Here is a 56,619-nt window from a genome sequence, read left to right on the forward strand (position 1 = left end):
GCTCCCCGCTGAGCGCGGCGCACGTGCTGCCGGTTCCGCTCCCCACCGAGCGTCGCAACATCCCCGGCGCCCTCGAGCACCTCGCGGGCTCGATGAGTGTCACGGTCCGCCGTCGCGGTGAGCTCGTCTGGGCCGACGAGTCACCACTCGCCGCGTTGGAGCACGGCGGCATCGAGCGGGCGCGCGCGGAGCTGCGCAGGCGGGGTGCGCCACCGGACGCGACCTCGGCGCCGCCGCTCAGCTGATCACCTCGAGCTCGGGTGGCTGCAACGCCTCGACGATCTCGTCGGTCTCCGCGTGGAGAACCCCTATTCGCCCGGCCTCCTCCAGGTGACGCGCGTCGACGCCCGAGATCGCATCGGCGGCGACGAGCACCTTGTAGTCGCGTTCGCTGGCGTCGAAGATCGTGGCGCGCGGGCAGTTGGGATAGTTGCATCCCGCGATCACCACGGTGTCGACCCTCCACTGGCGCAGGCGGCCGTCGAGTTCGGTGCGGTAGAACGAACTCCACCGGGGTTTGAACAGGATGTGCTCGGTGGGCGAGACGGACTGGAGGCCGCCGCCGAGGAGCGACTCGGGGTCGAGCGGTGGCACCCCCAGCTCCGGCGCCACCTGGGAGCCGGCGGTGCCCGGTCTGACGATGTCGAGTCCGGCCGCGATCACGCGGCGCCGGCACAGGTCGACGTCTTCGCCCTCGTACAACCGGACGACGTGCACGATCGGCGCCGAGGCCTCCCGGTAGGTGTCCACGAGACGCGCGATCGCGGGCAGCACCGCGGAGGTGCCGGGAATCGGGGCGGTCCCGCCGTCGACGAAGTCCACCTGTGTGTCGACGACGAGCAGCGCGGACCGGCCGAGATCGGGAGCGAGGAACGGATCCGAGTTCTGCCGCCAGTGGGTCACGCAGCAAATCTAACGCTCGCGCGCACCCTGTAGCCGGAATCACAGGGACCGGTGCATTCACCCGAAACGGGGGTTTGGGAGCATGGAGTGGGTGGGGTAGTGCGAGAAGGGTCCCAACCGATGACTGTGAGCGACGAGAACTGGCCGTCGATCGGCGCGACAGGGGCGCGCTTCGGATCAGCCGGCCGGCGCCGCAGCGCCAGAAAAGAGCAGGACCCGAGCCCGCCGCAGCCGGCCGAGTGGGTGGCGCCCGGCCGCGCCGAGGCCGCTCCCGAGCAGGTGGAACCCGTTTCCGAACCCGCCGATCAGACTCCCCAGGCGGTCGACAGTCCTGCCGCCGAGGCCACCGAGTGGGTGGCGCCCGAGGACACCGTCTCCATCGTCCGGCCGTTCATCCTCACGGGCGGGCGGACCGAGTCCGGGGTCGATCTGCCACTGGAGGCGCTCATCGTCGCCCGCCCGGACGGCGACACCGTGGTGGACGGGATGCTTGCACCGGACGAACTGCGCCGCGTCTTCGCGCTGTGCTCCGAACCGCGGTCGGTGGCCGAGATCGCGTCGCTCGCGTCGATCCCGCTCGGCGTCGCGCGCGTACTCGTCGGCGACCTCGCGGCAGCCGGGGCGGTCACCGTGAACGAGACCGCCGGGTCCACCGGGCCGGACCGGAAACTGATGGAGCGCGTCCTCGACGGGCTGCGCAAACTCTGAGACGCACCGGGGAGCAAGCACCCGGGGAAGAAGCATACGAATTCGTCAGCCGCACAGGCAATTGCCTATGCGGCTGACGAATCGCTGTGACGCTAGATCGACGTCCGGCGCATCGCTCCGACCGGATCGGAGTAGATAGTGCTCAGCGACACCACCGTCGAGGCGTACTCCTGCACCCGGTTGCCGAATCCGGAGATTCGAATGTCCCTGCGCTCCAGCGACGATGCCTGCGCGAAGGCCTCCGCGACGTGCGGGATCCCGGCCGGGTACTCGGTGAACGCCTGGCCTCCGAGGATCACCCGGTCCGGGTTGAACAGGTCCCGCAGCATGGCGACCGTCTTCCCGAGCACCTGAGCACGTTCCACCAGAAGCTCGTGCGCGGAAACGGAACCCGAGGACGCCGCCTTGTAGAGGGCACTCATCGTCGGCCGCTGGTTCGACGCCGGGAGGATGCCCACATCGAGGGCGGCGGAAATGACCGCGCGATCGCTGATCGTCGCCTCGAGGCACCCGCGTGAACCGCACGAGCACTGCGCCGACGAGCCGGTCGGCAAGTGCGCGATCGAACCGGGACCGCTCGACGGCGTGTGAACGCGCCCGTCGATGGTGATCGCGATGCCGGCCGTCTCACGGGCGTAGAAGTACAGGCCCGTTTCGCCTTGCGCGACACCGTCTTCGCTGTCCGGGCTCAGCAGCAGTTCGGACGCGGCCATCGCCTCGACGTGCGCCGCGACGGAGACGGGCAACCCGAGTCCGGTCGCGATGATGGCGCCGACCTGGGCGGACTTCCATCCCAGCCGGGGATGGTCGACGACACCGGTCTGCGGATCGACCCGACCGCCGAGTGCGACACCCGCCCACAGCGGGCGACGCCGGTGCCAGCGGGAGGCGAAGGCCCGCGCGCTGCGTGCAATGCCGGCGAGTGCGTCGGCGGACGCGCCCTGCGGGGTGGGCACCTCGACCGCGCCGAGGACCTTCCCGCGCAGATCACTGGCGATGATGCTGGTCACGACCGCGCCGATGTGAATGCCCACCGTCAGGTAGGGCTCGTGGTTGACCTCGAACGGAACCCGCGGACGACCGATCGCGCCGGACGGCGTGAGGTCGCCGCGCTCGCGCAGCAGCCCGAGGTCGAGGAGCGCCGACACCTGACGGTTGACGGTGGCGATGCTCAGGCCGGTTGCCTTCGCGGCGACGTCCCGCGACAACGGGCCGCGAGACCGGGCCACCCGCAGAACACCGGCGGCCGGGCCGTCGCTGATCCGCAGCTCGGGGGGAACGATGTGGAGACGGGGACGGGACACGGGCCGCTGGAATCGAGATGCGGAGCCGGTCCGGGTGGGGCTGGAAAGAGTGGGGGTAGACACGTGGCAGTCCTTGCATGCGGAGGCGGTGCGCACCTTCGTCCGACCGCTGCATCCGTCCCGGGCCGAGAGTGGGACGACCGAGGACGATCGATCAGGAGAAGACTGCGCGAATTAGCTGCAGATGCTGAGACAGCGACAACACAGTTCCCGCGCCAAGGGCAGCCGCGAGCCCAGCGCGGAAGTCACATAGGTGACCCGCGGAGCGGTCGACTGGCCTGGAGACATGACACGAAAGTAGCAGCTTCGGTCGGTTTCACCAATCGGAGGGCGCGTCGGCAGTTGCCTCCGCGCCGCGCCACTTCCCCAGTTCCCGCCATTGCGCGTGGCGCCTGTCGGCGCACATCGGAGGGCATCACCACTCTTGGCGGTAAGAGTGTTTCACGACGCACTACGCCGAAATACCAACCGAACGTACAGTTATAGGAGCGAGATGTATCGATGTGAGCACCTCCGAGATGTCGCTGATCAGACGGCCGAGATCGCCATCGTGACCGAACCTCCATTCGCACCCTCGAAGGAAATCGACGTGACCTCCACCCAGAACTCCGTGACACCCCGGGCGACCGTCCGGCCGCTGAAGGTGGCCGGGCGCCAGTCTCATCGGGACCGCCGTCGAGTGGTACGACTACTTCATCTACGGCATGGCCGCGGCAATCGTGTTCGGCCCGTTGTTCTTCCCGTCCTTCTCCTCGGTCGCGGGGACGCTGGCCGCGTTCGCGACGTTCTCCGTCAGCGAAGAAGTGTTCCTGTCCTGGGGCTGGCGGGTCCCGTTCCTGGCCAGTGCGGTGATGGTGCTGATGGGTCTCGTCATCCGGTTCACCATCACCGAGAGCCCCGACTTCGAGAAGGTCGAGGGCACGCACCGCGATCAACGACTGCCGATCGTCACCGTCCCTGCTGGCCGCGGGTGCGTGCATCGGCATCAACACGGTCGGTTACATCTTCATGGCGTACCTGCTGTCCTATTCGACGAAGGTCCTGGGCATGAGCAAGACGCTCGTGCTCCTCGTCACGGGCTCGGTGGGGCTGACCGTCTGGGCGGCCACGCCGTTCCCGCTGATCGACCTCCGGAACCCCGCGGTGATCGCGGCGCTGTTCACCGAACTGGTCAGTGCCGAGGTCCGGTACAGCGGTGCGTCGCTCGGCTATCAGATCGGATCGGTTCTCGGCGGCGGGCTCGCCCCGACAGTGGCCGCCGCGCTGTACGCGAACTGGGGTTCGTCGGCACCGATCTCCCTGTACCTCACCGCGGTCACGCTGCTCAGCCTGCTCTGCGTCGTCGCGATCACGCGGAAGGTCCGCGCCGCCGCGTAGCGCCCGCCCTTGCGATCAGGGTGACGCAAATCCTTCCTGCGACACACCCACCGGTGGTTCGGTTACGGGACTCCACACCGTCTCCGGTATCCGAAAGGCTCACCATGTCCATCGATTTCGCGCCCGAGCACGTGACAGACGCCGAGGGTTCCCAGAACGCGGCGAGCGTCGTCAAGCTCGGTGCCCACATCGGCGCCCGGATCGACGGCGTCCGGCTCGGCGGCAACCTCGACCCCGCCACCGTGTCGCTCATCCGCCAGGCCCTGCTCGAGCACAAGGTGATCTTCTTCCGTGGCCAGGAACATCTGACCGACGACTCGCAGTACGAATTCGCGGAGCTTCTCGGCTCCCCCACCACGGCGCATCCGACCGTCACGTCGCGCGGCACCAAGGTGCTGCCCATCGACTCCGACTACGGCAAGGCCAACAGCTGGCACACCGACGTCACGTTCGTCGATCGCATCCCGAAGGCGTCGATCCTGCGCGCCGTGCAACTCCCCACGTACGGCGGATCCACCACCTGGGCGTCGGGTGTCGCCGCGTACAACGCGCTGCCCGAGCCGCTGAAGGTCCTCGCCGACAACCTTTGGGCGACGCACACCAACGTCTACGACTACGCGGCGACCAGCGCGGAACGCGCGCAGGACGACAAGGCGAAGGAGTACCGCGCCGAGTTCCAGTCCACCTACTTCGAGACGGAGCACCCGGTGGTGCGGGTGCACCCCGAGACCGGCGAGCGCACACTGCTGCTCGGTCATTTCGTCAAGAGCCTGGTCGGCCTGAGCAGCACCCAGTCGCAGGCACTCTTCCGGGTTCTGCAGGATCATGCGATCTCGCTCGAGTTCACGACCCGGTGGAACTGGCAGTCGGGCGATGTCGCGATCTGGGACAACCGTGCCACTCAGCACTACGCCGTCGCCGACTACGACGATCAGTACCGGCGCCTCAACCGCATCACCCTGGCCGGTGACGTCCCCGTCGACATCCGGGGCGAGCGCAGCCGCAGCGTCGCCGGCGACGCGAGTGGCTACTCCGTCATCGACGAGCCCTAACATGTCGGCATGACCTTTTCACCTGACACCCGCATCGCCGTCGTCACCGGGGCGAGCTCCGGAATCGGAGAAGCCACCGCCCGCACCCTGGCCGAGCAGGGATTTCATGTGGTCATCGGGGCCCGGCGACTGGATCGTCTGGAGAAGATCGCCGAAGACATCGGCGGTACCGCGCTCGAACTCGACGTCACGGACCAGGATTCCGTGGACGCGTTCAGCGCGGTACTGCCGAGGGTCGACGTGCTCGTGAACAATGCGGGCGGCGCCAAGGGACTGGCCACCGTCGCCGACGCCGATCTCGACGACTGGCGGTGGATGTGGGAGACCAATGTCCTGGGCACCCTTCGGATCACCAAGGCGCTGTTGCCGAAGTTGGTCGAGTCGGGTGACGGTCTGATCGTCACCATCACATCGCTGGCCGCGCTCGAGGCGTACGACAACGGTTCCGGATACACGACCGCCAAGCACGCGGAGGGCGTCCTGCACCGCACGCTGCGCGGAGAACTGCTCGGCAAGCCGGTCCGTCTCACCGAGATCGCACCGGGCGCAGTGGAAACCGAGTTCTCCCTGGTGCGTTTCGAAGGCGACCAGGAGCGCGCCGACAAGGTCTACGCGGGCATCACCCCGCTCGTCGCCGCGGACGTCGCGGACGTCGTCGGATTCGTCGCCTCGAGGCCTTCCCATGTCAACATCGACCAGATCGTCGTCAAGCCACGAGATCAGGCTTCGTCCGGGCGTTTTCACCGGACGACGTAGGCGCGTTCGCGGCGGTCCGCCGGTCCTGGTGTTCGAGCACCAGGACCACGGTCCACAGTCCCGCCACGATCGTCACGACCCCCAGCAACATCCATCCCATCCCACAGCCCCCTGCCGATCAACGACTTTCGCCCGAAACGGACTGTCGGGGTCGTCCGTCGACCCCTCGACAGCGGACGACTCCCCACAGTTGTGCGACCCGAGAACACGGCGCCGTTGACGCGTCCTCATTCAGGTAGACGCAGGCGGCCCGGTTTCGGTTCCACCGGGTGTGAAGAAAGTTCGCTCGCCTATGCGAGCGCCGACATGGACTGCCATTCGGGCCAGCTGACGGCCCAGTCGTAGATGTCGCCGTCGGCGGCCGAGAGGTCGATGGACGTCCCGGTCACCTCGACGGGATCGCCGTACATCGCGGTGCCGAAGTACTGCTGCGCGTCCCCGAGGGACAGGTTGATGCAGCCGTTGGTGACGTTCGACGAACCCTGGACGCCGATGGTCTCGGGGTTCGCGTGGATGAACTCACCGTTGTTGGAGATACGGACCGCCCAGCGCTCGCGCACGTTCTCGTAGAACGGCGGGTTGGACATGAGGAAGTCCTCGTGCTTCTCGGTCACCATGTGGATACCGCTACGGGTGACGTTGCGGGCCTCGTTGCCTTCGCCGTAGCTGACGGGGATGTCCATGATGGTCTCGCCGCCGCGCACCACCTGCATGCGGTGGCTCGGCGCGTTCGCGATCACGATCTGGCTACGCCCGACGGTGAAGTTCAGCGACAAATCCTCCGCGCCGTACGCGCCGTCGCCGAAGTCGAGTCCGTACAGCCGGGCGTCGAGGCTCACGGTGGTGCCGGGCGCCCAGTAGTTCTGCGGACGCCAATGTGCGCGCGACCCGTTGTCGTCGGGCAGCCACGCCCACGAGCCCGGTGTCGGCGGGTTGGTCGTGACGGTCATCGCCTTCTCGACCGCCGCCTTGTCCTCGACGGACTCGTGGAACTGGACGATGATCGGGGCGGCGATCCCGACTTCCTGACCGTCGCCGATGTTGAGTGTGGCGCCGATCGTCTCGTCGGGCTCGACCGTGGTGAAGCTGCCGTCGACGGCGACGGACTTGCCGTCCGTGCCGAGCGCCGTGCCCTTCCACGTGTACGTGGCGCCGTAACCCAGCGCCTCCCCGACGGTGAACGTGGTCCGGTCGGGTGACAGCACACCCTGCACGGCACGCCCCTCGGCGTTGACGAGGGAGATGTCGGTGAACGTGCCCTGCGACGCGGTCGCGGAGATCGGCGCCACCGGATTGACGTCCTCGGTGCCCGACGCCGGATTCTGGGTGACCTCGACCGCCGGTTCGGGGGGCGCGGTGGCGGTTCCCGACTCGGAGCCGACCGTGCACCCGGTCAGCAAAACGAGAAACGCGATCAGCGCCGTCGCGATCAACGCGACGCGCGACCGACTTGTCCGAGAACCCAGTTCATGCACAGCTAACAGGTTACCTGCGCTACGGACCTGTCTCAGATCGCGCAGCCCACCGTCACGGGTTCGGGTTCGAGCCGGACACCGAACGCCGCCTGGACACCGTCCCGGACGTCGCGAGCCAATGCCAGCAGGTCCTCGCTCTTCGCGGCACCTCGATTGGTCAACGCGAGAGTGTGCTTGGTCGACAGCCGCGCGACGTCGTTCTCGCCGGGATACCCCTTCGAGAAGCCGGCCCGCTCGATCAGCCACCCCGCAGACAACTTGGTTCCGCCGTCGGCCGGGTACTGGGGAACAAGGACGTCGCCGAGGCGGGTCTCGATCGCGGCGAGGACGCCCGCCAACTCGCCGTCCGCAACGACGGGGTTGGTGAAGAAGGAGCCCGCGCTCCAGGTGTCGTAATCCTCGGGATCGAGCACCATACCCTTGCCCCGCCGCAGGTCCAGCACGGCGTCGCGGACCTGCGCCGACGGCAACCGGTCGCCCTCGGCAGCGTTCAGCGCGGAGACCAGTTCGCGGTAGCGCAGCGGCTCGCCGAGCCCGTCGGGATGCACGGTCAGTTCCACGGCCAGCACCAGGGCGGCATCGGAGTGTTTGAGGACGCTCGTGCGGTAACCGAGGCCGAGGGCGTCGGGTTCGACCCAGCGCGCCTCACCGGTGCGTCGATCGAGGAGGTGAACCCGCCGCAGCATCGACCCCACCTCGACGCCGTACGCGCCCACGTTCTGCACCGGGGTGGCCCCGGTCGATCCGGGAATCCCCGACAGGCATTCGAGCCCGCCCAGCTCGGCGGCGACGGTCTGCGCGACCACCTGATCCCACTCGGCGCCCGCCTCGGCAGTGACGAATCCCTCCTCCAGACCGACGGTGGTGTTGCACACACGCACGACCACACCGTCGAATCCGTCGTCGCCGACCACCAGATTGGAGCCGCCGGCGAGGATCAGAGTCGGGATGTGCGCGGCGTCGAGGAGACGCACCACGTCGACGAGGACCTGCGTGGTCGGACATTCCGCCACGATCCGCGCCGGCCCGCCCACGCGCAGCGTGGTCATCCCCGACAGTTCGAGGTTCTCGGACACGAATGCGCCCGAATCGACGAGTTGACTGACAATGCTCACGTCCCACACAACCGCAAACGGTAGCCTGCGGATCGTGAGTCGCCGCATCGAGCATTCGTCGTCCTATACGTTTCCCGTCGCCCAGGTCCATGCGGGCCTGATCACCGAGCAGTACTGGCGCGACCGTCTCGACCGGGTCGGAGGACCGGGGGCAACCCTGGACGAGGTCACGACCGGCCCGGGCACCATCTCGGTGGCCATGTCGCAGTCGATCCCCGCCGAGCACCTGCCCAGCATCGTCTCGAAGGTCCGGTCGGGCGATCTCGTGATCAAGCGCACGGAGACGTGGGGCACGCTCGACGGCGATCACGCCGCGGGCACGTTCACGGCCGAAGTCCAGGGTGCGCCGGCGACGATCTCGGGGACCCAGACCCTGACGGCTGCCGGTTCCGGGTCGAAGGTGCAGGTCGAAGGCAAGGCCGACGTGAGGATCCCGCTGATCGGCGGCAAGATCGAGAGCGCGATCGCGGACGAGGTCCTGCGCCTGATCGAGAAGGAGCAGGGCTTCACGGAGCAGTGGCTCGGGGCCTGACCTGGGGCGGGTGTCCCTTGTGTTCCGTCACAGCCGGTAACCTTGGCGATCATGGCTCGCCGCATCGACTACTCAGCCCGTTACAAGCACACCCCGAAAGAGGTGTACAACGCGTTCACCAACCGTGACTACTGGGATGCGCGCATCGAGGAGATGCGGAAGTACTCCGAGAACCACATCGAGCACTTCGACGTGAACGACGACGGGATCGACATCGTCCTGCACCACATCCTGCCGCGGTCGGAACTCCCCGAGATCGCGCAGACCGTGATGAAGAAGGACATGGTCATCACGCGCAAGGAGTCGTACACGCCCTTCGGTGAGCCGACCACGGGCACGTACGAAGCCTCGATCCCCGCGGGCCCGGGCAGCCTCACGGGCACCATGAAGCTGTTCGCCACCGAGACCGGCTGCACGTTCCGCACCTCGTCCGAGGCCAAGGTGTACCTGCCGTTCATCGGCGGGAAGCTCGAGCAGCTGATGCTCGTCAACCTGATCGACCTCTTCCGCGCCGAGGCCGAGATCACCGAAACGTGGTTGTCGCAGCACTAGCAACCACCGCACGGATTTCCCATGACTTCAGCGACGCTGAAGCGGCCTCACGGTGTCATCACCCGGGGTACGACAGGCATCAATCGGCTGCGACGCAGCGACCGCTGGCTCGTCCACGACGCGCTGGTGCGACGGACGCTGCACGCGTCCGTCGACCCGCTCGTCGTCGACCTCGGGTACGGCGCCCGGCCGCACACCACGTTCGAGCTCGCCGACCGGCTGACCGCCGTGCGCGGCGACCGCCGGGTGATCGGGCTCGAGATCGATCCCGAGCGTGTGGTCGAGAGCAGGAACGGAGTGAGTTTCGCCCGCGGCGGGTTCGAGCTCTCCGGCCTGCGACCCGTCCTGGTCCGCGCGTTCAACGTGCTGCGGCAGTATCCCGAGGATGCCGTCGGGCCGGCCTGGTCGCGGATGCAGTCCGGGCTCGCCCCGGGCGGGCTGATCGTCGACGGCACCTGTGACGAGCTGGGCCGCCGCTGCGCGTGGGTGCTGCTCGACGCCACCCGCCCGCTGTCGCTGACGCTGGCATGGGATCCGTTCGCCGTGGAGAAGCCGTCGGACATCGCCGAACGGCTACCCAAGGCGCTGATCCATCGCAACGTCCCCGGTGAGCCGGTCCACGCCCTCCTCGCGGCAGCGGACCGAGCGTGGGCCACTGCGGCGCCCCACGGCTCGTTCGGACCGCGGGTACGGTGGCGGGCCGCCCTCGAACTGCTGCGCGCGCAGGGACTTCCCGTGCAACCCCAGCGCCGCCGGCTCCGCGACAACATCCTCACCGTTCCGTGGGAAGTGGTCGCGCCCGGTTCCGGCACGAATTAATTCACGCGACATCCCCCGAAGCGCCCCGTAGAGTCACTTCACGAAACATGTTGTGCCGGTGCGCAGGCGAGGGCTACTTCGACTGTGGATCGCGTGGTCGCCGGTTCGAATCCGGTCAGGGACGCAGGTCCCTGTAGCTCAGCGGTAGAGCGCGTCCGTGCCTCCGCCGACTCCGAACTCGGCACGACATGCGTGCGCGCCACCCGGTGCGCAGACGACGGATACTTCTCAGGTGAAGTGCGCAAGCACGCGGTTCGACTCCGCACCCCGTCGTCGCTTCGACCTCTGGTGGCGCGCACCCCACGAGCACCGACACCTCCCGGAAGGAGGAACAACCCCATGAGCAAGTTCAACCTGAAGACGCTGCGCCGCACCAAGGTACAGAGCCCCATCACGTCGGAAACGCAACCGGCCGGCCGCACGTTCGAGGGCGGCAGCGGCTACGCCCGCGACGCGAAGAGCGAGCTGTTCCTCCTCGCGGTCACCAACATGGTGGGTGAGCACACGTTCTACGAGTCGGCTCCGGACCGCGACAACCGGTTCGTCGAACTCATCCACGAGGTCACGCTGTCGGACCCGGAGTGGACCGCCCGCCTGATCGGGTGGCTGCGCCGCGACGCGCATCTGCGTTCGGCGTCCGTGGTGGCCGCGGCCGAGTTCGTCCGGGCCCGGCTGGGCGCCGGTCTGCACGGCGGCAACCGCGCCGTCATCTCGTCGGCGCTGGAGCGGGCCGACGAGCCGGGTGAGGTCCTCGCCTACTGGATTGCGCGCCACGGTCGTTCGCTCCCGAAGCCGGTCAAGCGCGGGGTCGCCGATGCCGCCGTCCGCCTGTACTCGGAACGCTCACTACTGAAGTGGGATTCCGATGCCAGGGACGTCCGCTTCGGCGACGTCCTCGAGCTCACCCACGCGTCGCCGTCGGCGACGTGGCAGGGCGAGCTGTTCCGGCACGCGATCGATCGGCGACAGGGACGCGAGAACACGATCCCCACCGGCCTGCGGATGCTCACGGAACGAGCGGCGCTGGCGGCGCTCCCGCCGGAGGATCGGCGTGCCGTCCTCCGGACCCCGGAGCGGTTGTCGGCGGCCGGCATGACCTGGGAGTCGCTCGCCGGCTGGCTGCAGGGGCCGATGGACGCCGCAGCATGGCAGGCGGTGATCCCGTCCATGGGGTACATGGCGCTTCTGCGCAACCTGAGGAACTTCGACGAGGCCGGGCTTCCCGACCACGTCGCCGAACAGGTGGCGGCCCGGATCGCCGATCCGGGCGAGGTCGCAAAGTCGCGGCAGCTGCCGATGCGGTTCCTCGCGGCCTACCGGAACGCGCCGAGCCTGCAGTGGGGACATGCGCTCGAACGTGCGCTCGGGGCATCGCTGTCCGCGGTCCCGTCGCTGCCCGGCCGCACCCTGGTGCTCGTCGACCGGTCCGGATCGATGTTCTACAGCCGCGTCTCGGCGCGGTCGGAACTGACGCGGGCGGACGCGGCCGCGGTGTTCGGCACCGTTCTGGCGGCGCGCGCCGAACGGGCCAACCTGGTCGAGTTCGGCACGGACAGCCGGTACGTGCCGTTCAAGCACCAGCCTGTGCTGCGGGTCGTCGACAGTTTCGGCGACCTGGGCGGCACGGACACCGCGTCGGCGGTGCGGAAGCACTACCGCGACCACGATCGCGTCGTCATCGTCACCGACGAGCAGGCGGCGTGGGGCGATCCGACCCGGCACGTCCCGGCCGACGTCCCCGTGTACACGTGGAACGTGGCGGGCTACCGACACGGACACGGACCGACGGGGTCCGCGAACCGCCACACGTTCGGCGGACTGTCGGACGCGGGATTCTCGATGATCCCGCTCCTGGAGGGCATTCGGAACGGCGAGTGGCCGTTCTGATCCCGGGGCGGTGACCGGTCAGGTGCAGGTGGCCAGTGCGTGTTCGACGCGCTGCGCCACCTGCGCCGGCAGGGATCCGCACTCCCCGTGCAGTGCGCGCGCGTTCAGTCGCCCGATCGCGACGCCGTCGGCGACCACCTCGTCGAGCAGTTCCTGCGAGATGCCGCTGGCGGCGAGGTCTAGTGCCGTGCACAGCGGCGTGGTGATGCGCAGGGGGCCGACCTGCTCGCAGTCCTCCGGGCGGAGCGAACGCCGGTGCAGCGCCAACTGCTGCGTCGGCGAAGGCGGCGACAGCACCGTCGAGAGGTGGATGAACCGCGGGTACAGATGCCCGAGGCCGTGAAGTTCGGCGGCACTCTGGTGGGACACCGCGGCGGCGGCACCGAACCAGGTGCACCACTTCGCGAATTCCTCGAGATCGGAGTGCGGGCAATCCTTCAAGCGGAACAGATCTCGCTCGATCTTGACCCACGAGCCGTCGGCAACGCGCTCGCCGATCTCGTCGGAGGCGAAACCGAGGCGCAGCACTTGCGCAGTGGTGAAGAAACCCGCCTGAGCCGTCGCGACGCGTGTCAGTTCTTCACCGACACCTTCGCGCTCCGGGTCACCGGGACGTGGAGCCAACCATCCGGACATTCCCCTAGATTACTGGGCGATTGTGGCACGTATCACAATTTCTGCGGATCTCGGCGACCCGCCGCGGACGCATTCACAGAAATTGTTCAGAGTTGTCGGGAAGAATCCGTGTAATGGCAGCCCGAACGAACTCCGCACCCCGAAGTAACCGTGTGCTCGTCATCTCTCTTGTCGTCATCGCCGCGCTCGTGGTGGTCCTCGTCGGCGGCGAACTCTTCGTGCGCAACAGAGTGAAGACCTGCATGGCAGACCAGTTCGAGAGCCAACTCGGCTCGCAGGTGGACGTGGGCCTGAGCTGGAAGCCGGTCCTGCTCCAGTCGGTCGACAAGAACGTCCCGTACATCACCATCGACAGCGACGACACCAAGTTCGGCCCCGCCCAGGGAATGCACGTGCACGCCCAGGTCAACGACATCCGGATCGAGAACACCGCGGACAGCAGCGGCACCATCGGCAGTTCCGACGCGGACATCACCTGGTCCACCGCGGGCATCCTCGCGACGCTGCAGCAGCAGGCGTTCGGTTCGCTCATCAGCGGCGTCACCGCCGATTCGAACGCCGGGACGTTGAGGTTCTCCGTCGGCCCGGCCGGGCTCGCGGATCTGACCGTCAAACCGGAGGTCGTGAACGGGACCGTCAAGGTGGAGACGGTGGGTGCGGAGGTCCTCGGTTTCGGTCTTCCCACCGATCTCGTCGACGGGGTCGTCCAGATCCTCACGTCGAGTCTGCAGACCTACCCGCTGGGCATGCAGCCGACGTCGTTGAAGGTCACCGACGACGCCATCGAGATCACCCTCGAAGGCGGCGCCTACACGATGCCTGCCGCCGGCACCCAGCAACAGCAGCAAGAACAGCAGAGCAGCTGCGGCCTCCTGGTCTGACCGACCACCGGGTCAGTCGGGCAGCCCGTCCAGGACGGCACGGGTTCCCGACAGTCCCAGCCGCGTCGCACCGGCCGCGATCATGTCGAGGGCGGCCTGTGCGGTGCGGATCCCGCCGCTCGCCTTCACGCCGATCCGACCGCCGACGGTCTGCGCCATCAGCCGCACCGCCTCCACGGTCGCTCCCCCGGCCGGATGGAATCCGGTGGACGTCTTCACGAAGTTCGCCCCGGCCCGCTCGGCGGCCCGGCATGCTTCCACGATCGCCTCGTCGGTGAGCGCGGCGGTCTCGAGGATCACCTTGAGGACGGTGCGGTCGCCGACGGCCTCGCGGACGGTGAGGACGTCGGCCAGCACCGCGTTGAAGTCGCCGGCCACGGCGGCACCGATGTCGATCACCATGTCGATCTCCTGCGCACCCTGGTCCACGGCGAGCCGGGCCTCGGCCCCCTTGACCAGCGAGTGGTGCTTGCCCGAGGGAAACCCGACCACCGCGGCGGTCACCAGACCCGGCGCCTTGACCGGCAGCATCGACGGTGACACGCAGACGGCGAGCACGCCGAGCGAGCGCGCCTCGTCGATCAGCGCCTTCACGTCGTCGGTGGTGGCCTCGGGCTTGAGGAGCGTGTGGTCGACGAGGTCGGCCACCTGGGAGCGGGTCAGTGCAACGTCGGACATACCTGTGAGCTTCGCACAATGCCTTCCGGGGCTCGCGGCACGGCCTAGCATCGCCGTATGAGTGATCCGGGATCGATCTTCGACGAGGCGCGGCTGGAGTTCGACCGGCTGACGACGGCCGTGTGGACGCCTGCCGGGCAGTCACTCGTCTTCCAGCTCGGACTGCGTCCCAGCGACGCCGTCCTCGACGTGTGTTGCGGCGCAGGCTCTTCGGCGCTCCCCGCGGCCACCGCGGTCGGTCCGGCGGGCCTCGTCCACGGCGTCGATCTGGCCGACGAACTCCTCGAGCAGGGGCGCCTGAAGGCGTCGGAGCGAGGACTGCAGAACGTCGAATTCGTCTGCGCGGACGCCACCACCTGGGAACCGCCGAGCACCGTCCCGGAAGCGGGCTACGACGCGCTCGCCTGCTCGTACGGCGTGTTCTTCCTGCCCCACATGGACGCCGCGTTCACCCGGCTCGCGGGCCTCGTCCGGCCGGGCGGCAAGGTCGGGATCACGGTGTGGCGGCGGGGCGCGTTGCGCGACTTCGCGGCCGCGTTCCAGGACGCCGTCGCCCTGCACCGGGAACCCGAGCCCGATTCGGCCGGGTCGCCGTTCGATCCCCTCGAACGCATCGACACCCCGGACGCGCTCCACCAGTGGCTGGGCGAGCTGGGCGCGCACTCGACCGAGGTCCGGGAGCTGTCCAACATCATTCCCGCGACCCCCGAGTTCTCCTGGGACCTCGTCCTGGGTGGGAACTTCCGCCGCGCGCTCGCCCCGTTCGACGCCGGGACCGTCGAGCAGATTCGTCTCGATCTCCTGCAGCTGCTCACCGAACGCGCGATACACGACATCGACGCCGGCACCCTCGTCGGCACCGCCGTCGTGAACGGCCGGAGCGCGACCTGAAAGACTGTTGCCCATGAGCGCTGCTTCGACCGAGGACCACCGGTACGTTCTTTCTCTCGGCTGCCCCGACCGCACCGGCATCGTCGCCCGGATCTCGACGTTCCTCGCCGAGGTCGGCGGCTGGATCGTCGAGGCGGCGTACCACGCCGACGCCGACACCGGCTGGTTCTTCACCCGTCAGGCAGTGCGTGCGTCGTCCGTCGACATGTCCATCGAGGAACTCCGGGAACGCTTCGCGGCCGTCGCCGCCGAACTGGGCCCCGAGACCGAGTGGACCGTGTCCGACACCGGCGAGCGCAAACGGGTGGTGCTGCTCGTGAGCAAGGAGGCGCACTGCCTCCACGACCTGCTGGGCCGCGCGGCCGGAGGCGAGTTGCCCGCCGACATCTGCGCGGTGATCGGCAACCACCGCGACCTCGAGAACGTCACGCGGCAGCACGGCATCGACTTCCATCACGTGCCGTTCCCGAAGGATCCCGCCGAACGCGGGCCCGCGTTCGAGCAGGTGCGTGAACTGGTCGACGCCCACGACCCCGATGCCGTGGTGCTGGCACGTTTCATGCAGGTGCTGCCCTCGGCACTGTGCGAGCACTGGGCCGGCCGGGCGATCAACATCCATCACAGCTTCCTGCCGTCCTTCGTCGGCGCCCGCCCGTACCACCAGGCATTCGCCCGCGGTGTGAAGCTGATCGGCGCCACCTGCCACTACGTGACGGCCGAACTCGACGCGGGCCCCATCATCGAGCAGGACGTGATCCGCGTCGACCACGCCGACGAGGTCACGGACATGGTCCGGCAGGGTCGCGACATCGAGAAGCTCGTGCTGTCCCGCGGCCTGCGCTGGCATCTCGAGGACCGCGTCCTCGTGCACGGCCGTAAGACTGTGGTGTTCAGCTAGCCCCGGCGAACACAGATTCCGCGGGCAACTGTCGGATCAGAGATTGCGCAGCCGGACGATCTCCTTGTCGAACTCGTCGATGCTCTCGACGGAGCTCATGTGGCCGACGCCGGGCAGGACGATCAGCCGCTCGAGGTGACCCGCCTCGTCCAGGACGCGAGCGAGCTTGCGAGCGTGGACCGGTGGGGTCAGTCGGTCCATGGAGCCGACGAGCACCGTGGTCGGGACGTCGAGGTTGTCGAGAGCCTCGTGGATGTCGAGGCCGCTGAGCGCGGCACCCCAGCCGCCGCGGATGCGCGGCTTGCAGTCCCGGACAATGTTCTCGCAGAACTGGACTTCGGCGCGGGAGGCGTTCGGCGACATCGACACGTACTGGAGCGCGCGGGTCATCACCGGCGACGAGACCAACGGCACCGGTGTGCTCAGGACGGCGCGGCCGACCGGGACCGGCACTCGCGGAAAACGATTCGGCAGCGGGATGACGGTGGTCTCGGCGATGAGCCTGTCGCAGGCGGTGCTGGCGAGCAGAACCGCCGACGCGTACTTCTTCACCTCGTCGGGGTGCCGGCCTGCCCACGCCATGATGCTCATGCCACCCATGCTGTGACCCACGAGCACTGCCTTCTTGTCTTCGCGCACCGTCGCCTTCAGCACCTCCGACAGGTCGTCGGCGAGGACGTCGGGACCGAGCGGGAGCGAGCCGACCGAGCTGCGGCCGTGCCCTCGCTGGTCGTAGGTGATGACCCGGTACTCGCCCGCGAGCGCATTCACCTGCGGGTACCAGTACTCGGTCGAACAGGTCCAGCCATGGCTCAGCACAATGGGATCGCCGTCCACCGGACCGTAGGCGCGGACGTACAGCGACGCTCCGTCGTCGGTGAGGATCTCCGTCACGTCCGGGCGCATATCCGGGGTGCGCAGCAACTCGTTCGGGGCCACCTCGGTCGACAACGTCAACCCGCGGGTGGCCCGCTTGTGACGGATCGCCGCTGCCCCGGCGACGACGGCGCCGACCCCGGCTGCGCCTGCGAGCGCCCGGAAGGCGATGGTGCGCGAACTGCTGGTCATTACTACCCCTGTCCTGTCCAACTTGCTCTGTTGGTGTTCGTGTCCGACGCCGAACCCGGTGTCTCACCGAGTTGCCGGGCCGCCCGCTCGAGGGCCCGGGAGATCTCCTCCTCCATCGCCTCTTCGAACAGCGACTGGACGGCTTCGTGTGCGAGGGGACGCATCTGGTCGACGAGCCGCGCGATGTCCGAAACCTTCGCCTCGTCGAGTTCGAGCGGCTCACCCTCGGCGAGATAGCGGTCCGCGACGACGGCAACGAACCGTGCGGCGACATCCGAGAGGTCACGTCGCACCGCCGCGGTCTGCTCGAGGACGTCCTCGAGCGGGATGCCGGCGTCGACGAGGACCTGCGCCGCCTCGACGAGTCGCGGATTGTTCACCGAATAGTCCTCGCCCGCGGGCACGAGCACACCGAGTTCAGTACCGCGGGCGATGTTGGCCTCGGTGGTCTGCGCCCCGAACATGCGTTTCAGCTCGGCGATCGTGAGGCGTGCCGCCCGCCTGCGCTTCTTCCAGCGGCTGCCCGGGTCGTCGGTTTCCAGAACGTCCTTGACCTGGAGTCCGTAGTGCGCGGCGGTAAGCAGTTCGCTGATGGTCGCGAACGTGTAGCCGCGGTCGAGCATGCGCCCGATCAAATTCAGCCGCGCGAGGTGCGAGTCGTTGTACCACCCCGTGCGCCCCTGCTTCCGCGGCGGCGGGAGCAGTCCTCGGTCCTGGTAGACGCGAACGTTGCGCACACTCACCCGCGCCTCGCGTGCGAGGTCGTCGATCCGGTATTCCGTCATCGGGACGATGCGCTCCTCGGTAGCCTCATGACCACAATAGCATTGTCACAATGCCCATTGTCATTGTCAGGGCGCGAACGGTCCCCACTTCGCAGAAGCGTGCGGGAGGAGCGGTACCTGTCCGGCCGAATGCCTACCAGCGGGGTCCGCGCTGCACGTCGTCGACACGGGGACGCACGTCCACGAGATAGACGCACACCGCGACCACCGCGACGATGCCGAACAACTGCACGGCGGGGAACAGCAGGAGGACGAGGAACGCGACGGCGAGAATGCTCAGCCAGATCGGTTTGCTCAACTTGTCCACGGCGGTGAACGCGTCCTTGCGCTGGCGAGCCGCGTGGAACAGCGCGTATGCAGCACCGCCCAGGGCGACGATGCGAATCACCAACAAGATCACCGAGACGACGCCGTCAACTTGAATCACAGCCCCATCCTACGAGGTCGACACGCAAACGGCCCCCGCACCGAACGTGCGGGGGCCGAAAAGCGTGAAGGATCAAGCCTTCTTGGCCGGAGCAGCCTTCTTGGCCGGAGCGGCGGCCTTCTTGGCCGGAGCCGGGGCCGGAGTTGCCGCAGCCTTGGCCGGAGCAGCCTTCTTGGCGGGAGCGGCATGCTTGGCCGGGGCAGCCTTGTCGGCGCGAGCCTGGACGTCGGCCGCGGTGGCGGTGACGCGATCGGCAGCGTCCTTCGACGCTTCCTCGGCCTGGTCGCCCAGGTCGAGAACCTTCAGGGCAGCCTCGTCGCCGGCGTCGGCGATGGCCTCGCCGAGTCCCTCGGCGGTGTCGGAGATGCGACCCGACGCGCGGCCCGCGAGCTTCGCGGCCTGCTCGCCGACGGCGCGCGTCTGGCGTGCAACGGTGCCGAGAGCTTCCTCGGTCAGCTCGACGGCGTCGCCGAAGGCGGTCTCGGCGCGGCCGATGCCCTCCTCGACGACCGGCTGCTTGCGGATGCGCTCGACGGTGTCCTCGCCGCGCTCCGCGAGAGACGTGTACAGGTCGGATGCGACCTTCAGGTAGGCCTCGGCGACCTTGCGCAGCTCGTCGGCGGTGAACTTCTCCCGCAGCTCGGCAAGCTCCTCAGGCAGCTCGGACGGCAGTCCGGCGAGGCGGTCGCGAAGGTTCTCGACACCCTCGGTGACCTCTTCCTGGAGTCCGGCGATGCGCTCCTTGGCGCCGCCGACACGCTCCTCGACGTCACCCTGGGTGGACTCGGCGCGCGAGCGGACCTGGGCGACGACGTCGGCCACGGCCTGCACGACGACGTCTCCGGCGCCTACGGCCGCGTACAGCGAGGTCTTGACGCTGTCGATGGTCTTCTGGTCAGTCATCGGCTTTCTCCTGTTCAACGGTGGGGGGTTCTGGTTCCGGCGTCTGGGAATCAGAACGCTGGTGTTCTTCTGTCCGAAGCTCGGACGTCCGGGATTCGGCCGCTTCCGCCGATTCGTTCTCACGACAGAACGACTCGTAGATCTCGAGCAGCACTTGCTTCTGCCGCTCGGTAATGGCCGTATCCGCGAGCAAAGCGTCACGGAGGGGACCGTGTGGACGCTGCTCGAGGTAACCCGCCTGGACGTACAGGACCTCCGAAGACACCCGGAGACCCTTGGCTATCTGCCCAAGCACCTCGGCCGAGGGCTTGCGCAACCCACGCTCGATCTGACTCAGATACGGATTACTGACACCAGCCAGCTGCGCCAGCTGCCGCATCGACACCTGGGCCGCTTCGCGCTGGGCACGAATGAAACCTCCGATGTCGTGAGCGGCGTTGCTGACTACGCGAGCTGCCAGATCTCCTGCACCGGCTGCGTCGCGATCATCGCTTGCCATCAGTCCTCCGTGTTGCTGGGCAGAACCAAGCCTAAAGCAGGGTGCTAGCAATTGCAAGCACTCTGTTAGCACCCAGCTAGCGCACCCTCCGCCGAGGCAGATGTCAGCCGAACAGCAACGTCGAGAACGTGTAGATCAGCAAGCCCGCGATCGAACCGACAACCGTGCCGTTGATGCGGATGAACTGGAGATCCCGTCCCACCTGCAATTCGATCTTCTTGGACGCCTCCTCGGCGTCCCAGCGCTCGACGGTGTCGGAGATGATCGCGGTGATCTCGTCGGTGTAGTGAACGACGACGTAGCGCGTGCCGGCGAGCACCCACCCGTCGACCTTGGTTCTCAGCTCGTGGTCGTCGCGCAGCCGCTCACCGAATCGCACAACGTTCTCCGCGACCTTCGTGCGCAGCGTGCTGTTCGGGTCGTCGACGGATTCCATGATCAGGCGCTTGGCGACCGTCCACGTCGCGGCGGCGAGGCCGGTCACCTCCTCGCGCCCCATGATCTCGGCCTTGATCTTCTCGGCCTTCTCCATGGTCGCGGGATCGTTCTGCAGGTCGTCGGCGAAGTCGACGAGGAAGCGGTTGGCCGCCTGCCGCACCTCGTGCTCCGGGTTGGATCGCACCTTCCACGTGAATTCGACGAGCTCCCGGTGGATCTTCTCGCCGAGCATGGCGTCGACGAACTTGGGAGACCAGGCGGGCGAATCGCGGCTGACGATCCGGTCGATGGTCTCCTGACTCCCGAGCGCCCACTGGTGCGCCCGCTCGGCGAGCAGATCCAGGATCGGCAGCTGCCGGTTCTCGCGCAGGAGTTCGCCGAGTACCCGCCCGATCGGCGGCCCCCACTGGGGCTCGGCCAGCCTGCGCACCAGGGTGCTGTCGATGATCTGCTGCACGTCCTCGTCGCGCAGGATCTCGACGAAGCCGCGCAGGATGGTGGCCGTCTCGGCAGCGACGCGCGCGGCATGCTTGGGCTGCGCCATCCACGTGCCCAGCCGCAGCGGGATCTCCGCGGCCTCCACCTTGGCGGACACCACCTCGGGGGCGAGGAAGTTCTGGCCGACGAAGTTGCCGAGGCTCGCCCCCAGCTGGTCCTTCTTGCGCTTGATGATCGCGGTGTGCGGGATCGGCAATCCGAGCGGATGCCGGAACAGGGCCGTCACCGCGAACCAGTCGGCCAGCGCACCGACCATTCCTGCCTCGGCCGCGGCCCGCACGTAGCCGACCCAGGCCCCGGCGCCCCGCGATTCCTGCCACCTGCACACGAGGTAGACCACGGTGGCGAACACGAGGAAGCCCGTCGCGACAGCCTTCATCTTGCGGAGATCGCGGCGCTTCGCGTCGTCGTCGAAGGCGGAAAGGCTCAGTTGATCCACAGACGCCATTGTGCCCAAGGACGGCGCGGAGGCGGCAGCCCAGCCGCTGGACGCGTGCCCGCACAGACGGCGTTGTGCCGTGCGACAAGACCGGAGCACTAAGCTGACAGGAGATCGCGACACGAAACGGATGTGAAGAGACTCAGTGGCGAACGACGACGTGAAGGATCCTGAGCAGGTGACCGAGTCGATGACGAAGCTGGACAAGGCGGCAAAGCCCGATGGGCGCAAGCGCCGCTGGCGTGAGCACAAGATCGCGCGCCGAGAAGAACTCGTCGACGGAACGATCGCCGCCATCCGCTTGCGTGGACGCGACATCGGCATGGACGAGATCGCATCCGAGATCGGTGTCTCCAAGACGGTGCTGTACCGCTATTTCGCGGACAAGAGCGATCTGACGAACGCGACCATGGCGCGGTACGTGGAGACCACACTCGCCCCGCGGATCTACGAGGCCATCGGCGGCGACCTCGACGACTTCGAGCTGACCCGCGCCACCATCACGGCGTACGTCGAGACGGTGGCGTCGGATCCCGACGTCTACCTGTACATCATGGCCAACGGCTCCGGCCCCGGCCGCGAGACGGTCGCCGACTCGGAACGGATGATCGCGGAGGTGCTCTCCACCGTTCTCGGCGAGCGGCTGCGGCAGATGGAGATGGACTCCGGCGGCGCCGTCCCCTGGGCGTACGGAATCGTCGGTGGTGTGCAGTTGGCGACGCACTGGTGGATCTCCAACCGGTCCATGTCGGTCGAGGATCTGATCAACTACCTCACGATGATGACCTGGGGTGGCGTCACCGGTATCGCTGCGGTCAACGGCTCGCCCGCGCGATTCAACGCGATCCCGCACCCGTTGCTGCCGCCTGCGGCCGAGGCCGACTAGGCACCCGACCGTTTCTTGTGTAACTAGCAGTTACAGGTAAACTTGCCTGTGTGAACGAACACGAGGAAGAAGAAGAGGGCTACCGCGGCCCCGCCGACGTCGTCGTCGGCGACCGTCCCGCCGTGACCGTGCAGGTCCAGTTGGCGGGAAACTTCGAACCCATCAGCGGTCGGTACGTGTGGCACGGCCGCGTCCGCACCCTGACGGACGCCCTCGGCCCGGATGCAGACCTGTCCGCGGGCACGGAACTGCAGATCACCAGCCCGGCAGGCACGGCCACCGCCCGGATCACCGGGGTGGACCTCTGGGGAAGCCATCTCGTCGACGGAGTGACGCCCCCGCCGTTCAGCCGGGTGTGAACTCGAAGTCCGCCGGTTCGACCGACCGCGTCCGGCGCCAGTAGCGCACGGTCGAACCCGGCCAGATGGTGCGGTTGACGCCGTGCGAGTCCAGGTACCAGCTCACGCACCCGCCGGTGGACCACACCCCCTTCGCCAGTTTCCGTTGGATGTCGGTGTTGAAGCGGCTCTGCACCGCGGGCCGGACGGCCGCGGAATCGGCGCCGCGCCGGTCGACGAGATCCATCAGTTCCAGTGCATAACGAATCTGCGACTCGATCATGAAGACCACCGAATTGTGACCGAGCCCGGTGTTGGGTCCGAAGAGGAAGAACGCGTTGGGGTAACCCGCGACGGTGATACCGAGGTAGGTGCGGATCCCGTGCTCCTCCCATTCGTCGGCGAGGCGCCGGCCCTCGACCCCGGTGAGCTCGACATTGTCGAAGCCGTCGGTGACATGGAATCCAGTGGCGTAGATGATCGCGTCCACCACCCGCTCCGCCCCGTCGCCCGCGACGATGCTGTGCGGGCGCACCTCCGCGATGCCCTCGGTGAGCACGACCGTCTTCGGTGAGATCAACGCCGGGTAGTACACGTCCGACCCCAGGATCCGCTTGCAACCGATGCGATAGGACGGGGTCAGCTTCCGGCGCAGTTCGAGATCGGTGACGGTCCTGTTCAGGTTCTTCCGTGCCGCGCTCTCGATCGGCCGCATCAGGCGGGAGTGCCCGTTGAACCCGAGCGCGAGCGATTCATAGGTCCAGTAGACCGCGGCACGCACCATTCGACGGGCCAACGGGACCCGGCCGAACAGGCGCCGCGCCTGCGGCGGAATGCCGAAGTTCAAGCCCGGTATCACCCAGGGCGGCGTCCGCTGATACAACTGCAACTCGGCGACGTCGCCCACGATCTCGGGAACGAACTGGACGGCGCTGGCGCCCGTGCCGATCACCGCGACCTTCTTGCCCCGCAGGTCGTAGTCGTGGTTCCACTCCGCCGAGTGGAACGCCGTGCCCTCGAACGTGTCGGCGCCGGGCAGATCCGGGACGTTCGGGATGTGGAGGGCGCCGATCCCGGACACGACGAACTGGGCGACGTACTCGTCGCCCGACTCGGTGTGGACGTGCCACCGTTGCCGTTCGGCGTCCCAGTACCCGCCTGTCATCGTGCGGCCGAAATGAATGTTGCGCCGCAGCTCGTACTTGTCGGCCAGACCGCGCAGATAGTCGAAGATCTCCTCCTGACCCGACCACATCCGGGTCCAGTCCGAGTTCGGCTCGAACGAGAACGAGTACAAATGCGAGGGCACGTCACACGCGCAACCGGGGTACGTGTTCTCCCGCCAGGTGCCACCGACCTCCCGCGCCTTCTCCAGCAGAATGAAGTCGTCGCGCCCCCGCTTACGCAGCTGAATGGCCGTGCCCAGACCGGAAAAACCCGTCCCGATCACCAGGACGCGACACCGATGCACCTCGCCGCCCACAACTCCATGTAACGCTCCTGTGGCACTGTTTGCACATGGCAGAAAAGGCACGCGGATTGTGGAAAATGTCGGCGATCGAGGCCCTGCGGTCGCGCCCGGGTCAGCCGATCGCCGAACTCGATTGCGGGAGCACACCCGGATTCGTCGGCGACAAGTCGGACGGGGTCGCGCTGCTGGAGGAACGCGGGGCAGTGCTGTCGTCGCTGCAGGAGAAGCTCTACGCCAACGGACGATCCGGCGACCACCGGTCGGTGCTGCTCGTGCTGCAGGGCATGGACACCGCGGGTAAAGGCGGAATGGTCCGCCACGTCATCGGGCACGTGGATCCGCAGGGCGTGGATCACGCGTCGTTCGGCGTGCCCACTCCCGAGGAGAAGCGCCACCACTTTCTGTGGCGGATCGACACGGCCCTGCCCCGCGGCGGACAACTCGGTGTTTTCGACCGGTCGCACTACGAGGACGTGCTGGTGGTCCGGGTTCACGATCTCGTGCCCGAGGAAGTCTGGAGCGGCCGCTACGACGAGATCAACCAATTCGAGAAAGAACTCGTCGCCGGCGGCACGACGCTGGTGAAGGTCGCGATGTTCGTGTCATTCGACGAGCAGAAGTCGCGGCTGCTCGAACGGGTGGAACGCCGGGACAAGTACTGGAAGTACAACCCGTCGGACGTCGACGAGCGCAGGCTGTGGCCCGCATACCAGGACGCGTATCAGGCGATGCTCGACGAGACGTCGACCGATTACGCGCCGTGGTACGTGGTTCCGTGCGACCGCAAGTGGTACAGCCGGATCGCGGTCACCGAGCTGCTGATCGGCGCCCTGGAGAAGCTCGACCTCGACTGGCCGGCCGCGACTTTCGACATCGAAGCGGAGAAGCGGAGGCTCGCGGAATCCTGAGGCCTCCCGAACATGCCGCCGTCAGAAGAGGTGCGGCGTTTCGTGGTGCAGCCTGTGATCGTGACGCACGGTTCCGCCGTACAGCGCCATCGCTCCGGCCAGCGCGACGACGCACAGAGATCCGGAGATCACCGCCCAGCCGCCCTGCCCCGAGCCGGCGGCGACGAGGAACCCGCCGAGACAGACCACCGAGAACAACACGAGAGCGAAGCTGACCCAAGCAGCGAAGAGATTGAGTTTCACGGCACTCACCTCACCTTCGAGAACGTGGTCCCGACGCTACGCCCGACCTGCATCGACGACAAGGTGGGCCGGTTTTCTTCGCGCCGCCCTGGGTAACCGCAAGGCATGAACCTCGAGAGCCTGTTCCGGAAGGCGGAATCCGCCGGGTTCCTCGACGGCGGCAGCCGGTTCCTGCAACAGCGGATCCAGGGGGTGCTCGGTGCGTCCGGCGCGGGCCCGGTGTTGCGCGGATCCTGGCTCGGGCACCCCGTGCATCCCGTTCTCGTCAGCCTTCCCATCGGGGCGTGGGTCGGCGCGACCGTCTTCGATCTGGCATTCCGCGATCACGTCGGCGCACGCAGACTGATCGGCCTCGGACTGCTCGCCACTCCCCCGACGTTGGTGACCGGCTGGGCGGACTGGGCCGAACGCGATACGCGTCAGCGCCGCGTCGGCCTGATCCACGCCGAGGCCAACGCCATCGGCATCACGGCCATGTGCGCGTCCTACCTTCGCCGCAGGCACGGAACGGACGCACGCGCTGTCGTCACGAGCACCGCGGGACTTCTCGCGATCGGCATCGGCGGCGCGCTCGGCGGGCATCTGACCTACGCAATGGGCGCAGGAGTCGACGGGGTGCGGGAGGGTCCGGGACCGGACACTCTCATCACCCCGGTGGGATGAAGAATCGAGGAACGCCATGATCGTGCTCGGACTGATCTTGCTCCTGATCGGATGGCTCACCGGCCTCACCTGGTTGTGGACCATCGGCATCATCCTCCTGGTGATCGGCGCGATCCTGTGGATTCTCGGCGCCACCGGACGTGCGGTCGGCGGCAGGCGGCGTTGGTATTAGAACGCAATACCGGCCGGCTGGTGCAACCTGTCCTGTGACAGAGTGCTAGCCGGTCGGTTTACAAACCCGAAGTTCGGGAATCCCCGTGGCATGACGGCCATTCATCGCGAACCCAGACCTCCCGTGTGCGGCGGGCAACCGATGAGAACGGCAGCCGTCGGCACCTCGAGACGATTGAGGATTTCGATGGTCTCGGCCAACGCCAGTCCTCTCGACGTCTCGGACGGCGCCGACGTCGGGGGGCAGAGCATTCACCTCGCCGAACTGTCGGCAGCCCTCACACGAGAGGGTCACGACGTCACCGTCTATACCCGGGCGGACAGCGAGGACGCCCCGGAGCGGGTCACCACCCCGGGCGGGTACACCGTCGTGCACGTGCCGGTCGGGCCGGCGCGGCGGATGGCCGAGGCCGAGATCCTGCCGCTGATGGGGGCATTCGGCAGCTTCCTCAAGACCGAATGGGAATCCGAACGGCCCGACATCGTCCACGCCCACTACTGGATGTCCGGGATCGCGACGCAACTCGCCGCCCGCACGCTCGGCATTCCGGTGGTCCAGACATTCCATGCGCTCGGGGTGGTCGAGCAGAGGTTCGAGCGCGCGGATTCGTCGAGCACTCACAACCGAATTCACTTGGAACAGTTGATCGCCCGCGGCGCCACCCGGGTGGTGGCGACGTGTACGGACGAGGTCTTCGAACTCTCCCACCTCGGCCTGCCGCGCTCGCGTACGTCCGTGGTTCCGTCCGGCGTCGACGTCGCCGAGTTCACGCCCGACGGCCGGGCCGACGAGAAGGGTAAACGGCATCGCCTCGTCATGGTCGGCCGGCTGGCGCCGAGCAAGGGCTTCGACACCGCGATCGAGGCACTCTCCCACTTCCCCGACACCGAACTCGTCATCGCGGGCGGTCCGGCCGCCGACGACGTCGCCGACGACCCGGAAGCGTCGCGACTGTTGACACTGGCCCGTGAGGCGAAGGTGCGCAACCGGGTACGGATCGTCGGGCGCGTGCCGAGAAACGCCATGCCCTCGCTGCTGCGCTCGGCGGATGCCGTCGTGTGCACCCCGTGGTACGAGCCGTTCGGCATGGTTCCGCTCGAGGCGATGGCCTGCGGCACCCCGGTGGTGGCGTCCGCCGTCGGCGGGATGCGGGACACGGTGGTCGACGGCATCACCGGACGGCTCATCTCACCGCGCAACCCGGTCCGCCTGGCCGAGGCCCTGCGACAGATCTTCGACGACGACGCCCTGCGCACGGGATACGGCATGGCGGGCTGCGATCGCGCCCGCGCCCGCTACTCGTGGGACCGGGTCGCCACCGACACTCTCCGCGCCTACGGCCGCTGCGTGTCGGCCCCTCCGCGCACGAGTCGAACCGGCGCCCACTGAAAGTCGGGCGCCGGTTCGGACGGTCAGGCCGTTCGGCCGTGCCAGGCCCCGAGGGCACTGTCCACGGAAGCGAAGCAGGGGTAGCTCGACTCCTGGCCCGCCGCTCTGAGCAGCCGATATACGGGACGGCCGCAGATCATCGCCCACGTCCGCCCGTCCCGGACGTTCGTCGTGTGGACGGTGTCGAGCACCGACAAACCCGCGGTTCCGATGAAATCCACCTGCGACATGTCGAGGATGAACTGCCCCTCCGGCGAGATCCGCGTGCACACGTAGTCGCGGAACCCCGGTGCACTGAACAGGTCGATCTCGCCTCGTACCCCTACCAACATCACCCCGGACCCGAGTCGCTCGGAAGTGAATTCCGCGCTCGCACAGCGTGTCGGAGCGGAACCGACAGCCGAGAGCGTTACCCTCGGCTTGTACGTGGTACCGAACTCCGTGCCCGAACACGCCATTTCAGGTTCTGGGACCCCTGGACCAACAGACATGGCTCACCCCATCTCGAACATTGAGAGGGGAAGCGGAGCACCTGCAGACAGACCCGACCTCGGACACATGACACCGTCTGCTACCGCAGCGCTTCCCGACATCGGCTGTGTGTTCAACCTCGGTTCGAGACTACTCCCGCCTGTGATGTGTCACAAGGAAATAACAGATACTCGAGCTCTCATTTGCCCTGGTGAGCGATTACAAACCGTTATGCACGGTTGTACGCGCCGAAACAGCCGCGACGACACGTTCTGCGACCACGCGCAGTTTGACGTTCTCCCGCTGCGAACGCGTGACGAGGACGTCGAACGCGGTCTCGGCGTCGAGACCCCGCAACGCCATCACGATTCCCTTCGCCTGATCGATGACGGCGCGGGACCGGAGGGCGATACGAAGTTGCTCGATCAGGTTTCTCGCCTCGCTGTACCGCCGGGCATTGCGCACCGCGACCGCAGCCGCCTCGACGTACAACTCCAGCGCCGACTCGTCCATCCGGTGGAAGGCGTGCGGCAGCAGTCCGTACAGATTCAGCGCGGCGGACTGCTCCGCGACGGGCAGGGGTACGGACAGATAGCTGTGGACGCCGGCCGGTTCGGAACTCGCGGCATACGCCGGCCACCTCTCGTGCGCGGCGGCACGGTCGGCCCGCACGGTCTCGCCGGAGCGTACGGCGTCGAGCGCAGGACCCTCACCGAGGCGGTACTGCAACTCCTCGAGTGCCGCGAGCTCGTCCGAGGTCGCGGCCACCGTGACGGGACCCGTCGCCCGGACAACGGTGATCCCGGCCATCGCCGCACCCGGGAACGTCTGGACTACCCGACGGCACAGCGTGTGCAGCGCGACGACGGTCTCGTCCTCCGGCTCGAGCAACTCGAGCACCGAGTCGAGCGACACGGCGACCGCGTCGGCGTGCACAGCCGCGACAGCACTCGTCAACGTGTGCAGGTGAATCTCGTCAGGCATCCCACTCGTCTCCCGTGACCACCATGACCCTGCCGAGGGCCTCAGGAACGCTGATCGTGCCGCCAACAGTACTCGGGCAAACGTACTGATCGGACTGGTTTGATCGGTCCTGTTCTGCGGTATTCCACCTGCGGTGTCGCCGGATCGCTACCCTGACTTCTCAGCAGCGCGAGCCGACCCACCGCCCGCCGACAGCACGGTACGCCCGACCCGGAGGTCTCATGGCCATCGCCAAGACAATCGAACCCGACCAGGATCACACACATCCCGTCGTCGAACTGCGCGTTCGAGCAACGCCCGATCAGCTCTCCGTACTGCGCGCCCTGGCAGCAACCGTTGCCATCCACGAAGATTTCGACCTCGACTCCATCGCCGACATCAAACTGGCCATGGACGAGATCTGTACCCAGCTGATCGTCCGCGCGACACCGGACGCGCTCCTGGTGTGCCGGCTGCAATATCTCGACAACACCCTGCGAGTCGACGTATCGAGCACCACCACGTCGGTCGGCTCCCTCGGCGAGCGTTCGTTCGCCTGGCACGTACTCAACGCCCTCACCGATTCGGTCGATCTGAAACAGGAACCCGACCCCGCTACCGCGGGCTTCGTGACCACCATGGAATTCACCAAGGTGAAGAACGGCCTGAGTCTGTGACGTCCCATACTCACAGTGGGGGGCACACGGCCCGTTGGCCGGACGAGTATCAGGACGTCACAGCACTCTTCGAACAGATGGCAGCCCTCGACGAGGACGATCCCCGGCGCCGCAGACTGCGGGACGCCGTCGTGACGCGCTGTCTCCCACTCGCCGAACACATCGCGCGACGCTTCGACGGCCGCGGCGAGGCGCACGACGATCTGGTTCAGGTCGCGCGCCTCGGACTGGTCAACTCGGTCGACCGGTTCGACGTGGAGCGGGGATCCGACTTCGTGTCGTTCGCCGTCCCCACCATCATGGGCGAGGTACGACGGCACTTCCGCGACACCGGGTGGGCCGTGCGAGTACCCCGCCGGATGAAGGAACTGCACCTCGCGCTCAGCCAGGCCGTCGCCGAACTGTCCCAGAGCCTCGGTCACGCCCCCACCGTCAGCGAACTCGCCGAACACCTGGACCTCGAACAGGAGGAGGTGGCGCAGGGGCTCCTCGCCGGCAACGCGTATCAGACCGTCTCCGTCGACAACACGTCGTCGGACCGGACCGGCGAGCTGTCGATGGTGGAGACACTCGGCGACTACGACGCCGCGATGGACGACGTCGAGAACCACGAAACCCTGCGCCCCCTGCTCCAATCTCTCCCCGAACGAGAGCGGACCGTCCTCATGCTGCGGTTCTTCGGCAACATGACACAGACCCAGATCGCCGACCGAGTCGGCATCTCGCAGATGCACGTGTCCCGGTTGCTGGCGAAGACACTGGCGTCACTGCGAGATCAACTCGGTGATGCGTAGGTCAGATCGTTGCCGTGTCGATCACGAATCGGTACCGCACGTGCTGCCGACCACGCGGTCGTAGGCGCCGTCGCGTGCTGGCCCACACTCGTGGCGGCCTACACGTCAACATATTTGCGCGGCGAAAGGAACGTTCGGGGCCACCGCTGAGGCGGTGACCCCGAACACGCCTGCGAAATCAGGCCTCGGATTCTTCCTTCTCGGCCCGTCTGCGGAGACGCTTCGCGGCCGCCACCATATTGCGCAGCGAGGGCTCGAGCTGCCAGTAGTGCCGCGTCTTCAGTCCGCCGTCCGGGTTGGCCCACAACCGCTCGAGTGAGATCGACTCGCTCGCCTCCGTGAGCAGTTCGTCCAACTCGTCGATGTCCGGGATCCGGGCCGATCGGCTCTCGTACACACCCGGACCGACACCGTGGGTCAGCGCGCGCTCCTTGATGGCATCGAGCACCCACGTGATGGAGCGCGTCGCCACGATCGCGGTCACGTCCGCATCGAGCCGTTCGATGGCGTCGACCACCGACGCCCGGCTCGTGTACGTGATATGCGTGTGGATCTGCGTCTCCGGCTTCGCCCCGCCCGTCGCGAGACGGAATGCGTCGACCGCCCACTCGAGATACGCCTCGCGGCCGTTCTCGCGCAACGGCAGCAGTTCCCGGATCGCCGGCTCGTCGACCTGGATGATCGCGATACCCGCCGCCTCGAGGTCGGCGATCTCGTCACGGATCACCAGCGCCAACTGGTCTGCCGTCTCGTACAGCGGCTGATCCTGGCGGACGAACGACCGCGCGATCATCGTCACCGGACCCGTGAGCATGCCCTTGACCGGCTTGTCCGTCAGCGACTGCGCGTACGAAATCCACTCGACGGTCATCGGCTTCGGCCGCGACACGTCCCCGTAGAGGATCGGCGGACGTGTACACCGCGAGCCGTAAGCCTGCACCCACCCGTTGTGGGTGAAGGCATACCCTTCGAGAAGCTCCGCAAAGTACTGCACCATGTCGTTGCGTTCGTGCTCACCGTGCACGAAGACGTCGAGACCGATGTCTTCCTGCAACCGGATCGTGCTTTCGATCTCGGCCTGGATCCGCTTGTAGTACTCCTCCCACTCGAGGCGTCCCTCACCCAGCTCGTACCGGGCCTGGCGGATCGCGTCCGTCTGCGGAAACGAGCCCAGCGTCGTCGCCGGGACCAGCGGCAGGTTCAGTCGCTCCTGCTGGGCGACCCGCCGCTCCTCGTACGGAACCCGGAAGCGGTCGCCCGGCTTGATCGCATTGACCCGTGCTCGCACCGCGTGCTTGAGCTTGAAGTGCACCGACGTGGGACGCTTGCGCCACTTGTCGGACGGCCCCTCGGTGAGCGCCTTCGCCAGCGAGACCACCTCGCCGACCTTCTGCTTCGCGAACGCGAGCCGGTCCGCGACATCACCCGGGATGTCGTACTCGGACAACACGTCGTACGGCACGTGCAGCAACGACGTCGACGTCGACACCACGAGATCCGGCACGACGTCCTTCAGCGTGTTCAGGTACGTCAGCGTGTTGTACCGGTCGACGCGCCACACGTTGCGGCCGTCGACCACACCGGCGTAGATGCGCTTACGCTTCATGCCCGGGATCTTCGCCAGCTCGTCGGCGCTGAGCCGGTGACTGACGAGATCGAGGCCCAGAGCCTCCACCTTGGTGGAGGCGAGGATGGCGAGCGCCTCCCCGAGATGCCCGTACGGACCGGTGACGAGGATGCGGGGCCGCAGCGGTGCGTGCGACAGCTTCTCGTACGCCTTGGCCAGCGCGGCCAGTTCTTCCGGTGTGCGGTCTTCGGTGAACGACGGCTCGTCCAGCTGGACGCAGGTGGCGCCCGCCTTCGCGAGCTGCTCGAACAGCCGCTCGTACTCCGGCAGCACCTTGTCCAGCAGGTCGAGGGTCGAGAAGCCGTGCCGCTTCGACGTCGGACCGACCTTCGACAACAGGAGCAGCGACACCGGGCCGAGGATGACGGGACGTAATTCGATCCCGCGCGCCTTCGCCCGCTCGAACTCGTCCATCACGGTCTCGGACCGCAGCGAGAACTCGGTGTTCTCGTCCAGTTCGGGCTGACGGTAGTGGTAGTTGGTGCCGAAGAACCGCACCAGCTCGAGCGGCGGGAAGTCCGGCCGGCCACGGGCCAGCGTGAAGTAGAAGTCCAGCGGATCGAGCTGACTCTCGAGCGGCTCGAACCGCTCGGGCACGGCACCGAACAGCAGCGCGTTGTCGAGTACGTGGTCGTAGTAGGAGAACGTGTTGCCCGGGACCTGGGTCAGACCGGTCGCGGCGAGTTCGCTCCACGTCTCCTCCTGAAGGTCCCGGGCGACGGCGACGAGTTCTTCCTTCGTGCTCGTGCCGTGCCAGTAGGACTCGAGGGCACGCTTGAGTTCGCGGCGAGGTCCGATGCGGGGATACCCCAGGATGCTGGATCCGTATGCTGCGGTGCTGGACATGCGGTCGACCTTTCTGGACTCAGTCCAGTGGCTGAGTATGCCTCTGGGCTCGATGCACCTGTGCGCCTCTCACAACCGCCAGTGGTCGTGAAAGGCGCACAGGTGTAGTCGCCTACCTACCTACTAGCTGGCCTTCTTGCTGGCACGACCGTTGTCGCCGTACTCGTAGAAGCCCGCTCCGGACTTCTTGCCGACCAACCCGGCCTCGACCATGCGAAGCAGCAGCGGCGGCGCCGAGTACAGGGGCTCCTTGAACTCTTCGTACATGGAGTCGGCGATGGACTTGACCGTGTCCAGGCCCACCAGGTCGGTCAGCGCGAGCGGACCCATCGGGTGTGCGAGGCCGAGAACCGTTGCCTTGTCGATGTCTTCCTTGGTGGCGAACCCGGACTCCACCATGCGGATCGCGGAGAGCAGGTAGGGCACCAGGAGGGCGTTGACGACGAATCCGGAACGGTCCGCGGAACGGACGACCTGCTTGCCCAGCACATCGCTGGCGAAGGCCTCGGCCCGCTCGGACACCGATTTGCTCGTCTTGAGCGTGGTCACCAGCTCGACGAGGGGAAGCACCGGAACGGGGTTGAAGAAGTGCATCCCGATGACCCGTTCCGGGGACTTCGTGGCGATGCCCAGCTTCATGATCGGGATCGACGACGTGTTGGACGCCAGTACGGCGTTCGGATCCGTCACGACCTGGTCGAGTTCGGTGAAGATCTCGCTCTTCACCTTCTCGTCCTCGACGACGGCCTCCACGACGAGCTGTCGGTCCGCGAAATCACCGAGATCGGAGGTGAACCGCAGCCGCCAGGCGGCCTGCTCACGTTCCCGCTCGGTGATCTTGCCGCTGCTCACTCCGCGGTCGAGCGACCGGAGGATGCGCGAACGCCCCGCCGCCGCAAGCTCGCGGGTCTGCTCGAACACCAGAACGTCGACGTGCGCGCGAGCACACACCTCAGCGATTCCGGCACCCATGATCCCGGCGCCGATCACGCCGACGCGCTGAATCTTTTCGCTGGTCACGTCAGCTCCTTTTTCGTCTAGTGGAGTCGTCGCCCGGGGAGGGGCCCGGTTACAGGCCCCTCCCCGGGGTCGGGTTGATCAGGTGAAACCGTGATCGGTCGAAGCCTTGGAGGACAAGGCTCAGTGGAACTGACCCTCTTCGGTGGATCCCTTCAGAGCAGCCGTCGAGGTGTTGGGGTCGACCGTGGTGGCGATGCTGTCGAAGTAGCCGGCACCGACCTCACGCTGGTGCTTGATGGCGGTGAAGCCACGCTCCTCGGCTGCCTTGAACTCGCGCTCCTGCAGGTCGACGAAGGCGGTCATGCCCTCGCGGGCGTAGCCGTGGGCCAAGTCGAACATGCCGTAGTTGAGCGAGTGGAAGCCGGCCAGGGTGATGAACTGGAACTTGAAGCCCATCGCGCCGAGCTCCTTCTGGAACTTCGCGATGGTCGAGTCGTCCAGGTGCGCCTTCCAGTTGAAGGACGGCGAGCAGTTGTAGGCGAGCAGCTGGTCCGGGAACTCGCTGCGAACGGACTCGGCGAACTTCTTGGCGACCTCGAGGTCCGGCACGCCGGTCTCCATCCAGATGAGGTCGGCGTACGGGGCGTAGGCCTTGGCGCGAGCGATGCAGGGCTCGATGCCGTTCTTGACACCGAAGAAGCCCTCGGCGGTGCGGGTGCCGTCCAGGAACTGCTGGTCGCGCTCGTCGACGTCGGACGTGATGAGGGTCGCGGCCTCGGCATCGGTGCGGGCGATGACCACGGTGGGAACGTCCGCGACGTCGGCCGCGAGGCGAGCCGAGGTCAGGGTGCGGATGTGCTGCTGCGTGGGGATGAGGACCTTGCCACCGAGGTGGCCGCACTTCTTCTCCGACGCGAGCTGGTCTTCCCAGTGCGAACCGGCGACGCCGGCCGCGATCATGGCCTTCTGCAGCTCGTAGACGTTGAGCGCGCCACCGAAGCCTGCTTCGCCGTCGGCGACGATCGGGGCGAGCCAGTTGTCGACGGAGGTGTCGCCCTCGACCTTGGCGATCTCGTCGGCGCGCAGCAGGGCGTTATTGATGCGGCGCACGACCTGCGGGACCGAGTTGGCCGGGTAGAGGCTCTGGTCGGGGTAGGTGTGTCCGGACAGGTTCGCGTCACCGGCGACCTGCCAGCCGGACAGGTAGATGGCCTTGAGGCCTGCACGGACCTGCTGAACGGCCTGGTTACCGGTCAGCGCGCCCAGCGAGTTGATGTAGTCCTCGTTGTTCACGAGGTCCCAGAGGATCTCGGAACCACGGCGTGCGAGGGTCTGCTCTTCGACAACGGTGCCCTGGAGCTTGGCGACCTGCTCCGCCGTGTAGTTGCGGGTTACTCCCTTCCAGCGCGGGTTGGTGTCCCAATCCTGCTGGATTTCAGCTGCGGTCTTCGGGGTGCCGGTGGTCGACATCAAGACTCCACTCTCTTCGATCTGCTGGTCCGGTACGGATGTACTGCTTCACATCCTTGCCAGGCCCTTCGTATGTACTTACCCAGAGTGACACAAGCAAAAAGTGCCGTCTACCTGTTGCTACTGCCAATCTTGGCTAGCTTTTCACATCTCCTTGCAAAGACTGTTAAGAAAGTTCGGCGCCATACCTGCCCGATCGGAGAGGAAAAATACTCGCCAGTAGCAAAAAGCCGCAGGTGGTGAACCAAATGCACGCAACTCGTCGTACACAGATAGTTCCGCCCCTGCGCCCCTCGCCTTCCCGCCGCCGCATACCCCTCGACGCGCCCGTTGTGACTGCAATCACCAATCAGGTCGGTTACCGTGACGTCGAATGGTCTCCTCCGGCGAAGGGCACCAGATGCCGCTGTACGAATTCCGATGCGCCGCCGACTGCGGCTCGTTCGAGCGGTCGTTCCCCATGGCCGACGCACCCGGCACCACCCGCTGCCCCCGATGCGACCGCGACGCCGTCCGGCGCGTGTCCTCGCCGCGGCTCGGACACGGGTCGTCGTCCGCGATGAACCTCCTCGACAGCACGAAGAGGTCGGCTCACGAACCGGACGTCGTCACCGGTCCGCCGCCTGGGACCACGGCCGGGCGTTCACCCGTCACGAACAACCCGCTGCACCGCCGACTTCCTCGTCCCTGACCGGTCACCGAAGGAGCGCACATGCCCGAACTGCTGTTTCCGCTCGATTCCTCGAAGAAGTTCACCGATCAGGCGATCGTCGGCCACAACCGCTGGCACCCGGACATCCCGGCCGCAGTCACGGTGAAACCGGGCGACTCCTTCCGCGTGCACTGCCGCGAATGGTTCGACGGCGCCATCCACAACGACGACTCCGCCGACGACATCCTGAACGCGCCCCTCACCACGGTTCACACACTGTCCGGACCGTTCGCCGTGGAGGGCGCGAAGCCCGGCGACCTGCTGATCGTCGACATCCTGGACGTCGGACCGATCCCCCAGGAGGATTCCGGCCCGCTGGCAGGCCAGGGATGGGGGTACACCGGGATCTTCTCCCGCCACAACGGCGGCGGATTCCTCACCGAGCAGTTCCCCGACGCCTACAAGGCCGTCTGGGATTTTTCCGGTCAGACCGCCACGTCGCGGCACGTCCCGCACGTCTCGTTCACCGGCATCGTCCACCCCGGACTGATGGGCACCGCGCCGTCGGCCGCCCTCCTGTCGAAGTGGAACGCGAGGGAGGGCGCGCTCATCGCCACCGACCCGGGCCGGGTTCCCCCACTCGCCCTGCCGCCCGAACCGCAGGACGCCGTCCTCGGGTCTCTGTCGGGCGCCGACTTCGACCGCGTCGCCGGCGAGGCCGCCCGCACCGCGCCCCCACGCGAGAACGGCGGCAACCAGGACATCAAGAACCTCACCAAGGGCAGCCGCGTCTTCTACCCGGTGTTCGTCGACGGCGCGAACCTGTCCGTCGGCGATCTGCACTTCTCCCAGGGCGACGGCGAGATCACGTTCTGCGGCGCCATCGAGATGGGTGGCTTCATCGACCTGCGCGTCGACATCATCAAGGGCGGCATGGACACGTACGGCGTGTCCGAGAACGCGATCTTCATGCCCGGCAACACGGACCCGCAGTACTCGGAGTGGCTCGCGTTCTCCGGAACGTCCGTCACCCTCGACGGGGAACAGAAGTACCTCGACTCGCACCTGTCGTATCAGCGAGCCTGTCTCCACGCGATCGACTACCTCACCAAGTTCGGGTACAGCCCCGAGCAGGCCTACCTCCTGCTCGGCGCCGCACCGATCGAGGGCCGGCTGTCGGGGGTGGTGGACATCCCGAACTCCTGCTCGACGGTGTACCTGCCAACGGCGATGTTCGACTTCCCCGTCGCACCGTCCGCGTCGGGTCCGTTCCAGATCGACCCGGGCGTCGGCGCGCCGCGCTCGGAGAACAAGGCCTGAGCACGGGCGAATGTACCTTTCAGCGCCTCCAGTGCGCCCAGAGGTACGTTCGCCCCGCGTCATCGCGTCCCGACCCGCGCGAGTGAATCTTGCGAAGGTTCCGTTCGCACATCTGACCTGCACCGGTACCATTGCCGTATGTCCAAGACCTTCGTCGGCACCCGGTTGCGTCAGCTCCGAACCGAGCGTGGACTGAGCCAGGCGGCGCTGGCGAAGACGCTGGAGATCTCCGCCAGCTACCTCAATCAGATCGAGCACGATGTCCGGCCGCTGACGGTGCCGGTGCTGCTGCGGATCAGCGAGGTGTTCGGCGTCGACACCACGTTCTTCTCGTCCCAGGACGACACACGCCTGATCGCGGAGATGCGCGAGGTGGCGCTGGACCAGGAGATGGGCATCGACGCGGACGCCCAGGAGATCGCGGAGATGGTGGCGTCGCATCCGGGTCTGGCGAAGGCGATGGTCAACATGCACCGCCGCTTCCGCAACACCACCGCGCAGCTGGCTCTCGCCACGGAGGACCGCTACAGCGACGGCAGCGGCAGCGGCTCGATCACGATGCCGCACGAAGAGGTCCGCGACTACTTCTATCAGCGGCAGAACTATCTGCACGAACTGGACACGGCGGCGGAGGAACTGACCGCGCGCATGCGATTCCACCGCGGCGACGTCGGCGGTGAGATCGCCCGCAGGTTGCAGACCGTGCACGACGTGCAGATCGTCAGGCGCATCGACCTCGGCGAGAACGTCCTGCACCGGTACGACCCCGAATCCCGGCTGCTGGAGATCTCGCCGCATTTGTCGGGCGGCCAGCAGGTGTTCAAGTTCGCGACCGAGCTCGCGTTCCTCGAATACGGCGACCTGCTCGACAAGCTGGTGGCGGAGGGCGGCTTCACGAGCGACGAGTCCGTTGCGCTCGCCCGGCTCGGGCTGGCCAATTACTTCGCTGCGGCCACGGTGCTTCCCTACGGCCAGTTCCACGACGTGGCCGAGGACTTCCGGTACGACATCGAGCGGCTCTCCGCGTTCTACTCGGTGAGCTACGAGACGATCTGTCACCGTCTCTCGACGCTGCAGCGCCCGAAGCTGCGCGGTGTCCCGTTCATGTTCGTCCGCGTCGACCGGGCCGGGAACATGTCGAAGCGGCAGTCCGCCACCGGGTTCCACTTCTCCACCAGCGGTGGCACGTGCCCGCTGTGGAACGTGTACGAGACGTTCGCGTACCCCGGCAAGATCATGAACCAGATCGCGCAGATGCCGGACGGCCGCCGGTACCTGTGGATCGCCCGCACCGTCGAACGTCGCGCCCAGCGCTACGGCCAGCCCGCCAAGATCTTCGCGATCGGGCTCGGCTGCGAGATCCGGCACGCCCACCGCCTCGTCTACGGCGACGGTCTCGACCTCGACGATTCCAACCCGGGCACCCCCATCGGCGCCGGCTGCCGGGTGTGCGAGCGCGTCAACTGCCCGCAGCGCGCGTTCCCGCCGCTCGGCAAGCAACTCGACATCAGCGAGCACCAGAGTTCGGTCTCCCCGTACCTGATCCGCTGACTCGTCCTTTGTCACATCGGTTCAATCCGACTGAACCGGTGTGACATTGGCCGCAGCGGCAGCAGCATCCGGCCACGCCGGGGGCTCTGTGAGCGCTTGTTCACGTAACCGTAATTCGCGTCACGAACACGTCACCGACAGACATTCAGACGCAACAACGGCCGCTTAATGTTCGCCCCACGAATACACCTCTGTATACGTGGGGCGGATACATGTCCCGGGTTGCGGAGGTCCCCAAGTCCTCCGACGGAAAGGCCCGTACATGCGCACCTTCTCCAAGCGCGCCCTCGCTGCACCGACCGCGCTCGCCGCCATCGGGCTCGTGCTGACCGGTTGTGGCAGCAAGGCGTCCGACACGGCCGGCGAGTCCACCGCGGCGTCCTGTGTGGACACCTCCGGGGACACGATCAAGGTCGGGTCACTGAACTCGCTGTCCGGCACGATGGCCATCAGCGAGGTGACCGTCCGGGATTCGATCGCGCTCGCGGTCGACGAGATCAACAACTCGGGCGGCGTGCTCGGCAAGAAGATCCAGATCGTCGCGGAGGACGGGGCCTCAGAGCCCACCGTATTCGCCGAGAAGGCGGAGAAGCTGATCAGCAGTGACTGCGTCGCAGCCGTGTTCGGCGGTTGGACGTCGTCGAGCCGCAAGGCGATGCTGCCGGTGTTCGAGGACAACAACTCGCTGCTCTACTACCCCGTGCAGTACGAGGGGCTCGAGGATTCGAAGAACATCTTCTACACCGGGGCCACGACCAACCAGCAGATCGTGCCCGCCCTCGACTACCTGAAGGAGAAGGGCGTCAAGTCGCTGTACCTGGTGGGCAGCGACTACGTGTTCCCGCAGACCGCCAACCGCATCATCAAGGCGTACGCGGAGGCCAACGGTATCGAGATCAAGGGCGAGGACTACACCCCGCTCGGCTCCACCGACTTCTCGACCATCGTCAACAAGGTCCGCTCCGCCGATGCGGACGCCGTCTTCAACACCCTGAACGGCGATTCCAACGTCGCATTCTTCCGCGAGTACGCGAACGTCGGCCTGAAGCCCGCCGACATGCCCGTCGTGTCCGTGTCGATCGCCGAGGAGGAGGTCGGCGGTATCGGCGTCCAGAACATCGAGGGACAGCTGACCGCCTGGAACTACTACCAGACCATCGACACGCCGGAGAACAAGAAGTTCGTCGACGCGTACAAGGCCCGGTACGGCGCGAACAAGCCGACGTCCGACCCGATGGAGGCCGCCTACACGTCCGTGTACCTGTGGAAGAACACCGTCGAGAAAGCGAACTCCTTCGCCACCAAGGACATCCAGGACAACGCGGACGGCGTCACGTTCGCCGCACCGGAGGGACTGGTCACCATCGACGGGTCCAACCACCACATCACCAAGACCGCGCGCATCGGTGAGATCCGGAACGACGGCCTGATCTACACGGTCTGGGATTCGGGCACCCCGATTCAGCCGGACCCGTACCTGAAGTCCTACCCGTGGGCCGAGTCGCTGGGTAGCTAGGACACGGTCCGACGAGCACAGGGAAGAGAGGACATACATCGATGGATGTAGTGATCGGACAGCTGTTCACCGGGTTGAGTATCGGATCGATCCTGTTGCTGGCGGCGTTGGGGCTGTCGTTGACGTTCGGCCAGATGGGCGTCATCAACATGGCCCACGGCGAATTCATCATGGCCGGCTCGTACACGGCTTACGTGGTGCAGCAGGTGGTGTCGAGCGCCACCGGTTCTCTGTTCATCTCTCTGCTCGTCGGCTTCGTGGTCGGTGGCGCGATGGGCGTCCTCCTCGAGGTCACCCTCGTCAAGCGGATGTACCACCGGCCGCTGGACACGCTGCTGGTGACGTTCGGGGTGGGACTGATCCTGCAGCAGCTGGCGCGGGACGTCTTCGGTGCACCCGCCGTCAACGTCGCCGCACCGGAGTGGCTCTCCGGCGGTGTGGAGATCCTCGGCGCGGTGGTGCCGAAGACGCGCCTGTTCATCCTGGTGCTGGCCGTCGCGGCCGTGGTCGCGCTGTCGCTGGCGATGCAGAAGTCCCCGATGGGACGCCGCATCCGCGCCGTGGTGCAAAACCGCGACCTCGCGGAGACGAGCGGGATCTCCAGTCGCCGAACCGATGTGACGACGTTCTTCATCGGTTCCGGTCTGGCGGGTGTCGCGGGTGTGGCGCTCACCCTGATCGGCTCGACGAGCCCGACCATCGGGCAGAGCTACCTCATCGACGCCTTCCTGGTGGTCGTGGTCGGCGGCCTTGGCCAGATGAAGGGAGCGGTGATCGCCGCGTTCGCGCTCGGCATCCTCAATTCGTTCGTCGAGTACTCGACCACGGCGTCGATCGCCAAGGTCATCGTGTTCGTGGTCATCGTGGTGTTCCTCCAGGTTCGGCCGCAGGGCCTGTTCGCCGTCAAGACGAGGAGTCTCGTATGAGCATCCTGACGAGTGCCCGCTACCGCGCGTGGGCGGGATTCGCGCTGGCCGCACTGCTTCTGTTCGTCGTCGCCCCCGCGGTTCTCAGCGACTTCCGGCTGAGCCTGCTCGGCAAGTTCCTGTGCTTCGCGATCGTCGCGGTCGGTATCGGCCTGGCGTGGGGCCGCGGCGGCATGCTCACCCTCGGCCAGGGTGTGTTCTTCGGATTGGGCGCCTACATGATGGCGATGCACCTGAAGATCGCCGACGCCGAACTCCGCGGCGACACCGTGCCCGACTTCATGCAGATCGCGGGCATCCGCGAACTGCCGGGCTACTGGGTGCCGTTCACGTCGCCGATCGTGACGATCCTGGGAATCCTGCTGATCCCGGCGCTGGTGGCGTTCGTCCTCGGGCTCGGCGTGTTCAAGCGCCGCGTCAAGGGCGCCTACTTCGCGATCCTCAGCCAGGCGCTCGCCGCCGCGTTCGCCATCCTGCTGGTGGGCCAGCAGAGCACCGGAGGAAGCAACGGCCTCAACCGGTTCCGCACGTTCTTCGGTTTCAACCTGAACGATCCGGCCAACAAGCAGATGCTGTTCTTCATCGCCGCAGGTGTGCTGCTGGCAGTGGTCGCGATCACCCGGCAGCTGATGAACAGCCGTTACGGCGAACTGCTCGTCGCCGTCCGGGATCAGGAGGAGCGCGTCCGCTTCCTCGGGTACGACCCGGCGAACATCAAACTCGTCGCCTACGTGACGGCCGCGTTCTTCGCGGGCCTCGCCGGCGCGCTGTTCGTGCCCATCGTCGGCATCATCTCCCCCGCCGACGTCGGGATCGTCCCGTCGATCGCGTTCCTGATCGGGGTGGCCATCGGCGGACGTTCCACACTCCTCGGCCCGGTCCTCGGCGCCATCGGGGTGGCGTGGGCGCAGAGCGCGTTCTCGGAGTCGTTCCCCTCCGGCTGGACGTACGCGCAGGGTCTGCTGTTCATCGTGGTCGTCGGCTTCTTCCCGGCCGGTGTTGCGGGACTGTTCGCGCTGCTGAAGCGGAAGAAGAAGGCCTCCTCCGACAAACCTGCCCCGCCCGGACCGGAAGACGAGACCGAGCCGACGGAACGAATGGAGATGGCGCGATGACGATTCCTGCCACGGCCAAGGAACCCGTGCTCGGCGGCAACGCCGGAATGTCCAGCGAGTACCTCGAGGTCCGGGACCTTCGGGTCAGCTTCGACGGCTTCAAGGCGGTCGACGGCGTCGACCTCACCCTCATGCAGGGCGACCTGCGGTTCCTCATCGGCCCCAACGGCGCCGGCAAGACCACTCTCGTCGACGCCGTCACCGGGCTCGTCCCCGCGACGGGATCGGTCACGAAATCCGGTGTCGAGTTGATCGGCAAGAAGGTGCACCGCATCGCCCGGCTCGGCGTGGGCCGCACGTTCCAGACCGCCAGCGTGTTCGAGGAGTTGACGGTTCTCCAGAACCTCGACATCGCGGCGGGCGCCGGCCGTTCGGCACTCACACTGTTGCGCCGACGCAAGACGGTGCTCCCCGCCATCGAGGAGGCGCTCGACGTCACGGGTCTCGGCAAGCTCCGCGACACCCCGGCGGGAACCCTCGCGCACGGGCAGAAGCAGTGGCTCGAGATCGGGATGCTGCTGGTGCAGAACTGCTCCGTCCTGCTCCTCGACGAGCCGGTGGCCGGCATGAGCCACGAGGAACGCGACGAGACGGGAAACCTGCTGCGCCGCATCGGCGGTGAGCGGACCGTCGTGGTGGTCGAGCACGACATGGACTTCATGCGCGCGTTCGCGACGTCGGTGACCGTGCTGCACGCCGGGAAGGTGCTGAGCGAGGGAACCGTGGAGCAGGTGCAGGCCGACCCGCGTGTGCAGGAGGTGTACCTCGGGACCGCCGCGGCCGGCGCCGCCCCCGAGTTGCAGCCCGAGGTTTCTAAGGAGGACAGCGATGCTCGAGCTTGACGACATCCGGGCCGGGTACGGCCGAACCGAAGTGATCCACGGAGTCGCGCTGACGGTCCCGTCGGACGGTGTGGCCGCGGTGATGGGACACAACGGCGCGGGCAAGACCACGCTTCTCCGGGCCGCGGTCGGACTGATCAAGGTCGACACCGGGCGGGTGTTGTTCGACGGCCAGGATGTCACGACGCTGCGGCCGAGCGCCCGCGTGGCGCGCGGCCTCGCCTACGTGCCGCAGGGCCAGCAGTCGTTCGGTCAGCTGACCACCGCGGAGAATCTGCAGGTGGTGGCCGACGGCCGCAAGCGCGGAAGGGAACTCGTCGGCGAGGTGCTGGATCTGTTCCCGGCTTTGCGCGGCCTGCTCGACCGGCGTGCCGGTCTCCTCTCCGGCGGGCAGCGTCAGCAACTCGCCATCGCGCGGGCCCTGATCACGGAACCGAAGATGCTGATCCTCGACGAACCGACGGAGGGCATTCAGCCGTCCGTCGTGGCCGAGATCGAGCGCACCATCGTGGAACTCACCCGCCGCGGCGGGCTCGGAGTCCTGTTGGTGGAACAGCACATCGGGTTCGCGCTCGAATCCGCCGAGAGCTACTACGTCCTCGAGTCGGGGCGGGTCACGTCCTCCGGCGCGGGTGGCGCCGCACCCGATACCGACGTCCGTACCGCGGTCTCCGACGTCCGCGCGGCAATGGCCATCTGATGGCGCGCCGAGAACCGGCCGGCTCCCTCAGCGATCACGTGTATCTGTCGCTGCGCACCGACCTGATGAGCGGCCGGATCCCACCGGGACAGCGTCTCGGCGAGGAGCGTCTCGCCGACACCTACGGGGTGTCCCGGACGCCGGTGCGGGAGGCCCTGGCCCGGCTTCTCGCCGACGGACTCGTCCAGCGCGACGTGGGCGGGTTGTTTCCGTACCGCCCCCGCATCGACGAGCTCGCCGGCCTGTACGAACTGCGCATCACGCTCGAACTCCAGGGAATCGCCCGGGTCCGCGCCGACGAGTCGCTGTCGCACGACCCGGACGTTCTGGGACCCGAGCTCGACCGGTGGTACGCGTTGCGGAAGGAGAATCCCGAGCCGGACGCCGGGTTCGTGGCGCTCGACGAGCAGTTCCACACCGTTCTGCTGCGGTCGGCCGGCAACCGGGCGCTGTCCGATGCGCTCGTCAACGTGAATGCGAAGGTGCGGCCGGTCCGGATGTTCGACTACCTCACCCCCGACCGCATGAGCGCGACCATCGACGAGCACATCTCGGTGGCCGAGTTCGCTCTCGACGGCAAGCTGGATACGGCGTACGACACGCTGCTTGCGCATATCAGCGAGTCGCGTGAAGTGGTCATCGAGCGTGCTGAACAGGCACTTTCCCTCGCACGGATGGCGTGGGCGATCCGGGATTGAGACAGTTGTCCAACTCGGTTGGACATTTTTCCCACCAACGAACCGAGCGGGTGCTAGCGTCTTGCTACCGCTCGGTAACACAGGTTGGGAACTCGCTTCATGTCACGCACTCTCGAAGAGAATCTGGTCGGACGCCGCGTCCTGATCACCGGTGCAGCCCGGGGTATCGGCGCCGGACTCGCCAGACGACTTCACGAGCGGGGCGCCCGCGTCGGGCTGCTCGGTCTCGAACCCGAACTCCTCGAACAGACCGCCACCACGTGCGGCCGGGCACCGTGGCGTCGATGTGACATCCGCGACCGGCGAGCCGTCGAGGACTCGTTCGACTACCTCGCCGACCGACTCGGCGGCCTCGACGTCGTCGTCGCCAACGCGGGTGTGACGCCCCCGGCCCACATCGTCGAGGGCGATCCGGAGGTGATGCGGTATGCCATCGAGGTGAACGTGATGGGGACGTATCACACGCTGCGGGCCGCGGGACCGTACATCGGCCACCGCAACGGGTACGCGCTCGTGGTGGCGTCGTCGACGACGTTCAGCCCCCTGCGCGGCGTCCACGGCGCCACGAGAGGCGGTGCCGAGGAGCTCGGCTGGGCCCTGCGAGACGAGATGAAACCGCTGGGGACCCGGGTCGGTATCGCTCGGCTCGGCGAGATCGACACGGACCGGACCCTGATCGACTTCGACGGCCTCGCGGTTCCCCCACCCCGCGGCAGTGCACTGACCCGGACCTCCTCGATCACGGTGGCGGTCGATGCACTCGAACGGGGAATCGCGGGGAGGAAGAATCGGATATACGCGCCGTCCCGGGTACCCGGGTCGGATTCTGTGCGTATGCTCGCACTTCGGGCCACGGAGATGACCCGTTCGATCGAACTACGCGCGCACGCAGCCGTTCCCGCGAGGGGACGAGTAGAAGGAGAGGGGGCGGCGTGACCGCACGCATTCCACCCGGACGTCTGAAGGAACTCGGCCCCGTCAACTGGGTGCTGTGGCGAATCATCTCCCGTGTCGCCGGTGTGCCGGACGCACATCTGTTCAGCACGGTGGGCCGCACGGGGGGCCTCTTCCGTGCGTGGCTGCAGTACTCCGGCAAGCTGATGCCGGGCGGTCAGATCTCCCGGTACGAGACCGAACTGATCATCCTTCGGGTGGCACACCTGCGACAGTGCAGCTACGAGATGGACCACCACGTGCGCCTCGGACGCCGGGCGGGCGTCACCCCGGCGCTCCTCGAACAGGTGCGGGAAGGCCCCGATGCGGAGGGCTGGGACGCGCGCCGCCGCGCCATCCTCACTGCCGTCGACCAACTCGTCGCCACCGACAACCTGGACGATGCCACGTGGTCGGCGCTGAGCACCCACTTCGACGACCGCCGGATGATCGAATTCTGCTTTCTGGTGACCCAGTACGAGGCCCTGGCCACCACCATCGGGACTCTGAGGATCGAACGCGACTATTCGTAGCTTCCGCATCGCGTAGAGAAGAGGAACGGCCGCATGACATCTGCCACCGACGAGGTCCGTTCCGAGAAGGGACTGGCGCGGGTCGCGCAGTCACTGGCCGGCTGGACGGAGAAATGGTTTCCGGACGCCTACGTCTTCGCGCTCGTCGGAGTCTTCGTCGTCTCGGTGGCCGCGCTCGCCAATGGTTCCTCGCCGCAGATGGTCGTGGACGCGTTCGGTGACGGTTTCTGGGATCTGACGGCGTTCACCCTGCAGATGGCGATGGTGGTGCTGACCGGATACGTCGTCGCCACGTCCCCGCCGGTCGCCCGGCTGATCGATCGTCTGGCCCTGGTGCCTCAGTCGGGGCGCACCGCAGTCAGTTTCGTCGCGTTCCTGTCCATGTCGGTCTCCTTCCTGAACTGGGGGCTCAGTCTGGTGTTCGGCGGGCTGCTCGCCCGGGCGATCGCCCGCCGATCCGACCTGCGAGTGGATTACCGTGCGCTCGGTGCAGCGGCCTTCATGGGTCTGGGCGCAGTGTGGGCGCTCGGCATGTCCTCGTCCGCCGCGCAATTGCAGGCCACCGCCGCGTCCCTGCCGCCGGCGCTGCTGGAGATCACCGGTGTCCTCGACTTCGGGACCACGATCTTCACCTGGCAGTCGCTGCTGATGTGCGTGATCATCATCGCCCTGACCGTGGTGATCGCCCACTTCTCCGCGCCGAGGGGTGCGGCCGTCACCACCGCCCAGGATCTGGACGTCGACCTCGACGACCGGCCGAAGGAGGTGGCACCCCGAACGCGACCGGGAGAATGGCTCGAATACAGCCGGATCCTGCCGGCGCTGGCCGGTCTGATGACGCTGGGGTGGCTGATCTCCCAGCTGGTGACCAAACCCGTGCTCACCGTCGTCAGTAGCCTGAACGCCTATCTGCTGGTCTTCCTCATGCTGGGCCTGGTGCTGCACGGGACGCCGCGCAAGTTCCTGCAGGCCGTCGCGCTGGCCGTCCCCGCCACGGCAGGCATCCTGGTCCAGTTCCCGCTGTACGCCGCGATGGCCGCGATCCTCACGAAGGCCGAGGGCAGAAACGGCCTCACCATCTCCGAGCACCTGGCCGACTTCTTCACGAACATCGGCAGCGGCGGCGGCTTCACCGTCGTCATCGCCCTCTACACGGTCGTGCTGGGCCTCTTCGTGCCGTCCGGAGGCGGAAAATGGCTGGTCGAGGCGCCCTACGTCATGCAGTCGGCCACCGATGTCGGGATGAACCTGGGCTGGACGGTCCAGGTGTACAACGTCGCCGAGGCGCTGCCGAACCTGATCAACCCGTTCTTCATGCTGCCCCTGCTCGCAGTACTGGGGCTCAAGGCGCGCGATCTGGTGGGATTCACGTTCCTGCAGTTCATGTTCCACCTGCCGGTGGTCCTGCTCCTGGTGTGGCTGCTCGGAACGACATTCGAGTTCGTACCCCCGGTGCAGCCGTCCTCACCGTGATCCCGATTCGCGCCGGCCCTGAGAGGTCTTACTAACCCACGCTTTACCTCGAGAAATCTCGGTGAAACACCCCGTCCTTAGCGTATACAACCATGTCCACAGGGATGAATACGCCGCCGATCGAGTACTCCTTCGACACTCTGCTCGTTGCGAACCGGGGCGAAATCGCCTGCCGCATCATGCGATCGGCGCACCTCCTCGGACTGAAGACGGTTGCGGTCCACTCGGACGCCGATTCGGCGGCCGCGCACGTCGAGATGGCCGACGTCGCCGTCCGGCTGGGGCCGGCTCCCGCCCACGAGTCGTATCTGCGGGCCGACGCCGTCGTGGACGCCGCCCTGGCGACGGGCGCGGGCGCGATTCATCCCGGATACGGCTTCCTGTCGGAGAACGACGCGTTCGCCGCGGCGGCGGAATCCGCCGGGATCGCGTTCGTCGGCCCCACCCCCGAACAGCTCCGCACGTTCGGGAACAAGCACACGGCACGCGAGGCCGCCCGCGCCGTCGGCGTCCCGCTCGTCGCGGGCAGCGGGCTCCTCGACTCCGTCGACGATGCCCTGTCCGCGGCCTCCGACATCGGCTATCCGGTGATGATCAAGGCGGTCGGTGGCGGCGGGGGCATCGGCATGCAGGCATGCTTCGACGCCGCCGAACTCCGCGAAGCCTACGACCGCGTCCAGCGCCTCGCCCAGGCCAACTTCTCCTCGTCCGGGGTATTCCTGGAACGCTTCGTCGCCCGCGCCCGGCACATCGAGGTGCAGGTGTTCGGCGACGGACTCGGCCGCACGCTGAGCCTCGGCACCCGCGACTGCTCGCTTCAGCGCCGCAACCAGAAAGTGATCGAGGAGGCCCCGGCGCCCGGGCTCTCCGATGACGTGGTGGAACAACTGCTCAGCTCGTCCCGCAGTCTCGCATCGTCGGTGAACTACCGGTCCGCGGGAACCGTCGAGTTCGTCTACGACGTGGACCGCGGCGAGGCGTCGTTCCTCGAGATGAACACGCGACTGCAGGTCGAGCACCCGGTGACCGAGGAGGTCACCGGGGTGGACCTCGTCGAGTGGATGCTGAGACTCGCCCGCGGAGACGGTTCCATGCTCGACGGGCTGCCCGACTCCGGACCCGAGATCAGGGGAACCGCCGTCGAGGCCCGCATCTACGCCGAGGACCCCGGCCACGACTATCGTCCCAGCGCCGGACGACTCACCGGGGTCGAGTTCCCGGCTCACACGCGGGTCGAGACGTGGGTCGACACGGGCACCGAGGTGAGTGCCTACTACGACCCGATGCTGGCAAAGGTGATCAACCGCGGGCACCGGCGCACGGCGGCGTTCGCCGCCCTCGCGGAAGCGCTCGCCGACACGCACATCTATGGTGTCCAGACGAACCTGCCCCAGCTGCGGCGGATCTGCGTCGCCGACACTGTTCTCGGCGCCGAACACACCACGCAGTCGCTGGCCGATCTGCGGCCGACCGGCCGACGCGTCGACGTACTCCGCGCCGGGACGATGACCACCGTGCAGGACCACCCCGGCCGAATCGGACTGTGGGAGGTCGGAATTCCGCCATCGGGACCGATGGACGACCTGTCGTTCCAGTTGGTCAACACCGCGGTCGGCAATCCGGTCGGCGCACCGGGACTCGAATGCACCCTGCAGGGGCCGCGCCTCGTGTTCTCGGACGCCACCGTGATCTGCGTCGGCGGCGCCGACACCCCGGTCACGCTCGACGGCGAACCGATCGCCCTCTGGGAACCGGTGGAAGCGCCGGCTGGGTCCGTCCTCGACGTCGGCACCCCGGCGGACACGGGCCTGCGCACGTACCTCGCGTTCCGGGGCGGCATCGACGCTCCGCTGTACCACGGCAGCGCGTCCACGTTCACGCTCGGCGGGTTCGGCGGCATCACCGGCAGGGCCGTCACCACCGGTGACGTGCTGGGACTGTTCGACGACTCGCTGTTCGAGAACACCACGGGTCTCGGCGCGCCGCACCCCGTCCCGGACGACTCGCGCCCCGAGTTCACGCACCTGTGGCATCTCGCCGTCACCGAGGGACCGCAGCCGGCGCCCGACTACTTCATCGAGGCCGACATGGCGCAGTTCTACGACACCACCTGGAGGGTCCAGACCCACGCCAACCGGACCGGCCTCCGGCTCGACGGCCCCAAGCCGATCTGGTCGAGGACCGACGGCGGCGACGCCGGGCTGCATCCGTCGAACCTGCACGACAACCCGTACAGCGTGGGAGCGCTCAACGTCTCCGGCGACACTCCGATCCTGCTCGGCCCCGATGGCCCTAGCCTCGGCGGCTTCGCGTGCCCCCTCACAGTGGTGAAGGCGCACCGGTGGAAACTCGGGCAGATCAGGCCCGGCGACGATGTGCGGTTCGTCGCCGTCTCCGACGACGGTGCGCACGTGTTGCGGGCTTCGGATTCGTCTCGCAGACTGGACCTTCCGCCCACGGCAACCCGCTCGACGAACAGCGACGGCGGGGTCCTCCGCCGCATCGCGCCCGTACTGGACCGTCCGGAGGTCGCGTACCTCCGCGGCGGGGACGACAACATCCTCGTCGAGTACGGGGACCGGGAACTCGACCTCGGACTCCGCATGCGCGTCCACGCGCTGTCGGAAGCGCTGGTCCGGCGTTGCGTTCCGGGCATCATCGATATCACTCCGGGTGTGCGCTCCCTGCACCTGCATTTCGACGCCGACGAACTTTCGGCCGGCCGGTTGCTGGACATCCTCCAGGACATCGAGGAACTGCTGCCGGCGACGCACGATCTGGTGGTGCCGAGTCGCACGGTCCGGTTACCGCTGTCGTTCGACGACCCGTCCATCGCGGAGGCCATCGACCGGTACCGCAACGGTGTCCGCGACGAGGCGCCGTGGCTGCCGTCGAATACCGAGTTCATCCGGCGCATCAACGGTTTGGACAGCGTCGACGACGTCCGCGACGCCGTGTTCGACGCCGAGTACCTGGTCCTCGGGCTCGGCGACGTCTACCTCGGCGCGCCCCTGGCCGTCCCGCTCGACCCGCGGCACCGCCTGGTCACCACCAAGTACAACCCGGCGCGCACGTGGACGCCGTCCGACGCGGTCGGGATCGGCGGCAAGTACCTGTGCGTCTACGGCATGGAGTCGCCGGGCGGCTACCAGCTGATCGGCCGCACCGTCCCGATCTGGTCGGGCTACCGGCAGCACCGCCCCTTCGACGAGGGCAAACCCTGGATGTTCCGGTTCTTCGACCGCATCGTGTGGGAACCCGCCACCCCGGATCAGCTGCGCGAGTACCGCGAGCAGGCGGTCGCGGGGCGGTTCGACGCGGAGATCTCCGACGGCACGTTCGCGTTCGCCGACCATCTGAAGTTTTTGCGGGATAATGCCGAATCCATCGCCGAGTTCGACTCCCGGCAGTCCGCGGCGTTCGAGGCGGAGAAGTCCGCGTGGCGCGCGTCGGGCGAATTCGACCGCGTCGAACAGGCTCCCGCACCCGAACCGTCCGCACGGGTCGACCTTCCGCCCGGGGCGACGGTCGTCGAGGCTCCCATGGTCGGCAGCGTGTGGCGTGTCGAAGTCGAAGCCGGGCAACGCATCGAACCGGGCCAGAACGCCGTGGTACTCGAGGCGATGAAACTCGAGATGCCGGTTGCATTCACCACGTCCGGAACAGTCCTCGAAGTCCTCGTGTCACCGGGCGCGATCGTCGAACCGGGCACCCCTCTCGTCGTGATTGGAGCAGAAAACTGATGACTGTCGATGCCGTGAACCGCGGACAGACCACTCTTTCCCCCGCCGCCCGTGTCGAGGACGCCTTCCGGCGGGTCGCCGAGGTGGACCGTCCTGAGGTGTGGATCACCCTCCGGCCGGCTGAGGACGTGCACGCGGATGCCCTTGCCGTGCAGGCCCGCCTCGACGCCGGCGAGCACCTCCCTCTGGCCGGGAAGGTCGTGGCGGTCAAGGACAACATCGACGTCGCGGGACTGCCGACGTCGGCCGCATGCCCCGAGTTCGCCTACCTCCCCGACGTCACCGCGAGCGCTGTGCGCCGACTGGTCGAGCAGGGCGCGGTCGTGCTGGGGAAGACGAACCTCGACCAGTTCGCGACCGGACTGGTCGGGACACGCAGTCCGTACGGCGCCGTCCGGTGCTCGTGGGATCCCGAACGAGTGTCGGGCGGATCCAGTTCGGGTTCCGCCGTCGCCGTCGCCCTCGGCATCGCCGACATCGGAATCGGCACCGACACAGCGGGATCCGGGCGGGTCCCGGCGGCGTTCAACGGTCTCGTCGGCATCAAGGCGACACTCGGCGTCATCCCCGCCGACGGAGTGGTTCCCGCCTGCGTCGACTACGACTGCGTCACCGTCTTCGCCACCGAACTCGACACGGCCGTGACCGCCGCCCGCATCATGTCGGGCCCGGCGAGTGCGGACCCGCGGAGCCGAGCGTGGCCGTCCGACGTCCCCCTCGCGGCGCCCGCGCAGCCGAGGGTCGCGATTCCCGCGGAAGAGAATCTCGCGCTGCTGACACCGGAGTACCGTGCGGCATTCGTCGCCACGGTGGCGTCGTTGACGGACCGAGGCTTCTCTTTCGAGACGGTCGACATCTCCCCGCTCCTCGACGCCGCCCGCCTGCTGTACGACGGCGCCGTCGTCGCCGAGCGGTACACCGCTGTCGGGAAATTCCTCGACACCGCACCGGCGGGCGCCGACCCGGTGGTCGCCGCCATCGTCGAGTCGGCGAGGAAGCCGGCGGGCCACGAGTTCGCCGCCGACCTCGACACACTCACCCACGTCAAGGCGCAGACGCGGGAACTGCTGGCCGGTTTCGACGGCCTCCTGCTGCCCACCACCACCGAACACCCCACCATCGCTGCCGTACAAGCCGATCCGATCGACATCAACCGGCGGATGGGCACGTACACGAACTTCTGCAACCTGCTCGACATGGCGGCCGTCGCGGTCCCGGGCGCCCCGACCGCCGCCGGCGCACCGTTCGGAGTCATGTTCGTGGTGCCGGCGTTCGCCGATCAGGTGGCCGTGGACCTCGCGGCCCGGCTCGTCGCCGTACCGGCGCCCGCCCTCGTCGAGGACGGCGTCGAACTGGCCGTGTTCGGCGCCCACCTGCGCGGGCAGCCCCTGCACTTCCAGCTCGAGGACATCGGCGCACGGTTCGTCGACACCGTCACCACCACCGACGCCTACCGGCTCACCGCACTCGCCACGACACCGCCCAAGCCCGGCCTCGTCCGCCGCGGTCCCGGCGCGGGAGCGGCGATCGTCGGGGAACTGTTCCGGGTGTCGCCCGCCGGGCTGGGCAACTTCCTCGCCGCCCTGCCCGCCCCGATGGCGCTGACGAGCGTCGAATTGTCCGACGGCCGGGCCGTGGTCGGCTTCAGCTGCACCCACGACGCGGTCGACGGGGCCACGGACATCACCGAATTCGGCAGTTGGGTTGCCTACGCCCGTGAGTACTTATCAACCACGGGCGGTTAATAAGTACTCACGGCAAGGACGGTGGCGGCGGGGGTCGAGTTGCGGCCGATCAGTTTCTGCAGGTCGCCGCTCTCGGTGTCGAGGGCGCCGGCGGCGACTCCCGCATCAGAGTCGGCGAGCATGCTCGCGATCGGTGCGGGCAGTCCGGCGCCCTCGAGCACCGCGGCGTACTCGGCCTGCGGAAGATCCTTGTACGACACCGGCTTTCCGAGGACGGAGGAGATGACCTCCGCCAATTCGCTGTACGTCAGGCGCTCGTCGCCACCGAGCTCGTATACCTTGCCTGCCTGCCCGTCGGCGAGTAGGACCGCGGCGGCGGCCTCGGCGTAGTCCTTGCGGGCGGCCGCGGCGACGACACCCGTTCCGGCACTGCCGAACAGCGCACCGGTCTCCGCCGCAGCGGGAATGCTGCCGAGGTAGTTCTCCCAGTACCAGCCGTTGCGGAGCAGCGCGAAGTCGATTCCGGACTGCGTCAGCCGGTCCTCCGTGGCGCGGTGTTCCACGGCCAGTCCGATCGGGCTGTTCTGTGCGTCGAGGACGCTGGTGTAGGCGACGAAGCCGACGCCGGCGGTCTTCGCGGCGTCGATCACGTTGGTGTGCTGGGCAACCCGCTGACCGACCTCGCTGCCGGAGACGAGCAGCAGCTTGTCGACGCCGGCGAAGGCGGTCTCGAGCGCGGCGCGATCGCTGTAGTCCGCCTGCCTGATCTCTACGCCCCTGTCGGCAAGGTCCGCGGCCTTGGCGGCGGTACGGACCACGGCGACGATGTCGCCGGCGGGTACGCCCTTGTCGAGCAGTGCCTCGACGACGAGTCGTCCGAGGTGTCCGGTTGCTCCTGTGACGGCGATGGTCATGACGAACTCCTAGCGCGTAGTGGTGCGAGTTGACTGTTCAAGCTCACCTTCCATCATGCACTAATTTTTCGTAAGTGCAAATGTTTCCGTAAGCACTTCCTGCATGTGGGGTAGACTGGACGTATGTCCGAGCCCGCGCACCCAGCACAGGAAAGTGAAGACCGCACCCTCGAAGCCGACGTCTTCGCACGCGACTGCGCGTCGCGCGAAACGCTGCAGACCGTCACCGGCCGATGGGGTGTGCTCGCGCTCGCGGCGCTGACCGAGGGCAGCTACCGGTTCAGCGCGCTCCGTCGACGCGTCGACGGCGTCAGCGAGCGCATGCTGTCCCAGACATTGCAAGCCCTCGAACGAGACGGCCTCGTGGTCCGCGAAGTGCTCGAAGCCATTCCGCCGAAGGTCGAATACAGCCTCACGCCGCTCGGCGCCGAGGTCGGCTCACGCCTTATCGGCCTGATCGAGCTCGTCGAAGCGCGCGTACCCGACGTCCGGGCAGCGCAGGAGAAATACGACGCCGCTCGCGGCGTCAGCTGAGTTCGTCGAAGTCGGTGTCCTCGTCGACGATGTGGACCGCGGCCTCCTCGGCCGACGCCGCTCCCCCGTCGATGCCGATGTCGGACGCCACGAGGTCCTTCTCCTCGTCCTCGCCCATACCCTCGTCCTCCGCGACGAGCCGGCCCGACCGCAGCCGCCCGACCTCGTTGTCGTCGAGGATCTCCGCGTTGTCGTCTTCCAGAGCCGGGTCCGGCTCCTCCTCCGCGAGCCGCTGATCGAGGGTCTCGCCCTCGCGCTGCTCGGCGGCCGTCGTCCCGTACGCGTCCAGCCCGAGCGGCCTCTCCGGAGGCGAATAGCCCTCATCGAGAACGTCGTCCACACCTCGGTCGACCAACGTGTCCTCCGGCTGCAACTGGTCCTCTTCGTCCAGGCTGTACTCGCCCTCGGATCCTTCTGGCGTGCTGTCCGGCATGGTCATCCTCCCCACGATGCCACCGCAGCGGGCAGTTCGCCATCGGATCGCGGAAGCAACTCGGGGAGAAACGCGAAGGGCCCGCACAGAGACTGTGCGGGCCCTCTCGGTGTTCGGGTCAGAAGTTGATCATGTGCCCGGCGAGACCGTGGATGGCCTCCTGCAGGGCTTCGCTGAGCGTCGGGTGCGTGTGCACGTTGCGGGCCAGCTCGTTGACCGTGAGGTCCCACTTCTGCGCGAGGGTCAGCTCGGGCAGCAGCTCGGACACGTCCGGGCCGATCAGGTGCCCGCCGAGCAGTTCGCCGTACTTCTTGTCGGCGATCAGCTTGACGAAACCGGTCGGGTCACCGAGGCCATGTGCCTTGCCGTTGGCGGTGAACGGGAACGTCGCGACCTTCACGTCGTACCCCTCGTCCTTGGCCTGCTGCTCGGTCAGACCGAAGCTCGCGACCTGCGGCTGGCAGAACGTGGCCCGCGGCATCATCCGGTAGTCCTCGATCGGCAACGTCTCGGCGCCGGCGATCGTCTCGGCGGCCACGACGCCCTGCGCCTCGGCGACGTGCGCCAGCTGCAGCTTCATCGTCACGTCACCGATGGCGTAGATGTGCGGCACCGACGTCTGCATCGTGTCGGTGATGCCGATCGCACCACGATCGAGCTGGACGCCGGTCTTCTCGAGGCCGAAGCCCTCGACGCGGGGCGCGAATCCGACCGACTGCATCACCTTGTCGACCACGACGGTCTCGATGTCGCCGGACTTGTTGTTCTTGATCGAGACGGTGACCTTGCTGCCGTCGTCGTCGATGCTCTGGACGGCGGCACCGGTCTTGATCGTGACGCCGAGCTTCTTGTACTGCTTCTCGATCTCCTTGGACACGTCCGCGTCCTCGTTGGGCAGCGCACGGTCGAGGAACTCGACGATCGTGACGTCCACTCCGTAGTTCTTCAGGACGTACCCGAACTCCATGCCGATCGCGCCGGCACCGACGATGAGGATCGACTCCGGGAGATCGCGGGTGAGGATCTGCTCCTCGTAGGTGACCACGTTCTCGCTGAGCGAGGTGCCCGGCAGCAGCTTGGTGGTGGAACCGGTGGCGATGATGGCGTTGTCGAACGTCACCGTCTCCGTCCCGCCCTTGGACAGCTCGACCGAGATGGTGTTGGCGTCGGTGAACGACCCCTTGCCGTCGTACTCGGTGATCTTGTTCTTCTTCATCAAGAAGTGAACGCCCTTGACACGCCCGTCCGCGACCTTGCGGCTGCGGTCGTAGGCGGCGCCGAAATCGAAGGACGCCTCTCCCGAGATGCCGAACGTCTTGGCCTCTTTTGTGAAGAGATGCGCAAGCTCGGCATTGCGGAGAAGTGCCTTGGAGGGGATGCAGCCGACGTTCAGGCACACACCGCCCCAGTACTTCTGCTCGATGATGGCGGTGCTCAATCCCAGCTGTGCCGCGCGGATAGCAGCGACGTACCCACCGGGACCGGCTCCGAGGACAACGACGTCATAGTGTGAGGTCACGGTTGTTCAGGGTAGTCCCGTCCGGAATCGCTGTCTCCACGCGGTCGTATTACCCGCGAGTAGCCTCATCCGTCACACCTTTGCCGCCGCGACCAGGCACGACACCGCCTGCAAGAATGGCGCCATGACGGAT

59 protein-coding genes (2 of these 59 running past the window's edge) are annotated in these 56,619 nt (G+C 67.2%); 36 read left to right on the plus strand and 23 right to left on the minus strand.

Annotated features, from left to right (window positions below; translation table 11 throughout):
* Positions 1-245, plus strand: the 3' portion of a protein-coding gene (locus FND50_RS28620; protein ID WP_144287930.1) for a tocopherol cyclase family protein. 787 nt of this gene lie to the left of the window's left edge; the window shows 245 of its 1,032 coding nt (coding positions 788-1,032); the start codon falls outside the window, past its left edge; its stop codon occupies positions 243-245.
* On the opposite strand, the gene FND50_RS28625 is transcribed toward FND50_RS28620, so the two are convergent.
* Entirely contained in the window at positions 238-903 is a 666-nt protein-coding gene (locus FND50_RS28625; protein ID WP_144287931.1) for a cysteine hydrolase family protein, read from the minus strand. The genes FND50_RS28620 and FND50_RS28625 overlap by 8 nt on opposite strands.
* 120 nt (positions 904-1,023) lie before the next feature.
* Between FND50_RS28625 and FND50_RS28630 the strand changes: the two genes are divergently transcribed.
* The gene (locus tag FND50_RS28630; RefSeq protein WP_144287932.1) at positions 1,024-1,611 is read left to right on the plus strand and encodes a DUF742 domain-containing protein; all 588 of its coding nucleotides are present in this window, start codon (positions 1,024-1,026) and stop codon (positions 1,609-1,611) included.
* A 92-nt stretch (positions 1,612-1,703) separates the two neighbouring features.
* Here FND50_RS28630 and FND50_RS28635 read toward each other — a convergent pair whose 3' ends face one another.
* Positions 1,704-2,978: an ROK family transcriptional regulator gene (locus tag FND50_RS28635; protein WP_144287933.1), complete on the minus strand. Its 1,275-nt coding sequence runs from the start codon at positions 2,976-2,978 to the stop codon at positions 1,704-1,706.
* Positions 2,979-3,612: 634 nt separating this feature from the next.
* Positions 3,613-3,789, minus strand: a complete 177-nt coding sequence (locus FND50_RS37185) for a hypothetical protein (RefSeq protein WP_260850750.1) — start codon at positions 3,787-3,789, stop codon at positions 3,613-3,615.
* Between the two features lie 173 nt (positions 3,790-3,962).
* Between FND50_RS37185 and FND50_RS37190 the strand changes: the two genes are divergently transcribed.
* The 3 genes from FND50_RS37190 (at position 3,963) to FND50_RS28650 (ending at position 6,100) form a co-directional block, all read left to right on the plus strand.
* On the plus strand, positions 3,963-4,292 hold the full coding sequence (locus FND50_RS37190; RefSeq protein WP_260850751.1) for a hypothetical protein: 330 nt from the start codon (positions 3,963-3,965) through the stop codon (positions 4,290-4,292).
* 104 nt (positions 4,293-4,396) lie between these two features.
* Positions 4,397-5,344, plus strand: a complete 948-nt coding sequence (locus FND50_RS28645) for a TauD/TfdA family dioxygenase (protein ID WP_007300726.1) — start codon at positions 4,397-4,399, stop codon at positions 5,342-5,344.
* Between the two features lie 9 nt (positions 5,345-5,353).
* Positions 5,354-6,100 (plus strand): SDR family NAD(P)-dependent oxidoreductase, encoded by a 747-nt coding sequence (locus FND50_RS28650; RefSeq protein ID WP_005261046.1) that lies wholly within the window; start codon positions 5,354-5,356, stop codon positions 6,098-6,100.
* A 290-nt stretch (positions 6,101-6,390) separates the two neighbouring features.
* On the opposite strand, the gene FND50_RS28655 is transcribed toward FND50_RS28650, so the two are convergent.
* Both FND50_RS28655 and FND50_RS28660 read right to left on the minus strand, forming a co-directional pair.
* On the minus strand, positions 6,391-7,575 hold the full coding sequence (locus FND50_RS28655; protein WP_054247482.1) for an Ig-like domain-containing protein: 1,185 nt from the start codon (positions 7,573-7,575) through the stop codon (positions 6,391-6,393).
* A gap of 32 nt (positions 7,576-7,607) precedes the next feature.
* The gene (locus FND50_RS28660; protein WP_144287934.1) at positions 7,608-8,699 is read right to left on the minus strand and encodes a UDP-N-acetylmuramate dehydrogenase; all 1,092 of its coding nucleotides are present in this window, start codon (positions 8,697-8,699) and stop codon (positions 7,608-7,610) included.
* Between the two features lie 25 nt (positions 8,700-8,724).
* On the opposite strand from FND50_RS28660, the gene FND50_RS28665 reads away from it, so the two are divergent.
* The 4 genes from FND50_RS28665 to FND50_RS28680 all read left to right on the plus strand — a co-directional run bounded on the left by FND50_RS28665 (position 8,725) and on the right by FND50_RS28680 (position 12,480).
* Positions 8,725-9,222 (plus strand): DUF2505 domain-containing protein, encoded by a 498-nt coding sequence (locus tag FND50_RS28665; protein ID WP_186301168.1) that lies wholly within the window; start codon positions 8,725-8,727, stop codon positions 9,220-9,222.
* Positions 9,223-9,273: 51 nt separating this feature from the next.
* Positions 9,274-9,774, plus strand: a complete 501-nt coding sequence (locus FND50_RS28670; protein ID WP_005560412.1) for a DUF2505 domain-containing protein — start codon at positions 9,274-9,276, stop codon at positions 9,772-9,774.
* 21 nt (positions 9,775-9,795) lie between these two features.
* Positions 9,796-10,593, plus strand: coding sequence for a class I SAM-dependent methyltransferase (locus FND50_RS28675; protein ID WP_144287936.1), 798 nt, complete (start codon positions 9,796-9,798; stop codon positions 10,591-10,593).
* Between the two features lie 339 nt (positions 10,594-10,932).
* Entirely contained in the window at positions 10,933-12,480 is a 1,548-nt protein-coding gene (locus FND50_RS28680) for a TROVE domain-containing protein (RefSeq protein WP_144287937.1), read from the plus strand.
* An 18-nt stretch (positions 12,481-12,498) separates the two neighbouring features.
* Here FND50_RS28680 and FND50_RS28685 read toward each other — a convergent pair whose 3' ends face one another.
* Entirely contained in the window at positions 12,499-13,116 is a 618-nt protein-coding gene (locus FND50_RS28685) for a hypothetical protein (protein WP_005261055.1), read from the minus strand.
* A gap of 113 nt (positions 13,117-13,229) precedes the next feature.
* Between FND50_RS28685 and FND50_RS28690 the strand changes: the two genes are divergently transcribed.
* Positions 13,230-13,997, plus strand: a complete 768-nt coding sequence (locus tag FND50_RS28690) for a DUF2993 domain-containing protein (RefSeq protein WP_144287938.1) — start codon at positions 13,230-13,232, stop codon at positions 13,995-13,997.
* A gap of 12 nt (positions 13,998-14,009) precedes the next feature.
* Here FND50_RS28690 and deoC read toward each other — a convergent pair whose 3' ends face one another.
* Positions 14,010-14,675 (minus strand): deoxyribose-phosphate aldolase, encoded by a 666-nt coding sequence (gene deoC, locus FND50_RS28695; RefSeq protein WP_005251893.1) that lies wholly within the window; start codon positions 14,673-14,675, stop codon positions 14,010-14,012.
* A 57-nt stretch (positions 14,676-14,732) separates the two neighbouring features.
* Between deoC and FND50_RS28700 the strand changes: the two genes are divergently transcribed.
* Positions 14,733-15,566, plus strand: a complete 834-nt coding sequence (locus FND50_RS28700; RefSeq protein ID WP_144287939.1) for a class I SAM-dependent methyltransferase — start codon at positions 14,733-14,735, stop codon at positions 15,564-15,566.
* 13 nt (positions 15,567-15,579) lie between these two features.
* Positions 15,580-16,464 (plus strand): formyltetrahydrofolate deformylase, encoded by an 885-nt coding sequence (gene purU, locus FND50_RS28705; protein ID WP_144287940.1) that lies wholly within the window; start codon positions 15,580-15,582, stop codon positions 16,462-16,464.
* A gap of 36 nt (positions 16,465-16,500) precedes the next feature.
* Here the strand turns inward: purU and FND50_RS28710 are convergent, their stop codons facing one another.
* The 6 genes from FND50_RS28710 to FND50_RS28735 all read right to left on the minus strand — a co-directional run bounded on the left by FND50_RS28710 (position 16,501) and on the right by FND50_RS28735 (position 21,521).
* Positions 16,501-17,532 carry an alpha/beta fold hydrolase gene (locus tag FND50_RS28710; protein WP_144287941.1) on the minus strand — a complete coding sequence of 344 codons (1,032 nt, stop codon included), beginning with the start codon at positions 17,530-17,532 and terminating at the stop codon, positions 16,501-16,503.
* A 2-nt stretch (positions 17,533-17,534) separates the two neighbouring features.
* Positions 17,535-18,317, minus strand: a complete 783-nt coding sequence (locus tag FND50_RS28715) for a MerR family transcriptional regulator (protein ID WP_144287942.1) — start codon at positions 18,315-18,317, stop codon at positions 17,535-17,537.
* A gap of 133 nt (positions 18,318-18,450) precedes the next feature.
* The gene (locus FND50_RS28720; protein ID WP_005251878.1) at positions 18,451-18,744 is read right to left on the minus strand and encodes a DUF2516 family protein; all 294 of its coding nucleotides are present in this window, start codon (positions 18,742-18,744) and stop codon (positions 18,451-18,453) included.
* 72 nt (positions 18,745-18,816) lie between these two features.
* Complete coding sequence (tadA, locus tag FND50_RS28725) at positions 18,817-19,647, minus strand: major lipid droplet protein TadA (protein WP_005261062.1); 831 nt, start codon at positions 19,645-19,647, stop codon at positions 18,817-18,819.
* Positions 19,640-20,146 (minus strand): helix-turn-helix domain-containing protein, encoded by a 507-nt coding sequence (locus FND50_RS28730; RefSeq protein WP_005261063.1) that lies wholly within the window; start codon positions 20,144-20,146, stop codon positions 19,640-19,642. The genes tadA and FND50_RS28730 overlap by 8 nt, the downstream gene beginning before the upstream one ends.
* A gap of 103 nt (positions 20,147-20,249) precedes the next feature.
* Entirely contained in the window at positions 20,250-21,521 is a 1,272-nt protein-coding gene (locus FND50_RS28735) for a DUF445 domain-containing protein (protein ID WP_144287943.1), read from the minus strand.
* A gap of 145 nt (positions 21,522-21,666) precedes the next feature.
* On the opposite strand from FND50_RS28735, the gene FND50_RS28740 reads away from it, so the two are divergent.
* Both FND50_RS28740 and FND50_RS28745 read left to right on the plus strand, forming a co-directional pair.
* On the plus strand, positions 21,667-22,407 hold the full coding sequence (locus tag FND50_RS28740; protein WP_005261065.1) for a TetR/AcrR family transcriptional regulator: 741 nt from the start codon (positions 21,667-21,669) through the stop codon (positions 22,405-22,407).
* A 50-nt stretch (positions 22,408-22,457) separates the two neighbouring features.
* Positions 22,458-22,766, plus strand: coding sequence for a DUF4873 domain-containing protein (locus FND50_RS28745; protein WP_005261066.1), 309 nt, complete (start codon positions 22,458-22,460; stop codon positions 22,764-22,766).
* Here FND50_RS28745 and FND50_RS28750 read toward each other — a convergent pair.
* A complete protein-coding gene (locus FND50_RS28750; protein ID WP_144287944.1) occupies positions 22,753-24,228 on the minus strand; it encodes an NAD(P)/FAD-dependent oxidoreductase in 1,476 nt (491 codons plus the stop codon). The genes FND50_RS28745 and FND50_RS28750 overlap by 14 nt on opposite strands.
* Positions 24,229-24,263: 35 nt before the next feature.
* Here FND50_RS28750 and FND50_RS28755 point away from each other — a divergent pair, with 35 nt between their 5' ends.
* Complete coding sequence (locus FND50_RS28755) at positions 24,264-25,124, plus strand: polyphosphate kinase 2 family protein (protein WP_144287945.1); 861 nt, start codon at positions 24,264-24,266, stop codon at positions 25,122-25,124.
* Positions 25,125-25,145: 21 nt separating this feature from the next.
* On the opposite strand, the gene FND50_RS28760 is transcribed toward FND50_RS28755, so the two are convergent.
* Positions 25,146-25,376, minus strand: coding sequence for a hypothetical protein (locus FND50_RS28760; protein ID WP_005261069.1), 231 nt, complete (start codon positions 25,374-25,376; stop codon positions 25,146-25,148).
* Positions 25,377-25,472: 96 nt separating this feature from the next.
* Between FND50_RS28760 and FND50_RS28765 the strand changes: the two genes are divergently transcribed.
* The 3 genes from FND50_RS28765 to FND50_RS28770 all read left to right on the plus strand — a co-directional run bounded on the left by FND50_RS28765 (position 25,473) and on the right by FND50_RS28770 (position 27,591).
* Positions 25,473-26,030 carry a DUF2231 domain-containing protein gene (locus FND50_RS28765; protein ID WP_144287946.1) on the plus strand — a complete coding sequence of 186 codons (558 nt, stop codon included), beginning with the start codon at positions 25,473-25,475 and terminating at the stop codon, positions 26,028-26,030.
* Between the two features lie 16 nt (positions 26,031-26,046).
* The gene (locus FND50_RS36360) at positions 26,047-26,202 is read left to right on the plus strand and encodes a DUF6131 family protein (RefSeq protein ID WP_005251863.1); all 156 of its coding nucleotides are present in this window, start codon (positions 26,047-26,049) and stop codon (positions 26,200-26,202) included.
* Between the two features lie 186 nt (positions 26,203-26,388).
* Positions 26,389-27,591, plus strand: coding sequence for a glycosyltransferase (locus FND50_RS28770; RefSeq protein ID WP_144287947.1), 1,203 nt, complete (start codon positions 26,389-26,391; stop codon positions 27,589-27,591).
* A gap of 23 nt (positions 27,592-27,614) precedes the next feature.
* Here FND50_RS28770 and FND50_RS28775 read toward each other — a convergent pair whose 3' ends face one another.
* Together FND50_RS28775 and FND50_RS28780 are read right to left on the minus strand one after the other, a co-directional pair.
* Positions 27,615-27,923 (minus strand): STAS domain-containing protein, encoded by a 309-nt coding sequence (locus FND50_RS28775; RefSeq protein WP_231137685.1) that lies wholly within the window; start codon positions 27,921-27,923, stop codon positions 27,615-27,617.
* 358 nt (positions 27,924-28,281) lie between these two features.
* Positions 28,282-29,046, minus strand: a complete 765-nt coding sequence (locus FND50_RS28780) for a GAF and ANTAR domain-containing protein (protein WP_144287948.1) — start codon at positions 29,044-29,046, stop codon at positions 28,282-28,284.
* Positions 29,047-29,267: 221 nt separating this feature from the next.
* On the opposite strand from FND50_RS28780, the gene FND50_RS28785 reads away from it, so the two are divergent.
* Positions 29,268-29,702, plus strand: coding sequence for an ATP-binding protein (locus tag FND50_RS28785; RefSeq protein WP_005261074.1), 435 nt, complete (start codon positions 29,268-29,270; stop codon positions 29,700-29,702).
* A complete protein-coding gene (locus tag FND50_RS28790) occupies positions 29,699-30,496 on the plus strand; it encodes a SigB/SigF/SigG family RNA polymerase sigma factor (protein WP_005261075.1) in 798 nt (265 codons plus the stop codon). Before FND50_RS28785 ends, FND50_RS28790 begins: the two co-directional genes overlap by 4 nt.
* A 178-nt stretch (positions 30,497-30,674) precedes the next feature.
* Here FND50_RS28790 and metE read toward each other — a convergent pair whose 3' ends face one another.
* The 3 genes from metE to aceA form a co-directional block, all read right to left on the minus strand.
* Positions 30,675-32,969, minus strand: a complete 2,295-nt coding sequence (metE, locus tag FND50_RS28795; protein WP_005261076.1) for a 5-methyltetrahydropteroyltriglutamate--homocysteine S-methyltransferase — start codon at positions 32,967-32,969, stop codon at positions 30,675-30,677.
* Between the two features lie 123 nt (positions 32,970-33,092).
* Positions 33,093-33,989, minus strand: coding sequence for a 3-hydroxybutyryl-CoA dehydrogenase (locus FND50_RS28800; RefSeq protein WP_005261077.1), 897 nt, complete (start codon positions 33,987-33,989; stop codon positions 33,093-33,095).
* Positions 33,990-34,109: 120 nt separating this feature from the next.
* Positions 34,110-35,399, minus strand: coding sequence for an isocitrate lyase (gene aceA / locus FND50_RS28805; protein ID WP_005261078.1), 1,290 nt, complete (start codon positions 35,397-35,399; stop codon positions 34,110-34,112).
* Between the two features lie 373 nt (positions 35,400-35,772).
* Here aceA and FND50_RS28810 point away from each other — a divergent pair, with 373 nt between their 5' ends.
* The 14 genes from FND50_RS28810 to atzF all read left to right on the plus strand — a co-directional run bounded on the left by FND50_RS28810 (position 35,773) and on the right by atzF (position 53,146).
* Positions 35,773-36,090: a zinc ribbon domain-containing protein gene (locus FND50_RS28810; protein ID WP_005563336.1), complete on the plus strand. Its 318-nt coding sequence runs from the start codon at positions 35,773-35,775 to the stop codon at positions 36,088-36,090.
* A gap of 21 nt (positions 36,091-36,111) precedes the next feature.
* Entirely contained in the window at positions 36,112-37,371 is a 1,260-nt protein-coding gene (gene fmdA, locus FND50_RS28815; RefSeq protein ID WP_005563337.1) for a formamidase, read from the plus strand.
* A 138-nt stretch (positions 37,372-37,509) separates the two neighbouring features.
* A complete protein-coding gene (gene ramB / locus FND50_RS28820; RefSeq protein ID WP_005251841.1) occupies positions 37,510-38,922 on the plus strand; it encodes an acetate metabolism transcriptional regulator RamB in 1,413 nt (470 codons plus the stop codon).
* A gap of 262 nt (positions 38,923-39,184) precedes the next feature.
* Entirely contained in the window at positions 39,185-40,438 is a 1,254-nt protein-coding gene (gene urtA, locus FND50_RS28825) for an urea ABC transporter substrate-binding protein (protein ID WP_005563339.1), read from the plus strand.
* A gap of 41 nt (positions 40,439-40,479) precedes the next feature.
* Complete coding sequence (urtB, locus tag FND50_RS28830) at positions 40,480-41,364, plus strand: urea ABC transporter permease subunit UrtB (RefSeq protein ID WP_144287949.1); 885 nt, start codon at positions 40,480-40,482, stop codon at positions 41,362-41,364.
* On the plus strand, positions 41,361-42,479 hold the full coding sequence (gene urtC, locus FND50_RS28835; protein WP_144287950.1) for an urea ABC transporter permease subunit UrtC: 1,119 nt from the start codon (positions 41,361-41,363) through the stop codon (positions 42,477-42,479). The genes urtB and urtC overlap by 4 nt, the downstream gene beginning before the upstream one ends.
* Entirely contained in the window at positions 42,476-43,321 is an 846-nt protein-coding gene (gene urtD, locus FND50_RS28840) for an urea ABC transporter ATP-binding protein UrtD (protein WP_144287951.1), read from the plus strand. Before urtC ends, urtD begins: the two co-directional genes overlap by 4 nt.
* Positions 43,308-44,021 (plus strand): urea ABC transporter ATP-binding subunit UrtE, encoded by a 714-nt coding sequence (gene urtE / locus FND50_RS28845; RefSeq protein WP_144287952.1) that lies wholly within the window; start codon positions 43,308-43,310, stop codon positions 44,019-44,021. The genes urtD and urtE overlap by 14 nt, the downstream gene beginning before the upstream one ends.
* A complete protein-coding gene (locus FND50_RS28850) occupies positions 44,021-44,719 on the plus strand; it encodes a GntR family transcriptional regulator (RefSeq protein WP_005251830.1) in 699 nt (232 codons plus the stop codon). The genes urtE and FND50_RS28850 overlap by 1 nt, the downstream gene beginning before the upstream one ends.
* Positions 44,720-44,818: 99 nt before the next feature.
* Positions 44,819-45,655 (plus strand): SDR family NAD(P)-dependent oxidoreductase, encoded by an 837-nt coding sequence (locus tag FND50_RS28855; RefSeq protein ID WP_007301348.1) that lies wholly within the window; start codon positions 44,819-44,821, stop codon positions 45,653-45,655.
* Positions 45,652-46,185 (plus strand): carboxymuconolactone decarboxylase family protein, encoded by a 534-nt coding sequence (locus tag FND50_RS28860; protein WP_007301347.1) that lies wholly within the window; start codon positions 45,652-45,654, stop codon positions 46,183-46,185. Before FND50_RS28855 ends, FND50_RS28860 begins: the two co-directional genes overlap by 4 nt.
* A gap of 33 nt (positions 46,186-46,218) precedes the next feature.
* Positions 46,219-47,658 (plus strand): short-chain fatty acid transporter, encoded by a 1,440-nt coding sequence (locus FND50_RS28865; RefSeq protein WP_144287953.1) that lies wholly within the window; start codon positions 46,219-46,221, stop codon positions 47,656-47,658.
* Positions 47,659-47,750: 92 nt separating this feature from the next.
* The gene (gene uca, locus FND50_RS28870) at positions 47,751-51,401 is read left to right on the plus strand and encodes an urea carboxylase (RefSeq protein ID WP_144287954.1); all 3,651 of its coding nucleotides are present in this window, start codon (positions 47,751-47,753) and stop codon (positions 51,399-51,401) included.
* The gene (gene atzF, locus FND50_RS28875; protein ID WP_144287955.1) at positions 51,401-53,146 is read left to right on the plus strand and encodes an allophanate hydrolase; all 1,746 of its coding nucleotides are present in this window, start codon (positions 51,401-51,403) and stop codon (positions 53,144-53,146) included. The genes uca and atzF overlap by 1 nt, the downstream gene beginning before the upstream one ends.
* On the opposite strand, the gene FND50_RS28880 is transcribed toward atzF, so the two are convergent.
* The gene (locus FND50_RS28880) at positions 53,143-54,000 is read right to left on the minus strand and encodes an SDR family oxidoreductase (RefSeq protein ID WP_144287956.1); all 858 of its coding nucleotides are present in this window, start codon (positions 53,998-54,000) and stop codon (positions 53,143-53,145) included. The genes atzF and FND50_RS28880 overlap by 4 nt on opposite strands.
* Before the next feature lie 123 nt (positions 54,001-54,123).
* On the opposite strand from FND50_RS28880, the gene FND50_RS28885 reads away from it, so the two are divergent.
* A complete protein-coding gene (locus tag FND50_RS28885; protein ID WP_005563350.1) occupies positions 54,124-54,534 on the plus strand; it encodes a helix-turn-helix domain-containing protein in 411 nt (136 codons plus the stop codon).
* On the opposite strand, the gene FND50_RS28890 is transcribed toward FND50_RS28885, so the two are convergent.
* Both FND50_RS28890 and lpdA read right to left on the minus strand, forming a co-directional pair.
* Entirely contained in the window at positions 54,527-54,973 is a 447-nt protein-coding gene (locus FND50_RS28890) for a DUF5709 domain-containing protein (RefSeq protein WP_144287957.1), read from the minus strand. The two genes, FND50_RS28885 and FND50_RS28890, sit on opposite strands and share 8 nt — an antisense overlap.
* A gap of 112 nt (positions 54,974-55,085) precedes the next feature.
* Positions 55,086-56,486 carry a dihydrolipoyl dehydrogenase gene (gene lpdA, locus FND50_RS28895; protein ID WP_007301341.1) on the minus strand — a complete coding sequence of 467 codons (1,401 nt, stop codon included), beginning with the start codon at positions 56,484-56,486 and terminating at the stop codon, positions 55,086-55,088.
* Between the two features lie 124 nt (positions 56,487-56,610).
* Between lpdA and FND50_RS28900 the strand changes: the two genes are divergently transcribed.
* A protein-coding gene (locus tag FND50_RS28900) for a prolyl oligopeptidase family protein (protein WP_144287958.1) crosses the window boundary here: on the plus strand, positions 56,611-56,619 show its 5' portion. Its footprint extends 2,013 nt past the window's final position; only the first 9 of its 2,022 coding nucleotides appear in the window; its start codon is at positions 56,611-56,613; its stop codon lies beyond the right edge, outside the window.

The organism is Rhodococcus sp. WB9 (assembly GCF_007558985.1).
Lineage (GTDB): Bacteria > Actinomycetota > Actinomycetes > Mycobacteriales > Mycobacteriaceae > Rhodococcus_F > Rhodococcus_F opacus.

Coding starts and splice junctions, on each gene's coding strand:
- FND50_RS28775 (WP_231137685.1), bottom strand. CDS start 27,923: ATGTTGGTAGGGGTACGAGGCGAGATCGACCTGTTCAGTGCACCGGGG.
- FND50_RS36360 (WP_005251863.1), top strand. CDS start 26,047: ATGATCGTGCTCGGACTGATCTTGCTCCTGATCGGATGGCTCACCGGC.
- tadA (WP_005261062.1), bottom strand. CDS start 19,647: ATGACTGACCAGAAGACCATCGACAGCGTCAAGACCTCGCTGTACGCG.
- fmdA (WP_005563337.1), top strand. CDS start 36,112: ATGCCCGAACTGCTGTTTCCGCTCGATTCCTCGAAGAAGTTCACCGAT.
- FND50_RS28715 (WP_144287942.1), bottom strand. CDS start 18,317: ATGACGGAATACCGGATCGACGACCTCGCACGCGAGGCGCGGGTGAGT.
- FND50_RS28685 (WP_005261055.1), bottom strand. CDS start 13,116: ATGTCCGGATGGTTGGCTCCACGTCCCGGTGACCCGGAGCGCGAAGGT.
- FND50_RS28690 (WP_144287938.1), top strand. CDS start 13,230: ATGGCAGCCCGAACGAACTCCGCACCCCGAAGTAACCGTGTGCTCGTC.
- FND50_RS28700 (WP_144287939.1), top strand. CDS start 14,733: ATGAGTGATCCGGGATCGATCTTCGACGAGGCGCGGCTGGAGTTCGAC.
- FND50_RS28865 (WP_144287953.1), top strand. CDS start 46,219: ATGACATCTGCCACCGACGAGGTCCGTTCCGAGAAGGGACTGGCGCGG.
- urtD (WP_144287951.1), top strand. CDS start 42,476: ATGACGATTCCTGCCACGGCCAAGGAACCCGTGCTCGGCGGCAACGCC.
- metE (WP_005261076.1), bottom strand. CDS start 32,969: ATGTCCAGCACCGCAGCATACGGATCCAGCATCCTGGGGTATCCCCGC.
- urtB (WP_144287949.1), top strand. CDS start 40,480: ATGGATGTAGTGATCGGACAGCTGTTCACCGGGTTGAGTATCGGATCG.
- FND50_RS28645 (WP_007300726.1), top strand. CDS start 4,397: ATGTCCATCGATTTCGCGCCCGAGCACGTGACAGACGCCGAGGGTTCC.
- FND50_RS37185 (WP_260850750.1), bottom strand. CDS start 3,789: ATGACGAGACCCATCAGCACCATCACCGCACTGGCCAGGAACGGGACC.
- FND50_RS28770 (WP_144287947.1), top strand. CDS start 26,389: ATGGTCTCGGCCAACGCCAGTCCTCTCGACGTCTCGGACGGCGCCGAC.
- FND50_RS28880 (WP_144287956.1), bottom strand. CDS start 54,000: ATGACCATCGCCGTCACAGGAGCAACCGGACACCTCGGACGACTCGTC.
- FND50_RS28675 (WP_144287936.1), top strand. CDS start 9,796: ATGACTTCAGCGACGCTGAAGCGGCCTCACGGTGTCATCACCCGGGGT.
- FND50_RS28650 (WP_005261046.1), top strand. CDS start 5,354: ATGACCTTTTCACCTGACACCCGCATCGCCGTCGTCACCGGGGCGAGC.
- FND50_RS28780 (WP_144287948.1), bottom strand. CDS start 29,046: ATGCCTGACGAGATTCACCTGCACACGTTGACGAGTGCTGTCGCGGCT.
- FND50_RS28765 (WP_144287946.1), top strand. CDS start 25,473: ATGAACCTCGAGAGCCTGTTCCGGAAGGCGGAATCCGCCGGGTTCCTC.
- FND50_RS28885 (WP_005563350.1), top strand. CDS start 54,124: ATGTCCGAGCCCGCGCACCCAGCACAGGAAAGTGAAGACCGCACCCTC.
- urtE (WP_144287952.1), top strand. CDS start 43,308: ATGCTCGAGCTTGACGACATCCGGGCCGGGTACGGCCGAACCGAAGTG.
- purU (WP_144287940.1), top strand. CDS start 15,580: ATGAGCGCTGCTTCGACCGAGGACCACCGGTACGTTCTTTCTCTCGGC.
- aceA (WP_005261078.1), bottom strand. CDS start 35,399: ATGTCGACCACCGGCACCCCGAAGACCGCAGCTGAAATCCAGCAGGAT.
- FND50_RS28810 (WP_005563336.1), top strand. CDS start 35,773: ATGGTCTCCTCCGGCGAAGGGCACCAGATGCCGCTGTACGAATTCCGA.
- FND50_RS28670 (WP_005560412.1), top strand. CDS start 9,274: ATGGCTCGCCGCATCGACTACTCAGCCCGTTACAAGCACACCCCGAAA.
- FND50_RS28680 (WP_144287937.1), top strand. CDS start 10,933: ATGAGCAAGTTCAACCTGAAGACGCTGCGCCGCACCAAGGTACAGAGC.
- urtA (WP_005563339.1), top strand. CDS start 39,185: ATGCGCACCTTCTCCAAGCGCGCCCTCGCTGCACCGACCGCGCTCGCC.
- atzF (WP_144287955.1), top strand. CDS start 51,401: ATGACTGTCGATGCCGTGAACCGCGGACAGACCACTCTTTCCCCCGCC.
- deoC (WP_005251893.1), bottom strand. CDS start 14,675: ATGTCCGACGTTGCACTGACCCGCTCCCAGGTGGCCGACCTCGTCGAC.
- FND50_RS28785 (WP_005261074.1), top strand. CDS start 29,268: ATGGCCATCGCCAAGACAATCGAACCCGACCAGGATCACACACATCCC.
- FND50_RS28850 (WP_005251830.1), top strand. CDS start 44,021: ATGGCGCGCCGAGAACCGGCCGGCTCCCTCAGCGATCACGTGTATCTG.
- FND50_RS28630 (WP_144287932.1), top strand. CDS start 1,024: ATGACTGTGAGCGACGAGAACTGGCCGTCGATCGGCGCGACAGGGGCG.
- FND50_RS28755 (WP_144287945.1), top strand. CDS start 24,264: ATGGCAGAAAAGGCACGCGGATTGTGGAAAATGTCGGCGATCGAGGCC.
- FND50_RS28710 (WP_144287941.1), bottom strand. CDS start 17,532: ATGACCAGCAGTTCGCGCACCATCGCCTTCCGGGCGCTCGCAGGCGCA.
- FND50_RS28730 (WP_005261063.1), bottom strand. CDS start 20,146: ATGGCAAGCGATGATCGCGACGCAGCCGGTGCAGGAGATCTGGCAGCT.
- uca (WP_144287954.1), top strand. CDS start 47,751: ATGTCCACAGGGATGAATACGCCGCCGATCGAGTACTCCTTCGACACT.
- FND50_RS37190 (WP_260850751.1), top strand. CDS start 3,963: ATGAGCAAGACGCTCGTGCTCCTCGTCACGGGCTCGGTGGGGCTGACC.
- ramB (WP_005251841.1), top strand. CDS start 37,510: ATGTCCAAGACCTTCGTCGGCACCCGGTTGCGTCAGCTCCGAACCGAG.
- urtC (WP_144287950.1), top strand. CDS start 41,361: ATGAGCATCCTGACGAGTGCCCGCTACCGCGCGTGGGCGGGATTCGCG.
- FND50_RS28855 (WP_007301348.1), top strand. CDS start 44,819: ATGTCACGCACTCTCGAAGAGAATCTGGTCGGACGCCGCGTCCTGATC.
- FND50_RS28890 (WP_144287957.1), bottom strand. CDS start 54,973: ATGACCATGCCGGACAGCACGCCAGAAGGATCCGAGGGCGAGTACAGC.